Here is a 57,671-nt window from a genome sequence, read left to right as displayed (position 1 = left end):
CGACACGGCGCGCAAGTACCTCACTGAAGAGGCTTCGAAGAACTGGCAGCCCGAGCGCTCGACCACGGTGCTCGCGGACGGGCCGACCGCACTGGCCGAGCACAGCGGCAGCAGGGAGGTTACCGGCGACTACGCGTACGCGCTGACCGGTGACAAGGTCGCCGAGGTGGACGAGCAGTTCGCGTACGAGCCGGCCGAGGGCCCGTACAAGAAGAGGGTGCACCTCACGGAGCAGAAGGGGGCGGACGGCAGCAAGCAGTGGCGCATCGACCGCCTGCCGCAGGGCGTGGTGCTCGGCAACTCCGACTTCCAGCGCCGCTACGTCTCCGTCAACAAGTACTACTTCGCGTCGAACTCGCCGACCGCCGACCGGCTCGGGACCGTGGCCGATCCCGTCTATGTGCGCCAGCAGGTCGACCCCGTGACACAGATGGTCAAGGCACTTCTGAACGGACCCACCAGCTGGCTCAAGCCGGTCGTCAGGTCACGCTTCCCCACCGGTACGGCACTGAAGAAGGGCGTCAAGACGCTCACGCCCGACGACCAGAACAGGCTGACGGTGCCGCTGAACAAGAAGGCCGAGGGCGTCGGGCAGACCCAGTGCGCCGAGATGGCGGCCCAGCTCATCTTCACCCTGAAGGACCTGACACCCACGGGCATCAACGAGGTCGAACTGCAGCGCCCGGACGGCTCACAGCTGTGCGCGATCAAGGAGGGCGAGGCCGAGATCATCGCCTCGCACGGCACAGGACAGCGTGTCCAGTACGAGTACTTCATCGACGGCGAGAAGCGGCTCGTACGGATACCCGCCGGCATCAAACAGCAGGCCGAGCCGGTGCCCGGAGCGCTCGGCGCGGGCGACACGGCGCTGCGGACGGCGGCGGTCTCGCGGAACGAGGAGAGCGCGGCTGGGGTGTCGCTGGACGGGCGCTCGCTGTACGTGGGGTCGCTCGCGTCCGGTGCTTCGCTCGGGGATCCCGTGCTGCAGAGCAAGTCCAAGGCGGAGAACGACGGGCTGACAACGCCCAGTTGGGATGCGGGCGGCGACCTGTGGGTGGCCGACCGCGATCCGAAGAACTCCCGGCTGCTCCTGCTGGAGGAGGGCGGGGGCGAGCCGCTGGAGGTCAAGGCTCCCGGGGTCGAGGGGCGGATCGAGGCGGTGCGGGTGGCCGCCGACGGCGTGCGGATCGCGTTGATAGTGGAGAAGGAAGGCAAGACCTCGCTGCTCATGGGTCGGATCGAGCGGCAGAACGGCTCGGACGGGCGGCCTGTCGTCACGATCCACGAACCGCGTTCGGTCGCACCGCAGCTGGAGGAAGTCACGGCCATGTCCTGGGCCGGAGACAGCCGCCTGGTCGTGGTCGGCCAGGAGGAGGGCGGCGTGCAGCAGATCCGGTACGTCCAGGTCGACGGCTCCACTCCGGTCGGGGCGCCGCCTGCCGCGCTCACGGGTGTGGAGGAGATCGCCGCCTCCGAGGACGAGGGGCTGCCGCTGGTGGCGCACTCGGAGGACGGGATTGTGCAGCTTTCGTCCGGTGCGCAGTGGCAGAAGGTGGTCAAGACGGGGACGGCGCCGGTCTATCCGGGGTAGCCCCGGAGTTGTCCACAGGGAGATATCCACAGGGATGGCCGGACGGCTCAGGCGTTGGCACAGTGGTGGGCATGCGCGGGTGGTGGCAGGACCTCACCGACCTGGTGCTGCCGGCCGAGTGCGGAGGCTGCGGGAGGCCTCGTACGGTGCTCTGCCCGGAGTGCCGTGCCTCCTTGATGGGGGCCGCGCCGCGCCGGGTGCGACCGGTGCCCGAGCCGCCGGGTTTGCCTGTGGCGCACGCGGCGGCTCCGTACGAGGACGAGGTGCGGGCGGCGCTCCTCGCCCACAAGGAACGGGGTGCGCTGATGCTCGCAGGGCCGCTGGGAGTGGCGCTCGCGGGTGCGGTGCGGGCGGGGCTCGCGTCCGGTGGTGGGTCCGGGGCGCCTGTGCTGCTCGTTCCCGTGCCCTCCGCGCGGCGGGCGGTGCGGGCGCGGGGGCACGACCCGGCGCGGCGGATCGCGCTCGCGGCGGCGGGTGAGCTGCGGCGCGCGGGGACGTCGGCCCGGGTGCTCGCCGTGCTGCGGCAGCGGCGTGCCGTGGCCGACCAGTCGGGGCTCAACTCCCGGCAGCGGCTGGACAATCTGGCCGGCGCCCTGGAGGTGGCAGCCGGGGGCGCCCGGCTGCTGGCCGAAGGCGGCCGGGCCGTACTCGTCGACGACCTGATGACGACGGGGGCGTCCTTGGCGGAGGCGGCGCGGGCGCTGCGCGCGGCTTTTGCGGAAGTGGGGGACCGGCCACAAGCGATCGCCGGAATGGGCGATCCGAACAGCACCGGAAGCATGATCAGTGCGGCTGTGGTCGCGGCGTCTCCGGCATCTTTCGAAATAATCCGGAACTGACTGGGAAGTTGTGTCGTTGCAGGTAGTGAGAGGTTCAATTCGCTGGAATGGAGGTACACCGCCGTAGAGGGTGACGACATCCGTCCGGGCGAGATATGTTCGGTTGTGAGGGAATGGCGGGTGCTGTCCCTCGTATATCGGATTGCCATGCTGCGGGTTTCTGCAATCACCCGCGGAGGTGGGGTGGAGATCTTGCCCCTGGGGGAGGAGGAGGTGGAGTCATCAAGTCCGAGGCTCTGGGGCTTGCCGGAGCCTGGTGCAAAAAAGGGAGTTGCTCCGCACCGATGCGGAGCGATCCGGGAACGGAGTTCTGCGTGGACATCGTCGTCAAGGGCCGCAAGACCGAGGTGCCAGAGCGGTTCCGCAAGCACGTGGCCGAGAAGCTGAAGCTGGAGAAGATCCAGAAGCTCGATGCCAAGGTGATCAGCCTCGACGTCGAGGTGTCCAAGGAGCCCAACCCGCGACAGGCCGACCGGTCCGACCGAGTGGAGATCACGCTGCACTCCCGCGGCCCGGTGATCCGGGCGGAGGCAGCGGCCAGCGATGCATATGCGGCGCTCGACCTGGCGGCGGACAAGCTGGAAGCCCGGCTGCGCAAGCAGCACGACAAGCGCTACACGCGCCGTGGTGCCCGTCGGCTCACGGCAGCTGAGGTCCCCGACCACGTTCCGGGTGTGGCGACACTGAACGGGAACGGCAACGCCGTCCACGAGGAAGAGCCCGACGCAGTGCCGACCAAGAAGATCGGCTCCCTCGAGGTGAAGGGCGAAGGCCCCCTCGTTGTGCGCGAGAAGACTCACGTCGCCTCTCCGATGACCCTCGACCAGGCTCTCTACGAGATGGAGCTGGTCGGGCACGACTTCTATCTTTTCGTCGACTCCGAGACCAAGGAACCGAGTGTCGTCTACCGGCGGCACGCATACGACTACGGCGTCATCCACCTCAGTACGGACCCGATGGTCGCCCAGGCGCACAAGCCCTCGACGGGCGGATCGCTCGGCGGCTGACCTTGCCCGATGAGCTCCCCCAGCCTTCGGCCGGGGGAGCCCCAGCCGGTGCCCCTGGGGTGCGCGTGCGCCCCCCAGGGGCACCGGTGTACGACCCCTCACGCCCCGCTACGTCACCGCACTGTCGTCCGGGCATGAAATCATGGCCGCACCGGGCCCCAACCGGTGGGCCGTTGCCTTGGGTTGGCGATGGCACAGGAACAAAAGGCCACGGCCTTCAGGGGGAGGAACGATGGCGGACAGCTTCGGACCGGTGCGGAACGAAGATGCCGGCGACGGCGTCGTCGGCATGGGCCCGGACGCGGGCCCCGGCCCGAATGCGGGCCCCCCACGCAAGGAGCCGATCCGGGTCCTTGTCGTGGACGACCATGCCCTTTTCCGTCGCGGCCTGGAGATCGTGCTCGCCGCCGAGGAGGACATCCAGGTCATCGGGGAGGCGGGTGACGGAGCCGAGGCGGTCGACAAGGCCGCCGACCTGCTGCCCGACATCGTGCTGATGGACGTACGCATGCCCAAGCGCGGCGGTATCGAGGCGTGCACGTCCATCAAGGAGGTGGCCCCCAGCGCGAAGATCATCATGCTGACGATCAGCGATGAGGAGGCCGACCTCTACGACGCGATCAAGGCGGGCGCGACCGGCTATCTCCTCAAGGAGATCTCCACGGACGAGGTGGCCACGGCCATTCGTGCCGTCGCCGACGGGCAGTCGCAGATCAGCCCCTCGATGGCGTCCAAGCTGCTCACCGAGTTCAAGTCGATGATCCAGCGCACCGACGAGCGGCGTCTGGTGCCGGCACCCCGGCTCACCGACCGTGAGCTGGAGGTCCTCAAGCTGGTGGCCACGGGGATGAACAACCGGGACATCGCCAAGGAGTTGTTCATCTCCGAGAACACCGTGAAGAACCATGTACGCAACATCCTGGAGAAGCTGCAGCTGCACTCCAGGATGGAGGCCGTGGTGTACGCGATGCGGGAGAAGATCCTCGAGATCCGTTGAGCCCGCCGCGTCGGCCGCGCCGCTCCGAAGCGGCGCGGTACAGCAGTTGCCGTCAGGACAGTGCGCGGGCCAGCTCTCGCGTCAGCGGTTCGCGCAGCTCAGGGGCATCCACCCGTTCCACACGTACGTCCGTGCAGTCCACCCAGCTCGCGGCCTCGATCAGGGCCTGGGCCACCGCGGGAACCGCCTTGGGGCCGTTGAGGGTCGTCTGCTTGGCCACCAGTGTCCGGCCCTCGCGGGCGGGGTCCAGGCGCCCGACGAGATGGCCGCCGGCGAGGACCGGCATCGCGAAGTAGCCGTACACCCGCTTTGGCTTGGGGACGTAGGCCTCCAGGCGGTGGGTGAAGCCGAAGATCCGCTCTGTGCGGGCCCGCTCCCAGATCAGCGAGTCGAACGGGGACAGCAGCGTCGTACGGTGGCGGCCGCGCGGCGTGGTCTCCAGGGCCGCCGGATCGGCCCAGGCGGGCTTGCCCCAGCTCTCGACGGTCACCGGGACCAGTCCGGAGTCCGCTATCACCGCGTCGACCTGGTCGCCCCTGAGGCGGTGGTAGTCGGCGATGTCCGCGCGCGTGCCGACGCCCAGCGCCTGGCCCGCGAGCCGGACCAGACGGCGCAGGCACTCCGCGTCGTCCAACTCGTCATGGAGCAGCGACTCCGGGACGGCGCGCTCGGCGAGGTCGTACACCCGCTTCCAGCCGCGGCGCTCGACGCACACCACCTCGCCGTACATCAGTGCGCGCTCGACGGCGACCTTCGTGCCCGACCAGTCCCACCACTCGCTGGTCTTCTTCGCGCCGCCCAACTCGGTGGCCGTAAGGGGGCCTTCCGCTCTCAGCTGCTTGATGACCTGGTCGTACGTGCCGTCCGGGAGCTCGTGGTTCCAGTGCGGGCGGGCGCGGTAGGCGCGGCGGCGGAAGGCGAAGTGGGGCCACTCCTCGATGGGGAGGATGCAGGCGGCGTGCGACCAGTACTCGAAGGCATGAGGTCGTGCCGGAGACGTGCCAGGAGATGCAGTGGTCCAGTACGCCTTGTCCACCGTCTTGCGGTCGACGGCGCCGAGGCGGGCGTACGGGATGAGTTCGTGGGAGCGGGCGAGGACCGAGATCGTGTCGAGCTGGACCGCTCCCAGATGCCGCAGCACGCCGCGCACGCCGGCCTTGCGGTCGGGGGCGCCGAGGAATCCCTGGGCGCGCAGGGCGATACGGCGGGCCTCGTCTGCGGAGAGTCCGGCGGTGGGGCGAGGGAGACTCGTCATGGTCCGCACGATAGGCGGTGCCACTGACAGTCGGGCCTGACCTGTGGATATCGCCCCAGAAGTGCCAGGTGCCGGGCTTCAGTCCCGTTGTGGAGCCGGCAGGTACGGCGCTGTCGACGGCAGCCCCAGGTCGGACGGGAGCAGGGAGCCGACCCAGCAATCGCGGCGTACGCCCTTGTTGTTGATGCCGGAGCGAAGGACGCCCTCGATGCTGAAGCCGGCGCGTTCGGCCACCGCGCGCGAACCCGTGTTGCCGACCTCGGCCCGCCACTCGACGCGGTCGATCGTCGTGTCTGTGAAGACCCAGCGGGACGTGGTGACCGCGGCTTCGGTGGTGTAACCGTTGCCCCGGTGTTCCTTCGTCGCCCAGAAGCCGATCTCGCCGACGCCGAGGGAGCGCATCGTGATTCCGATCATGCCGGCGAGATCGCCGGAGGCCGGCAGGAAGACGCCGAACGTGAACGTCGAGGAGTCCGCCCAGCCGTCGGGCACCATCTGCTCCGTGAAGCCTGCCGCGTGCTCCCGCAGATAGGGGGAGGGGATCGTGGTCCAGCGCTGGATGTCGGGGTCCTGGCAGGCGTCGTACACGGCGTCGGTGTCGTGCGGGCCCACCGGGCGCAGAAGGAGCCGCTCGGAGGTCAGCGTTACGGGGTCCATTGCCCGATTCTGCTCGGCCTGCCCCGAGGAAGCCATCACTTTTGCCCTGAGTGAGGGCTCGGTTACTTTTCGCTCTGCGGGCGCGGCACCTTCGGCAACTCCCGTCCGTTGTCCTAGTGGCTGTCACGGGCAGACCTCCCGGCGCGGTGGGGTCCTCGCTTACGATGGCCGTTGCTCAAGCTGTGATTTGAAACTGTTGTTGAACCCGACCGTCCGGCCCGACCGGCAAGGAGACAAACCCCCGTGTCCGTCCTCTCGAAGATCATGCGTGCAGGCGAAGGCAAGATCCTGCGCAAACTGCACCGCATCGCGGACCAGGTCAACTCCATCGAAGAGGACTTCGTCGACCTCTCCGACGCCGAGCTGCGGGCCCTCACGGACGAATACAAGGAGCGGATCGCCGAGGCCCTCGCCGACGAGCCCGACGAGTCGAAGCACGACGCGGTCGTGACGAAGGCTCTCGACGACCTGCTCCCCGAGGCGTTCGCGACCGTCCGCGAGGCCGCCAAGCGCGTGCTGGGCCAGCGGCACTACGACGTCCAGATCATGGGCGGCGCCGCCCTGCACATGGGCTACGTCGCCGAGATGAAGACCGGTGAGGGCAAGACCCTGGTCGGCACCCTGCCCGCGTATCTGAACGCGCTGTCCGGCCGGGGCGTCCACCTCATCACGGTCAACGACTACCTGGCCGAGCGCGACTCCGAGATGATGGGCCGCGTCCACAAGTTCCTCGGCCTGGACGTCGGCTGCATCCTGGCCAACATGACGCCGGCCCAGCGCCGCGAACAGTACAACTGCGACATCACGTACGGCACGAACAACGAGTTCGGTTTTGACTACCTGCGCGACAACATGGCGTGGTCGAAGGACGAACTGGTGCAGCGGGGCCACAACTTCGCGATCGTCGACGAGGTCGACTCCATCCTCGTCGACGAGGCGCGTACGCCGCTGATCATCTCCGGCCCGGCCGACCAGGCCACCAAGTGGTACGGCGACTTCGCCAAGCTGGTCACGCGCCTGAAGAGGGGCGAGGCGGGCAACACCCTCAAGGGCATCGAGGAGACCGGGGACTACGAGGTCGACGAGAAGAAGCGCACCGTCGCCATCCACGAGTCCGGCGTCACCAAGGTCGAGGACTGGCTGGGCATCGACAACCTCTACGAGTCGGTGAACACCCCGCTGGTGGGCTACCTGAACAACGCCATCAAGGCCAAGGAGCTCTTCAAGAAGGACAAGGACTACGTCGTCATCGACGGCGAAGTCATGATCGTCGACGAGCACACCGGCCGTATCCTCGCCGGCCGCCGCTACAACGAGGGCATGCACCAGGCGATCGAGGCGAAGGAAGGGGTGGACATCAAGGACGAGAACCAGACGCTCGCCACGATCACCCTGCAGAACTTCTTCCGCCTCTACGACAAGCTCTGCGGCATGACCGGTACGGCGATGACCGAGGCCGCCGAGTTCCACCAGATCTACAAGCTCGGTGTCGTGCCGATCCCGACCAACAAGCCGATGATCCGCAACGACCAGTCGGACCTGATCTACCGCACCGAGGTCGCCAAGTTCGACGCGGTCGTCGACGACATCGCCGAGAAGCACGAGAAGGGCCAGCCGATCCTCGTCGGCACCACCTCGGTCGAGAAGTCCGAGTACCTCTCGCAGCAGCTCAGCAAGCGCGGCATCCAGCACGAAGTGCTGAACGCGAAGCAGCACGACCGTGAGGCGACGATCGTCGCCCAGGCCGGCCGCAGGGGCGCCGTCACCGTCGCCACGAACATGGCCGGACGAGGTACGGACATCAAGCTCGGCGGCAACCCCGAAGACCTCGCCGAGGCGGAGCTGCGCCAGCGCGGCCTCGACCCCGAGGAGCACATCGAGGAGTGGGCCGCGGCGCTGCCCGCCGCCCTGGAGAGGGCCGAAAAGGCGGTGCGGGCCGAGTTCGAGGAGGTCACGGACCTCGGCGGCCTCTACGTCCTTGGCACCGAGCGGCACGAGTCGCGCCGTATCGACAACCAGCTGCGCGGCCGTTCCGGCCGTCAGGGCGACCCCGGTGAGTCCCGCTTCTACCTCTCCCTGGGCGATGACCTGATGCGGCTGTTCAAGGCCCAGATGGTCGAGCGCGTGATGTCGATGGCGAACGTTCCGGACGACGTGCCGATCGAGAACAAGATGGTCACGCGCGCGATCGCCTCCGCCCAGTCGCAGGTCGAGCAGCAGAACTTCGAGACCCGGAAGAACGTCCTCAAGTACGACGAGGTTCTCAACCGGCAGCGCGAGGTCATCTACGGAGAGCGGCGCCGCGTCCTGGAGGGCGAGGATCTGCAGGAGCAGATCCAGCACTTCATGGACGACACGATCGACGCGTACATCGACGCCGAGACAGCCGAGGGCTTCTCCGAGGAGTGGGACCTGGACCGGCTGTGGGGCGCCTTCAAGCAGCTCTACCCGGTGAAGGTCACCATCGAGGAGCTCGAGGAGACGGCAGGCGACCGCGCGGGTCTCACCGCCGAGTTCATCTCCGAGTCCATCAAGGAAGACATCCACGAGCAGTACGAGGCGCGTGAGGCGCAGCTCGGCTCCGAGATCATGCGGGAGCTGGAGCGCCGGGTCGTGCTGTCGGTCCTGGACCGCAAGTGGCGTGAGCACCTCTACGAGATGGACTACCTCCAGGAGGGCATCGGCCTGCGAGCGATGGCCCAGAAGGACCCGCTGGTCGAGTACCAGCGCGAGGGCTTCGACATGTTCACCGCCATGATGGACGGCATCAAGGAGGAGTCCGTCGGCTACCTGTTCAACCTGGAGGTCCAGGTCGAGCAGCAGGTCGAGGAGGTTCCGGTCGAGGACGCGCGGCCGTCGCTCGACAAGAAGGAGGACGCCGTGCCCGCGGGTGCGCGTCCGGAGATCCGCGCCAAGGGCCTCGATGCCCCGCAGCGGCCGGACCGGCTGCACTTCTCCGCGCCGACCGTGGACGGCGAGGGCGGTGTCGTCGAGGGCGACTTCACCAGCGACGAGGAGCCGGCGCGCTCCGAGTCGGACGGCCTCACGCGCGCGGAGCGCCGCAAGCAGCAGAAGGGCGGCCGGCGCCGCAAGAAGTGACGGTTCGCTCCGCTGGGTTTCGCCGGTTTAGCGGGGGTTGGCTTTGAAGGGCCGGGCACCTTGGGGTGCCTGGCCCTTCGGGCTGTTGGGTGTCGGGGGGCTCGGTTTGAAGCTGCGGGTTGCGTTGTGGCTGGTCGCGCAGTTCCCCGCGCCCCTAAGGGGGCGCTGGTCGCGCCCGCGCGGCGGAGCCGCATATGTCACCGCCCCACGCCCCTAGAAGGCCTGCGGCCTCCTTAGGGGCGCGGGGCCACACCGGACTTCGGCAAGTCCGCTCAGGCGCGCTGGGTCTGTTGGCCGCGGCGGCTGTCCGTGTCGTACGGCTCAGTTGTCGTCCGTGCGTGGCATGCGGGTGCCGCCCAGTTCCACTGCTGTGCAGCGCCAGCGGAGGTCGTGGCCCTTCTCCAGGCGGAAGGCCATCGCGCGGAGCTGGTCGCCCGCGCCGATACGGGCGAAGGCCTCGATGGCGCCCGGGCGGGGGACCTCGTAGCCGACGTCACGGACGACCGGGCGGGTGCCGCGGGTGCGGAGGGGGCCGCGTTCGGCGAGCCAGGCCAGTTCGTCGTACGCGCGGCCTGCCGTGTGCCGGAGCATGCTGTGAACGGGACGCTGCCCGCTCAGCACCGCGAGCAGGAGGTCGGCGAAGAGGTCGGTGGGACGAGGCTGCGGCGGTGTCCTGAGCGGGCTTCGAGCAGGCGCCCTGTGGCGAGGGCCCGCCGTCCGGGGCGGGTTGCCGCCGGGCATGGTCCGGTAGGTGCTCGCGGTGCTCCCGCCGGGCCCCGTGCCGGTGGCGCTGTCCCTGTTCTCACCGTTCTCGCCCCGCGGCGAGCTGCCCGGTGTCTCCCTGCCCGGGATCGTGCGTGGGGTGGTTCCGGCGGGGCGGCGGGTGTCGTGGCGGCCGGGTGGGCGGGTGCCGGGGTTGCGCTTCGTCCTGGTCATCACCTTGTTCATGGCGCTGTCCCCGCTCACTGGGCCCGAGTCGATACCGGGCGGTAACTTTGCTGTTGGGGATCTTGTACGGGGCCGGAGCGGGCGACTGCAAGGACGTCGGCTGCGCGCCGTGGGGACCGGAATCTTCACCTATCAGGGTGACGAGGGCCTGCGAGATCCATGGCAGGGCTGGGGTGTACCGGGTGAGACCCCGGCCTTGTGGTTGACGTCGTGCGAGGGGGTTGCCCGGACTCGAAAGGGGACCTCTCGCACGTATCCTGAAGGTCCTTCCGGAGGTGCGGGACAGCCCTCCTCGGAGCGCTCCGACTACGAAAGCGGCCAGCCATGCGCGTCTACGTCCCCCTGACCCTCTCCGGTCTCGCCGAGGCGTACAAGACGGGCGAGCTCGGGGCCGGGCCCTTCGTCGCGTACGCCGTCACGCCCGCGTTGCGCGAGTGGTATCTGTCCGACGACATCGAGGAGCTGGAGTACGCGGCGCTGAGCCGGGCCGCGCTCGCCTCGCTGCGGCTGCTCGCGCTCGACCCGGGGGCCGTGCGGCGACGCGTGGTCGTCGCCGTCGACGTTCCGGAGGGGGCCGCGGTCGCCGATCCCGATCGTGGACTCGACCCCGGCTCGCTCGGAGAGGTGCGGGTCGACGGGCCCGTGCCGCTGACCAAGGCCGCGGCCGTGCACGTCGACTCGGGCGAGGCCGAGACGGATGTCACGGCGGCGGCGGACGCGCTGGGCGCGGCGGACACGGGTGACGACGACGCGCAGTTCGTCGTGGACGGGGCCGAGGACCACGAGCTGCTGTGGTTCGCCACGCAGGAGATCCCGAACCTGGTGGGGCTCGGGGACTGAAGAGGGCTGAGCCGAGGCCGCCGGTGAAGAAATGGCGGCGGCGTTGTCAGTGTGGGCGGGTACGTTCTTTGGCATGGGGAAGCACAGAGCAGCGCACATCGTGTGGGACTGGAACGGGACCCTGTTCCACGACAACGCGGCCATCATCGGGGCGACGAACGCGGCGTTCGCCGAGCTGGGGCTGAAGCCGATCACGCTGGAGCAGTACCGGGAGCTGTACTGCGTGCCGGTGCCGCGGTTCTACGAGCGGCTGATGGGCCGACTGCCCACGGACGCGGAGTGGGCGGTCATGGACGAGACCTTCCACCGGTACTACACGGAGCACCGGATCGGCTGCGGGCTCACCGACGGAGTTCCGGGGCTGCTCGCCGAGTGGGCTTCGGCCGGGGGCAGCCAGTCACTGCTGAGTATGTACGGGCATGACGAACTCGTCCCGCTGGTACGGGACTTCGGGATCGAGCCGCACTTCATACGGGTCGACGGGCGCACCGGGCCGTCCGGCGGCAGCAAGGCCGAGCACATGGTGCGACATGTGGGGGCGCTGACCGGCGTCGAGCCCGCTCGTACGGTCGTGATCGGCGACGCGGCGGACGACGCGATCGCGGCCCGGCACGTGGGGGCTCGGGCCGTGCTCTACACCGGGGGCTCGCACAGCCGGGCCAGCCTCGAAGCGGTAGGGGTCCCTGTCGTGGACAGCCTGGAGGAAGCGGTCGTGGAGGCTGAGCGGTTGGCGGCCTGAGGGGGCGTACGAGGGTGATGGACCCGTGACGTACGCCCCGTCGAAGTCAGGTCAGCCGAAGCCGAAGCCGAAGCCGAGGTCAGGTCACAGGAGCCTTCGCCCGTAGCACCGTGAGGAACTCCCGCATCCAGCTGGAGTGATCCGGCCAGACGCGCGACGAGACGAGGGTGCCGTCGACGACGACCTCGGCGTCCTGGAAGGTGGCGCCCGCGGCCTGCATGTCCAGCTCCAGCGCCGGGTACGCCGTGACGCGGCGACCCCTCAGGCCGTCGATCGCCGCGGTCAGCAGGGGACCATGGCAGATCTGGGCGACGGGTTTGTCCGTGTCGAAGAAGGACTTCAGGATCTTGCGGAGTTCGGGGTCGTTGCGGAGGTACTCGGGTGCCCGGCCGCCGGGGATCACCAGGGCCACGTACTGGCCGGGGTCGACCTCCGAGAAGGCCAGGTCGGCGGGCCAGGTGTAGCCGGGCTTCTCCGTGTACGTGTCGAAGCCGGGCTCGAAGTCGTGGACGACGAGGCGGAGTTGCTTGCGGGCAGGGGCGGCGATGTGGACTTCGTAGCCCTCTTCGCGCAGGCGCTGGTAGGGGTACAGGACCTCCAGTGACTCCGCGGCGTCTCCGGTGACGATCAGGATCTTCGCACTCATGTCGCTCCGCTCCCTTCGCCGGGATCCGTCCCGCCCAACGTGCCTCCACGTCGGGGCTTTGCCAAGGGGGCTGCGCGCTGGGGTTTGCGTTGAGCTGAGGGACTCGGGTGCTCGGCTGCGGATGTGTGGACGGGTGGGTTCTTACTCCCAACCCTCAAGCCGCACGACTTCTCGCGCCACCGGGACGCTCCGCTGGAGGTGCGGTGATTGAAGTGCGGGCCGGTGGGGGCTGGTCGCTCCCCACTCTCGGCTCCTCCCCACTCTCGGCTTCGCTCGAGCGGGGGACCCCCATGAGCGAGCGGGGCCCCATCACGGCGGAGCCGCAAATCGATACAGCCCCGCGCCCCTAAAGGAAGGCCTGCGGCCTCCCCAGGGGCGTGGTAACGGCGCGGACATTGCCAAGGCCGCTCACCGCCGCCGGAGACGCGGCTGGGGCTTCGTAGCCCCGCGCACTGTGCAGACTGTCAAAATCCCACCCCCTCTTTTGTACACATGCGGCTCATGACGGAGCCCCCGTGCGGGGCGATAGCCTTGTCACGTGATCAGCGCGATATGTCGCGGGAGCGTCTGTCTTCCCGCTTTGCGCCCGGACCGCACGGACGACATCCGTGGCCGGGCGGTCGCTGGTCTTCGCGGGCGGTACGGGTCACCGAGAGCAGTCTCACAGTCTCCGGCGGTGCCGAAAATGGCCGATAACGCCCCGCCCCTCTCTCATCGCGGCATAGCGTCGAACCAGACCGGACACCCCGCGTCGCGGCGCTACGTCACTTCACGTTTTTCGGCGTCACGCAACGGCGCGCGACAGGAGCCAGAGGACAATGCAGACCAAGCTGGACGAAGCCAAGGCCGAGCTGCTCGAACGGGCCGCCCGGGTAGCTGAGAACAGCCCGGCCGGGGTGCATCTACCGACCGGGACGAAGGACGAGGGCACCTCCGACACCCCGGACCACGCCACCGTGCTCACGTTCCTCCAGCGCTACTACCTGCACACCGCCCCGGAGGACCTCACCGACCGTGACCCGGTCGATGTCTTCGGAGCCGCCTTCTCCCACTACCGACTGGCCGAGAACCGCCCCCAGGGCACGGCCAATGTGCGGGTCCACACCCCGACCGTCGAGGAGAACGGCTGGACCTGCAGCCACTCCGTCGTCGAGGTGGTCACCGACGACATGCCCTTCCTCGTCGACTCCGTGACCAACGAGCTGTCACGGCAGGGTCGCGGCATTCACGTCGTCATCCACCCCCAGTTCGTCGTACGGCGCGATGTCACCGGCAAGCTCATCGAGGTGCAGCCCACCCGGCCCGCCGCCGAGGACCTGCCGCACGACGCCCACATCGAGTCCTGGATCCACGTCGAGATCGACCGCGAGACCGACCGCGCCGACCTGAAGCAGATCACCGCCGACCTGCTGCGCGTGCTGTCCGACACCCGCGAGGCCGTCGAGGACTGGGAGAAGATGCGGGATGCCGCGCTGCGCATCGCCGACGACCTGCCGGCCGAGCCCACCGCCGACGATCTGCGCGACCAGGACGTCGAGGAGGCCCGCGAGCTGCTGCGCTGGCTGGCCGCCGACCACTTCACCTTCCTCGGCTACCGCGAGTACGAACTGACGGAGGACGACTCCCTCGCCGCCGTACCCGGCACCGGCCTCGGCATTCTGCGTGCCGACCCGCACCACAGCGGCGACGACGCCCACGGCCACTCGCACTCCTTCAGCCGGCTCCCCGCCGACGCGCGCGCCAAGGCCCGCGAGCACAAGCTCCTCATCCTCACCAAGGCCAACAGCCGCTCCACCGTGCACCGGCCGTCCTACCTCGACTACATCGGCGTGAAGAGGTTCGACGGGAACGGGAACGTCATCGGTGAGCGGCGCTTCCTCGGGCTCTTCTCCTCCGCCGCGTACACCGAGTCCGTACGCCGCGTGCCGGTCATCCGTCGCAAGGTCCAGGAGGTCCTCAAGGGCGCGGGCTTCTCGCCCAACAGCCACGACGGGCGCGATCTGCTGCAGATCCTGGAGACGTACCCCCGCGACGAGCTGTTCCAGACCCCGGTCGACGAGCTGCGCTCCATCGTCACCTCCGTCCTCTACCTGCAGGAGCGCCGCCGGCTCCGCCTCTACCTGCGCCAGGACGAGTACGGCCGCTACTACTCGGCCCTCGTCTACCTGCCGCGCGACCGCTACACCACCGCCGTACGCCTGCGGATCATCGACCTCCTGAAGGAGGAACTCGGCGGCACCAGCGTCGACTTCACAGCCTGGAACACCGAGTCGATCCTGTCCCGGCTGCACTTCGTGGTCCGCGTCCCGCAGGGCACCGAGCTGCCGGAGCTGTCCGACGCCGACAAGGAGCGCATCGAGGCCCGGCTCGTCGAGGCCGCCCGCTCCTGGGCCGACGGTTTCGCCGAGGCGCTGAACGCCGAGTGCGGCGAGGAGCGCGCGGCCGAACTGCTGCGCCGGTACGGGAACGCCATCCCCGAGGGCTACAAGGCCGACCACAACCCGCGCGCGGCGGTCGCCGACCTGGTGAACCTGGAGCAGCTCGGCGACGGCAAGGACTTCGCGCTCAGCCTGTACGAGCCGGTGGGCGCCGCGCCCGGCGAGCGCCGCTTCAAGATCTACCGCACCGGAGCGCCGGTCTCCCTCTCCGCCGTACTGCCGGTCCTCACCCGGCTCGGCGTCGAGGTCACCGACGAGCGCCCGTACGAGCTGCGCTGCTCGGACCGTACCTCCGCCTGGATCTACGACTTCGGCCTGCGCGTGCCCCCCACCAAGGGCAGCGGCGACTATCTCGCCGACGACGCCCGCGAGCGCTTCCAGGACGCCTTCTCGGCGACCTGGACGGGGCAGGCCGAGAACGACGGCTTCAACTCGCTCGTCCTGAGCGCCGGCCTGAGCTGGCGGCAGGCCATGGTGCTGCGCGCGTACGCGAAGTACCTGCGCCAGGCCGGCTCCACCTTCAGCCAGGACTACATGGAGGACACCCTCCGCAACAACGTCCACACCACCCGGCTGCTCGTCTCCCTCTTCGAGGCGCGGATGTCCCCGGACCGCCAGCGGGCGGGTACGGAACTGACCGACGCCCTCCTCGAGGAGCTGGACGCCGCCCTCGACCAGGTTGCCTCCCTCGACGAGGACCGGATCCTGCGGTCGTTCCTGACCGTCATCAAGGCGACCCTGCGCACCAACTTCTTCCAGGAGGCGGCGGGCGCCAAGCCGCACGAGTACGTCTCCATGAAGTTCGACCCGACGGCCATCCCCGACCTTCCGGCGCCGCGTCCGGCGTACGAGATCTGGGTGTACTCACCTCGTGTCGAGGGCGTCCACCTGCGGTTCGGCAAGGTCGCGCGCGGCGGTCTGCGCTGGTCCGACCGCCGTGAGGACTTCCGGACGGAGATCCTCGGCCTGGTCAAGGCGCAGATGGTCAAGAACACCGTCATCGTGCCGGTCGGCGCGAAGGGCGGCTTCGTCGCCAAGCAGCTGCCGGACCCGTCCGTGGACCGCGACGCCTGGCTGGCCGAAGGCATCCGCAGCTACAAGACCTTCATCTCGGCGCTGCTCGACATCACCGACAACATGGTGGCCGGTGAGGTCGTACCGCCCGCCGACGTCGTACGGCACGACGAGGACGACACCTACCTCGTCGTCGCCGCCGACAAGGGCACCGCGACCTTCTCGGACATCGCCAACGAGGTCGCGCAGAGCTACAACTTCTGGCTCGGCGACGCCTTCGCCTCGGGCGGCAGCGCCGGCTACGACCACAAGAAGATGGGCATCACCGCCCGCGGCGCCTGGGAGTCCGTGAAGCGGCACTTCCGGGAGCTGGGCGTGAACACCCAGACCGACGAGTTCACCGTCGTCGGCGTCGGCGACATGTCCGGCGACGTGTTCGGCAACGGCATGCTGCTGTCCGAGCACATCCGCCTGGTCGCCGCCTTCGACCACCGGCACATCGTCATCGACCCGAACCCGGACGCGGCCACCTCGTACGCCGAGCGCCGCCGCCTCTTCGAGCTGCCGCGCAGCTCCTGGGCCGACTACAACAAGGAGCTGCTGTCGCAGGGCGGCGGCATCTTCCCGCGTACCGCCAAGGCCATCCCGCTCAACAGCCACATCCGCAGGGCTCTCGGCATCGAGGGCGGCGTCGCCAAGATGACCCCGGCCGATCTGATGCGGGCCATCCTCAAGGCACCGGTCGACCTGCTGTGGAACGGCGGCATCGGTACGTATGTGAAGGCGTCGACCGAGACGCACGCGGACGTCGGCGACAAGGCCAACGACGCGATCCGCGTGGACGGCGCCGACCTCAGGGTCAAGGTCGTCGGCGAGGGCGGCAACCTGGGCCTGACCCAGCTCGGCCGGATCGAGTTCGCGCAAGCCGGCGGCAAGGTCAACACCGATGCCATCGACAACAGCGCGGGCGTGGACACCTCCGACCACGAGGTGAACATCAAGATCCTGCTCAACACGGTCGTCGCGGACGGCGACATGACCGTCAAGCAGCGCAACAAGCTGCTCGCCGAGATGACCGACGAGGTCGGCGGGCTGGTCCTGCGCAACAACTACGCGCAGAACGTCGCGCTCTCCAACGCACAGGCCCAGTCCCCGGACATGCTCCACGCCCAGCACCGCTATCTGCGCCACCTGGTGCGCGCCGGGCACCTCGACCGGGCCCTGGAGTTCATGCCCACCGAGCGACAGATCCGTGAGCGCCTCAACACCGGGCACGGTCTGACCCAGCCGGAGACGGCCGTCCTCCTCGCGTACACGAAGATCACGGTCGCCGACGAGCTGCTGCGCACCTCGCTTCCCGACGACCCGTACCTGCAGAATCTGCTGCACGCGTACTTCCCGACCGCGCTGCGCGAGCAGTTCATCGGGCAGATCGACAACCACCCGCTGCGCCGCGAGATCACCACGACGGTGCTGGTCAACGACACGGTCAACACGGGCGGTACGAGCTTCCTGCACCGACTGCGCGAGGAGACCGGAGCCTCCCTCGAGGAGATCGTCCGGGCGCAGACCGCGGCCCGCGCGATCTTCGGGCTGAGCGAGGTGTGGGACGAGGTCGAGGCGCTCGACAACAGGGTCGAGGCGGCCGTCCAGACCCGTATCCGACTGCACTCCCGCCGTCTCGTCGAGCGCGGCACCCGCTGGCTGCTCAACAACCGGCCGCAGCCGCTCGAGCTCGCCGAGACGATCGACTTCTTCAGCGAGGGGGTCGCACGGGTCTGGGCCGAGCTGCCCAACATGCTGCGCGGCGCGGACCTGGAGTGGTACCAGCGGATCTACGACGAGCTGTCGGACGCCGGTGTCCCGGACGAGCTCGCCCAGCGCGTCGCCGGGTTCTCCGCGGCCTTCCCGGCGCTCGACGTCGTCGCGGTGGCCGACCGCACCGGCAAGGACCCGATGGCCGTCGCCGAGGTGTACTACGACCTCGCCGACCGCCTCCGCATCACCCAGCTCATGGACCGCATCATCGAGCTCCCGCGCGCGGACCGCTGGCAGTCCATGGCCCGCGCCTCCATCCGCGAGGACCTGTACGCGGCCCACGCGGCGCTCACCTCCGACGTCCTCGCCTGCGGAAACGGCGCGGCCACACCGGAGCAGCGGTTCAAGGCCTGGGAGCAGAAGAACGCGGCGATCCTGGGCCGGGCCCGTACGACCCTGGAGGAGATCCAGGGCTCCGAGGCCTTCGACCTGGCGAACCTGTCGGTGGCGATGCGGACGATGCGGACGTTGTTGCGTACGCATTCGTAGGCGGTAGGCGGTAGGCGGTAGGCGGTAGGAACGTCGGTACGCGCGCCGGTACGTACGGCGGTATGTACGCGGACGGGGGCGACCGGGACATTTAGGATTCATGGGATGAACGTGGATCCGTCCCGGCCGCCCGACTCCACCGCCGCCGTGCCCGACATCACCGTCGTCGTCATCGTCTACAACGACGAGTCCCGCCTGCCGACGGCCGTCCAGTCCGTGCTGGCGCAGACGCTGCGCGGCGTCGAGGTCGTGATCGTGGACGACCGCAGCACGGACGGCTCGTACGAGGTGGCCCGGCGGCTGGCCACCGAGCATCCCGCTCGCGTACGCGCCTACCGGCTCCCGGAGAACAGCGGCGGCTGCGGGGCGCCGCGCAACCACGGCATCGAGCAGGCGCGCGGTACGTACGTCGTCTTCCTCGACAGCGACGACGTACTGGAGCGCAACGCCTGCCGGAACCTCCTGGAAGCGGCCGGGACCACCGGCGCCGACCTCGTCTCCGGACTGTGCGTCCGAGTGCATGTGGACTCGCGCAGCCGCAAGGAGGTCAAGTGGTATCCCTGGCTGTACGAGCGCACCCGCACCCTCGAGTCGATCGCCGAGCTGCCCGACCTGCTGGTCTTCGACACCCTGTCGACGAACAAGTGCTACCGCAGACAGTTCCTGCTGGACCGGGACCTGCGCTTCCCTGTCGGCATCCACTACGAAGACCTGCTCTTCTCGGCGCAGGCGTACGCCGCCGCCCGCCGCATCACCCTGATCCCGAACCGGGTCTATGACTGGAACGTCGTCGAGAAGGCCGCCACGAAGTCGATCAGCAACCGGCGCGACGAGATCGCCAACTTCGCACAGCGGATGGAGATTCACCGCCGGGTCGACCAACTGCTCGCAGAACAGGGCCTGTTGGAGTTGAAGTTCCACAAGGACGTCAAGTTCCTCAAGCACGATCTGGTGCTGCACCTGCGTGAACTGCCGTTCCGTGACGCCGCCTACCGCCACGAGTTCGCCGCGATCACCCGCGACTACCTCGACTCGATCGACCGCGCCGCCTTCGACGAGGTGGACCCCATCCACGCCATCTGCGCCCATCTGCTGCGGGGGAGCGACTGGGACCACCTCCTCCCGGCCGTGGACACGCTCACCAACCGCGACAAGATCTCCTCGCCGCTCCTCCAACGCGACGGGCGGATCTACTGGTGCGACGCCGGTCATCTCGACGGAGACCTCGACGGAGACGGCGACGGCTTCGGGCGGCAGGTCCTGGACGTCACCGAACTCGGCTACCACACCAAGCCCGTCGAGAAGATGTTCCTGCGCAACGCCCTGACCGGTTACGCGGAAGCAGCCGGCACGGTCCGGCTGGCCGGGCGCATCACCAACCCGCTCGGCATCGTCCCGCCCGGCGCGCGGCTCAGCGGCGAGCTGGAGTTCTACGCCCGCCGCAAGAGCCTGCGCCTCCAGACCTTCCGCTTCCCGGTGGCCACCCTGCGGCACGAGGGCGAGACCATCGCCTGGGAGGCCTCGGCGGACCTCGCACGGCGGCTGCGTCCGCTGGGCATCGTGGACGCCGTATGGGACGTACGCCTGCATCTCGACGTCGACGGCACCCGCACCACGACCCGGCTCACCGCCTCCGAACCCGGCCTGGCCACCGGGCAGTTGCCCGTCCGGCCCCGGCTCACCCGGCTGGCCGCCCACCACATCGAGCCCGAGATCTCCGCGCGTGGCCATCTCTGCTTCCGGCTCGTGTCCCACGAGCAGGTGGACGCCTTCGTCGCGCGCGGGGTACAGGGGCCGCCGGGCCGGCTCGCCAAGTCCGGGTACCGGAAGGCGAAGGCGGTGCGCAGGAAGCTGACCTCCGGCGACACCAAGATCCGGCTCTACCACGAGGTGTTCAGCCGACTGCCCGTGAAGAGGGGCCTGGTCGTCTTCGAGAGCCACCTGGGCCGGCAGTACAGCGACAGCCCGCGGGCGATCTACGAGGAAATGCGGCGCCAGGGCCTGGAGTTCGAGGCGGTGTGGTCGTACAGCGGCAGCCCGGTGGGCTTTCCGTCCGATGCCACTCTCGTACGCCGCTGGTCGGGGCCCTACCTCAAGGCGCTGGCCCGGGCCGAGTTCTGGATCGACAACCAGAGCTATCCGCTGAAGCTCACCAAGCGGCCCCGGACCACGTACATCCAGACCTGGCACGGCTCGGCGCTCAAGCGGATGGGCTTCGACGAACCCGAGTGGAAGCTCAAGTCCCGTCGTCGGCAAGAGGAGCAGCAGCGCACGCTGGACCGTTTCGACCGCTTCCTGATCCGCTCCGAGCACGACGTCCGCACGCTCGCCCGCGCCTTCCGCCTCAAGGAGAAGACGCTGCTGAGGGTGGGCTATCCGCGCAACGACGCGCTCGTACGGGCCCGCCGGTCCACCGAACGACCGCCGCTGGCCGCCGAGTTGGGTATCCCGGAGGACAGGAGGGTCCTGCTGTACGCGCCCACCTTCCGCGGGCGCGGGAAGGGCCGCTTCGAGCTGCCCTTCGACGTGGAGCGCTTCGCGGACACCTTCGGTGACCGCTACGTCCTCCTCGTCCGCTCGCACTACCTCGACCACGTGGTGCTCCCGCCGTCCGTGCGGGGCCGCGTCATCGACGTATCGGCGCATCACGACGTGACACCGCTCCTGGCGCTCGCCGACGGCCTGATCACCGACTACTCGTCCGTGATGTTCGACTACGCCCTTCTCGACCGGCCGATGTTCTTCTTCGTGTACGACTACGAGGAGTACGTGTACGAGGGCCGCGGGACCTACTTCGACCTGCTGGAACGGGCACCCGGACCCGTCGTGCGCACCGAGGACGAACTGCACGCTGTCCTCGGCTCGTTGGAGAAGCAGGTGGTCAAGTACGCGGCGGCGCGGGAGCGGTTCGTCGCGGACTTCGGCGAGTACGACAAGGGGGACGCGGCGCGGAGCGTCGTCGAGCAGTTCTTCTCCCAGTGGAGGCGCGCGTGAGCGGGTATCCGGAGCGGGACGTCTTCTTCGTCTCCAACAGTGTCAACGAGCTGGGCGGAGTGACGAGTTGGTCGCACCAGATGGCCCGGCTGTTCACCGGGCGCGGGCATCGCGTGCACGTCGTCGGCATCGCTCCGGCCGAGGTCGAGCAGGAGCTGGGCGAACTCCCGTATCCGACCACGACGTTGTACTCCGGACGGCCGCCCCGCCCCGGTCGTGCCCGCCGGGCGAGCATGCGCGAGCAGGCCGCCCGGCTGACGGTGCTGTTCCGGGCGGCGCGGCCCGGTGCGGTCGTGATCGTCACGCAGGTGTGGGCCATGGAGTGGGTGGAACTGGCCGACACACGCGGCCTGACCGTCATCGGCATGAGCCACGAGTCGTACGCGTACTCCAAGGCGGCCGGACGCTTCCGGCGCGTGCTCAAGCACTACCGCGACGTCGACCGCCTGCTGACCCTGACCCGCGAGGACGCCGACCTGTGGATCGGCCAGGGCCTCAACAACGCCTCGTACATGCCGAATCCACTGCCCTTCATGCCCGACGTCCCCTCGCCGCGCACCGCGAACGTGGTCGTCAGCATGGGCCGCCTGCACGATCAGAAGGGCATCGACATGCTCCTCGACACCTGGTCCGAGGTCGCCCCGCACCACCCCGGCTGGACCTTGCGGATCTACGGTTCCGGGGAGGACGAGGAGCTCCTGAAGAAGCAGTGCACGGCACTGGGACTCGACAACTCCGTGGAGTGGATGGGGAGTACGGGTGATGTGCCGGGCGCGTTGCGCGGCGGCTCGGTCTTCGTCCAGTCGTCGCGGGGGGAGGGTTTCCCGCTCGCCCTGATGGAGGCGATGGCGACGGGCCTGCCGTGCGCCGCCTTCGACTGCGCGCCCGGGGTACGCGAGATCGTCCGGGACGGGGAGGACGGTTTGCTCGCGGCGCTCGGCAACACGGGCGAACTGGCCCGCAGGCTGGACACGTTGATGTCGGACAAGGAGCTGCGGGACCGGATGGGGGATGCGGCGAGGGCGAACATCCAGCGATACGGGACGGATGAGGTCGTACGGCGTTGGGAGGAACTGTTCGCTTTCCTGGAGCGCTGAGGAGGTCCGTCCGTCAACGCCTTCCGCCGGTGAACTCCTCGTATGCCGCGAGGACTTCGCCGGTCGGCCCGTCCATCCGGAGCTCCCCCCGTTCGAGCCACAGCACCCGGTCGCACGTATCCCGGATGGACTTGTTGTTGTGGCTGACCAGGAACACCGTGCCCGCGTGCTTGCGCAACTCACGGATCCGAGTCTCGGAGCGCTTCTGGAAGGAGCGGTCGCCGGTCGCGAGCGCCTCATCGATCATCAGCACGTCGTGGTCCTTGGCGGCGGCGATGGAAAACCGCAGGCGGGCAGCCATGCCGGAGGAGTACGTCCGCATGGGCAGCGTGATGAAGTCGCCCTTCTCATTGATGCCGGAGAACTCGACGATCTCCTGGTAGCGCTCGCGGACCTGCTCGCGGCTCATGCCCATGGCGAGCCCGCCGAGGTGGACGTTGCGCTCGCCGGTCAGATCGTTCATCAGGGCCGCGTTCACACCGAGGAGGGAGGGCTGGCCGTGCGTGAAGATACGGCCGCTCTCCACGGGCAGCAGCCCCGCGACCGCCTTGAGCAGGGTCGACTTGCCGGACCCGTTCGTGCCGATCAGGCCGATGGCCTCGCCCTTGTACGCGGTGAAGGACACGCTCTTCACGGCGTGCACCTTGCGTACGCCCGCCGCCTGCTCGGCCTTCCTGCCGCGCACGATGCGGTTGAGCGCGGCGGTCGCGGAGCCGCGGCCGGCGCCGGTGCCGTTGACCCGGTAGACGATGTCGACGCGGTCGGCGATGACGGTGGGGATCTTCTCGTTGTGCTCAGCGCGCTCAGTGCGCTTTGGGTTCTCTGCTTGCTCAGCCACGTCCGTACGTCTCCTCGGCCTTCCAGAAGTAGATGAAGCCGCCGACGCCCGCGAGCAGCGCCCAGCCGATCGCGAGCGGCCACGCGTGGTGCGGCAACTGGCTCGCGTGGAAGCTGTCGATCAGTGCGAACCGCATGAGGTCGATGTAGACCGTGGCCGGATTGCACTCCAGCGCGAGCAGTACGACGTGCGGCATGTCCTGGTGAGCGCTGAGCACCCTGTCGATGCTCCACATCACACCCGAGACGTACATCCAGGTCCGCAGCACGAACGGCATCAGCTGCGCGATGTCCGGCGTCTTCGCCCCCAGCCGCGCCATGATCATCGCCACGCCCGCGTTGAACACGAACTGAAGTGCCAGAGCCGGGACCGCCAACAGCCACGACGCCGCGACCGGCACCCCGAAGCAGAGCAGGATCACGACCAGCGCCGCCATCGAGAACAGCAACTGCTGAAGCTGTTGCAGCGCGTACGACACCGGCAGCGCGGCTCGCGGGAAGTGCAGCGCCCTGACCAGGCCGAGGCTGCCGGAGATCGCCCGCGTGCCCGCCATGATCGAACTCTGCGTGAACGTCCACACGAACACGCCCGTGACCAGGAACGGGACATAGTCCGGTACACCGTGCTTGGTGCCCATCAGGACGCCGAAGATGAAGTAGTAGACCGCCGCGTTCAGCAACGGCGTCGCCACCTGCCAGACCTGCCCGAGCTTCGCCTGGCTGTACTGCGCGGTGAGCCTGGCCGTCGCGAACGCCGTGATGAAGTGCCGCCGCGCCCACAGCTCGCGGACGTACGCGGGCAGCGAGGGGCGGGCGCCGCTGACCGTCAGGCCGTAGCGGGCGGCGAGTGCCGCGGGGTCGTCGTCGGGCGGGGCGTCGGGGTGGGTCGGCGCCGGAGGCGCTGTGTCGAGGACCTGACTCACATCGGCATCCTTTGGCGTTTACGTCGGGACGGGACCGTATCGTCGCAACGTGAGCGTAGGCCGATTCGACGTCGGAACGCAACCGTTTCGTCGTAACGCCCCTATGCTGTGCGGCATGACGACGAACCCCGACGGGAAAGCCGACGAAGCCGCCCAGAGCCCCCAGCAGCCACGCCGAAGGGCTCCCGCCGGGGCGGCCGTACTCCGCGAGGATGTGACGGAAGCCATCCGGTCGGCCGTCTTCGAGGAACTCGCGGCCGTCGGCTACGCCCGGATGTCCATAGAGGGGATCGCGCGCCGCGCGGGCGTCGGCAAGACGGCGGTCTACCGCCGGTGGCGTTCCAAGCTGCACCTGGTGCTCGACCTGGTGTCGGCGATCGCCGTACAGGGACTGCCGGCACCCGACACCGGCACCCTGGAGGGAGACCTGCGGCTGCTGTACGAGGTCACGTCCCGCGCCCTGCGCCACCCCGTCGCCTCGCAGGTCATCCCCGACCTCCAGGCGGAGGCGGCCCGCAACCCGGACATCGCCCAGGCCATGCAGAAGGCCCTGCGGGAAGGGCAGGAGGGCGTCGCGAACGGCATCGTGGTGGCGGCCGAGCGACGCGGCGAGGTCCGTATGGGCATCGACGACGAGATGGCCCTCGACCTGATCTCCGGACCGCTGTACTGGCGCTCGGTGGTGATCCGCGACCCGAAACTCCCAAAGGGATACCTGGAGAAACTGGCGCGGGCCACGGCGGCGGCGCTCAAGGCGTTGTAAGGGCGTTGTAAGGGGTGGGTGAAGCCGTCTCTTACGGGCCTCTTACGGGCCTCAGGCTCGGTGAATCCGGGCCCTCGCCCCGGCGAATCCGCGTGCCGTACGGCCGATCAGCCCCCGCAGCGACCGGATCGTTGTCATCGGCGACTCACTTTCGGGGCCTCCGGGGGCGCATACTGGTTACACGATGACGAAGCCTTCCGCGCCCCGGCGCCATCTGCCCACCAGTCCCTTCAAAGCTCCGGTTGCCCCGGTCGCCAAGCACTTCGAGCTGGGCGACCGAGTGTCGCACGACCAGTTCGGCCTGGGCACGATCGTCGGCGTCGAGGACGGCGTCGCGATGCTCGTCGACTTCGGCGCCCGCCAGGCCCGAATCGTCAGCCCCTACACCCGCATGGACAAGCTCTGACGGATCCCGTCGGAAACGCTCGCCAACGCTCGCCGCGGACTGGGACCGCCGTCCCGCCCGCGGCGAACGTGTCTCTGCGCCCGCGGCTGCAGAGCCAGTTGCTCGGCCGGCCCCACGGCACGGGCAGCTCGTCTGCACGAGGCGGAGCGGATCTCTCAGGCGGAAGTGATCCAGCCTCAGACGGCGGTCGGGTGGCGCCGGGTAGTGCAGCCGGCGCAGGCACCCGGCATCGTCGCGGAACGGGGCGACGTACTCGAGCGTGTAGGTCACGTCGTGCAGGCGTGGTGCCGGGCGACCGAAGTCCCAGTCGATGATTCCCACCGGCTGATTCCCCCAGGGAGCGGCTGTCATGTTGATGTCGTCCAGCGGGGTGCGGTCTGGGCCCATGCCTTGTCCCAGTCGGCCAGGCGTCGCCGGTCCAGTGCGCGGGCGGCCGCGGCGTAGGTGAGCGCTCCGGCAAGGAGCACTCCTACACCGGCTACTCCGGCCGAGCCGAGGGTACGGCTGCGGATCTGCTTGGCGGTCCAGGGCGGGTCGGTGATTTTTCCGCTGTCGGTGGTCCACACCTGGACAGTGCTCTTGGCGGGCAGGCCGGGCCGTACTTCGGTCGTGGCAGTTCGGGAGTGTCCGGTGGGGTCGGTGAAGCGGACCTTGACCGGGTAACGGGTGTGCCGGTCTTCCTGCGATCCGGGTTCGGGGTGGCGGGGGGCGTCATGGAGCAGGACGGCCGGGGTGCGGTGTCGTGACTGGGCCTGTTCGTCGGCGGTCTGCTGCAGGGAGCGGTGCACGGTGGTGCCCACCAGCACCATGGCCGGCGGGGCGGCAGTCAGCACGGCCAGGGTCAGGGCAAGCCCGATCCATGCCTGCACCAGGTCGGTGGGGCGGCGCAGGGGGTTGCGCCGCCATCGCCACAGTCTGGTGGGGCGCAGGGCAGGGGGCGGCTGGGCCTGCGGTATCTCGTCGGTCACGTCGCCTCTCTCCTTCGATGCCGAAGAGGCCGGTGCCTGCTGACGCAGCGGACGGAGCGGTCAGGGGTGGCTCGGCCACGTGGCTGCTACTGCGGTGGCGGGCGGCCGGTGAAGTGGGTGACGGAAGGGTGTCCGCGGGCGGACTGCAGGATTTTCGCGGCGCCGCGCAGGGCGGCGGTGTGCGGGGCGGGCAGTGGCCGCACCGGCACGTGCAGGTCTTGCGCGAGCTGGTGGGCGAAGCGGGGGCGCAGGGCGCCGCCACCGGCCAGGAGGACGCCGCATTGGACAGCGTCGAGGGTCTGCGTGGTGTGGTCCTGTCGGAGCATGTCGGTCACCGTGCCGGTCACCGCGTCGGCGATGGTGCGGTGGGTGGTCGTCCGGTCCAGGTCGTCGGTGCCCAGGGCGGTGCGGTGGGCGTCGACGACCGACCCGTCGTCGAGCAGGAAGACTTCGGTGAGGTGGGCGCCGATGTCCACGATGAGCAGAGGGCGGCTCATGTCCGCGTCGGCGCCCAGTGCCACCGCTGTGGCGGTGGGGACGGTCAAAACGGTGCGGGGTCGTAGGACTTCCAGTGCGGCGCGCGCTGCCTTGCGGTAGGCGATGCCGCCCAGCACGGGCGTGGTCAGGGCGATCAGGGGCCGGGTGTGGCGGGGAATGCGGGGGCCCAGAAGACGCTGCAGCATCCGGGCGGTGCCCTCGGGGTCGACGATGGTGCCGCGCTGGATGGGGTGGGAGCCCGTGGCGCCCTCGAAGGTGATGGTGGGGACGTCGAGGATGATCCCGCGGCCGGGCACCCAGGCGCGGGTGCGGGAGCTTCCCAGGTCGAGGGCGATCCCGGGACACCGCCGGCACACCGGCCAGGTGGTGGGGCCATCGACGGGTGCGAAGTACACGGACATACCCGTCACCGTCCTGCTTCTCGGAGCTGGTGGCAGCGGCCGCAGTAGCGGGCTTGCGGCACGATCTTCAGGCGTGCCAGGGCGATGGGCTGGGCGCACAGGTGGCACCTGCCGTAGCGGCCCTGGTCCATCCGCTGAAGTGCCGCTTCCACATCGGAAAGGACCATGCGGGCGGAGGCGGCGAGCTTGACGTGGACCTCGATCTGCGAGGCCGCCTGCCGCCCGCGTATCCGCTCGGCCCGCGTCTGGGACGGCGCTGCGATCTGCCGCAGCTGCTCCTCGCGGAACAGGCGCTGCTCATGCAGGCTCTCGTGGAGCCCGGCGAGATCCTCGGGGCGCAGGCCCGCGTTGTCGGCGCCGATGACCTGGTTGTTCACTTCCTCATGCCTCCACACAGGGGAAAAGGAACTCGCTCCACATACCGCCGGCTGCGATCAGGTGGTTCGGCGCTGGCATCCGACGCAGCAGCGCGCGTACGGCAGGATCTCCAGTCGTTCGACAGGGATGGGCTGGGCACAGTCCTGGCAGATTCCGTACGTGCTGTCCTCGATGCGCTGGAAGGCGGCGTCGATTTCTTTCAGCACGCGCTGCAAGGCGTCCTTCTGTACGGCCATGAGGTGGTCGTTCGTCTCGGGTCCGGCCTCTTCGATCGCGGTGAGCTGGACGAGCCGCGAGGCGCGCTCATGCTCAAGACGCTGTCGGGCCTCATGCGCCGTCAGACGTTCAGGGCCGGATTCGCGGCGGGCGGCGGTGTCGAGTGGCATGGAAAGCAGTCCCTTCGAACGGGGTGGTGACCATGGACCAGTCCGAGGCATCACGGAGGCCACGGTGGGCTGCGTGCCGCAGCTGTCTGCGGCCGTACTGGTGGGGCGGCCGTCTGGTTCATGTCTCCACCCTGGTCCGCCGGGTCAGGGGAAGCCATCGGCCACAGCACCCATCTGCAGAGGGCTCGGTGATGCAGGCGCCAGGGGAGATGGGTGTTGTACCCCATCGACACGCTTGTCGCGCCGCAGGCAGGCTGGCCCTGGGCGGCGAGCAAGCCTGGTGATGCGCGGAGGGGAACCCATGCCCGCCTGACGGATAGTGGTGACGGGGCGTATTCCGAGGGAGGCTCAACGGGTTGTGTCGTTGTTCTGGCGGATCTTCGGGCTCAACGCCGTGGTGCTCGGTACGGCCACGGCGCTGCTGCTGTGGGCACCGGTGACCGTCTCGGTGCCGGTGCTGCTGACCGAGGCGGTGATCCTGGTCGGCGGACTGATCGTCATGCTGGTGGCCAACGCCGCCCTGCTGCGTATCGGGCTGGCTCCGCTGGACCGCCTCACGAGGCTGATGACCAGGGTGGACCTGCTGCGCCCGGGCCAGCGCCTGCCGGTGACCGGCCACGGCGGGGTGGCCGAGCTGATCCGCACCTTCAACGCCATGCTCGACCGGCTGGAGGCCGAACGCGCCACGAGCAGCGCCCGCGCTCTGTCCGCCCAGGAATCCGAGCGGCAGCGCATCGCCCAGGAACTCCACGACGAGGTCGGGCAGAGCCTCACCGCGGTCCTGCTGGGACTCAAGCGAGCGGCCGACCAGGCCCCCGAGCCCCTGCGCGTCGAACTGCAGCAGGTGCAGGAGACCACCCGCGAAAGCCTGGACGAAGTACGCCGGCTCGCACGCAGGCTGCGCCCCGGCGTCCTGGAGGACCTGGGCCTGATCAGCGCGCTGACGGCACTGACCAACGACTTCGCCACCCACACCGGCCTGAAGATCACACGCCACTTCGCCGCTGACCTGCCGCCTCTGGACCCGCAGACCGAGCTGGTGCTCTACCGGGTGGCGCAGGAGGCGCTGACCAACGTCGCCCGCCACGCCGAAGCCGAACGCATCGAGCTGAGGCTGCGGCGAACCGCCGGTGCCGTGATGCTGGGCATCAGTGACGACGGCCGAGGCATCGGTATCGCCCGGGAAGGCGCCGGGATCCGCGGTATGCGCGAACGCGCCCTGCTCATCGGCGCCACGCTCGAGATCGACACCGGCACCACCGGTGGCACGCACGTGTCCCTGTCCGCACCCACCGCCAAGAAACCCGTGCCTACCGCAGAGGAAGAGGACGCCGATCATGGCTGACCAGGCCCCGATCCGGATCTTGCTCGCTGATGACCATGCCCTGGTCCGCCGCGGGGTGCGGCTCATCCTCGACGGTGAACCAGACCTTGAGGTCGTCGCCGAGGCCGGCGACGGCGCGGAAGCCATCGCCCTGGCCCGCACGCACGAAGTGGACCTGGCCGTGCTGGATGTCGCCATGCCACGCATGACGGGACTGCAGGCCGCACGGGAACTGTCGTCCCGCCAACCGCAGCTGCGGATCCTGATGCTGACGATGTACGACAACGAGCAGTACTTCTTCGAAGCGCTCAAAGCCGGAGCCTGCGGCTACGTCCTGAAGTCGGTGGCCGACCGTGATCTGGTCGCCGCGTGCCGGGCGGCCATGCGCGGCGAGCCGTTCCTCTACCCGGGAGCGGTCACCGCACTCATCCGCAACTACCTCGACCGTGTCCGGCGTGGCGAGGAGGTCCCGGACCGTGTGCTGACCGCCCGGGAGGAGGAGGTCCTCAAACTCGTCGCCGAGGGCCATTCCTCCAAGGAGATCGCGGAGACGCTGTTCATCAGTGTCAAGACCGTGCAGCGCCATCGGGCGAATCTGCTGCACAAGCTCGGTCTGCGCGACCGCCTGGAGTTGACCCGCTATGCCATCCGGGCCGGCCTGATCGAACCCTGAACCGCCCGCACCTCGCGAAACCCTGCCCCCGGTCACGCGCCGGATCGAGGTACGACGACCAGAGCCCGAGAAGGAGGCGGCGGTATGGCCCAGCCCCGTCGCGCCGCCACCCCATGCGGCTGTCCAGGCCGCGCAGACGTCGGCAGGCGGCTGCCCGTACTGGTCGCCCTCCTCGGCCTTCTGGCCATTCTCGGCACCGCCGCCCCCGCCTCTCCCAGCGGCGTGACGACTTCGATCCCCGCGGTGGCCCAGGGAAGCGGCGGCAGTATCACCCCGCACACCGACGACACGTGCACCACGACCTGGGGTGCCCCGGCGCGAGTATTCCGGGACACCACCGCTGAGCGGCACGCTCCGCCGACCGGGGGCACACCCGTTCCACGATGCCCCGTGCTGCCGCGCCCCGAGCCGGGGGCGCTGCCGGCGCCCGCGTCCGAGGCGGCCGGACCTCCTGAGCACACCGTGTGGCACACCGGGCGGGCGCCACCGTCTCCAGCCGGCCCCTGACATTTCCCCTTGTCTTCTTCCGCGCCGCCCGGGGCGGCCGCGGTATGCCTGCTGGAGGCACTCTTGACGCGCGCCACGCGTGTACGGGCGTTCTTCGCCCTCACTGTTCTCGCCCTGTCGCTCTACATCGCCGCAGCCGTACCGGTCCGCCTCGGCCTCGACCTGCGCGGCGGAACCCAGATCGTGCTGGAAACCCATGACTCGCCGACCGCCGAGGCGGACTCGGCGGCAACCGATCGCACCCTGGAGGTACTACGCCGCCGCGTCGACGCACTCGGCGTCGCCGAGCCGGCCATCGCCCGTTCCGGGGACAACCGGATCATCGTCGAACTGCCCGGTGTGCAGGACCCGCGCGAGGCCGCCGACGTCCTGGGCCGTACCGCCCAGCTCACCTTCCACCCCGTGCTCGGCATCGCCGAACCCGGACAGGCACCGCCCGAGCGGCCAAAGGAACACCTCCGGCCCGACGAATCCGGACAGCGGCTGCGCCTGGGGGCCTCCGCGTTGACGGGAGCCGACGTCGACGGCGCCGAAGCACGGATCGACCAGCAGGGCGTGGGCGGCTGGTTCGTCAGCGTCGACTTCAAAGACGCGGGCGCGGACGGCTGGGCGGATCTGACCGGTGCGGCAGCATGCGCCCCGGCCGGCGATCCCACGCGCCGCGTCGCCATCGTGCTGGACGACAAGGTCATCTCCTCCCCGCAGGTCGACCCCTCGGTCGCCTGCCGCACCGGCATCACCGGCGGCAGCACCCAGATCACCGGATCCTTCAGCCAGTCAGAGGCCCGGGAACTGGCCCTGCTCATCAACGGCGGTGCACTTCCGGTGCCGGTCGAGACCGTCGAACAGCGCACCGTCGGCCCCACGCTGGGAGCCCAGGCCATCCGGGCCAGCGCGCAGGCCGCCGTCATCGGCACCGTGCTGACCTCCCTGTTCCTCATCGCCGTCTACCGGCTCATGGGCACGCTGGCCGTCCTGGCACTGGCCTGCTACGGACTGATTTCCTACGCCGCCCTCGCCGCCCTGGGTGCCACGTTGACCCTGCCCGGGCTCGCCGGGTTCGTCCTCGCCATCGGCATGGCGGTCGACGCCAACGTCCTCGTCTTCGAACGCGCCCGCGAGGAATACGCCACCCGCCGCCGCAAGAGCCTGCGCTCCGCCCTGACGGCCGGTTTCCGCAACGCCTTCAGTGCCATCGCCGACTCCAACATCACCACCCTCATCGCCGCCGGGCTGCTGTTCTTCCTCGCCTCCGGCCCCGTGCGCGGTTTCGGCGTCACCCTGGGCATCGGCGTCCTCGCCTCCATGCTCAGCGCCCTGGTGGTCACCCGCGTCCTCGCCGACTTCGCCGTCACCCGCCGCGCTGTACGACGACACCCCCGCCTCACCGGCATCGCCAGCACCGGCACGGTCCGCGACTGGCTCTCCCGCCGCAACCCGGACCTGATGCGCCACCGGCGCCGCTGGCTGGCCCTGTCCGCCGCGGCCCTCGTCCTGGCCACCTCCGGGATCGCGGTGCGCGGGCTGAACTTCGGCGTTGAGTTCACCGGCGGCCGGCTCATCGAGTACTCCACCACCGCCCCCGTGTCCGCCGACCGCGCCCGGGATGCCCTGGCCGACGCGGGCTTCCCTCGCGCCGTCGTCCAGACCTCCGGGGAAGGCGCCCTGACCGTGCGCACCGACGAGCTCTCGAACACCGAGGAGGCCCGGATCACCGAGACGATCGACGACCTCGCCGGCACCGCGGAGAAAACACGGGACGAACTGATCGGGCCCAGCCTGGGCGCAGAGCTGCGCCGCGGCGCCGTCATCGCCCTCGCTGTGGCTCTCGCCGCCCAGCTGCTCTACCTCGCCGTCCGCTTCCGCTGGACGTTCGCCGCCGCGGCGGTCGCCGCCATGGCACACGACGCGCTCATCCTCATCGGCGTTTTCGCCTGGCTGGGCAAGCCCATCGACGGGGTGTTCCTGGCCGCCCTGCTCACCGTCATCGGCTACTCGGTCAACGACTCCGTCGTCGTCTTCGACCGCATCAGGGAACTGTGGCCGGGCAGGAAGACCGCGGCCGCGCCGCGCAAGACACCCTTCGCACACGTCACCAACACCGCGATCCTTCAGACGGTCCCGCGCACCATCAACACCGGCATGGGCGCGGCGTTCATCCTGTCCGCGCTCGCCCTGCTGGGCGGTGACTCCCTGACCGACTTCGCCCTCGCCCTGCTCATCGGCATCGTCGTCGGCACCTACTCCTCGATGTTCACCGCAGCACCGCTCGCCGTCGAACTCCACTCCCGCAGCACTCCGCCACCAGGGCGCCTTCCGCCGAGCGGACCTCAGAGCGCAGAGACGCCCTGATGCAGCGCATGCGCGGCGTCATGCTCCGCCCTGGGGAATGAGGCCACCGGCGGCAGTTGACGCGTTTCGTCACCGACGCAGGCTTCTCCGAGGTCAGTTGGAAGAAGCCTGCAAGCAGCGGCTTTTCCTGACCTGTTTTCATCGCGAGGTGAGGCAGCCGGACTTGAGGGTTGAGAGGAGGGCGCGCAGGGAGGTGGGGCTGGTGGTGAGGAAGGCTGTTGGGTGCTCGCTTTCGCGGAGGCGTATCGCAGTGTCGGCGGTGGCGAGTTCGACGCAGTCCTCGCCCGAACCGCCGCCCGAGAACGAGGACTTCTGCCAGGTGAGAGGAGTGGACAAGGGGGCGCCTTTCAGATAGAACCCAAGCTGGTGCGCTGGTACCAACTGGCCTCCGTACAGACAGTCCATCCGGCGCTCGGGGTGAGCCCGGCTGGTCGGCTGATCCCGCGTCCGTGAACCGGTCGGCCGTGGCTGGGCCGGCCGCGTCAGGTGGCGCCGAGTCCGGTGATCAGGGACTGGGTCACCATGTCGGCTCCCTGGGCGGGGGACAGCTCCGGCATCTCGTGTGCGGCAATGTTGGTGAGGTGGACGAGTAGGGAGCGGGCCCAGCGGTCAGGAAGGCCGGGCCGGATGACACCCTCGCGGACCGCGCGGTCCATGAAGGCGTCGAGTTGCTCGAGCAGTCGCTGGAGGCGGGCGGCCATCGCTTCGTCGTGCACCTGTTGGACGTCCACGGGCCACCGCCTGCTGACGGTGATGATGCCCTCCGCGTACCGGTGCAGTGCCACCGCCGCGGGGGCCTCGGTCAGCCGTGCCTGGGCGACGACCTTCTCGCAGGCGTCGAGCTTGGCCGCGTAGACGGCGGTCATCAGTGTCTCGCGGGTCTTGAAGCGGCGGTAGACGGTACGTCGGTCGAGGCCCGCTGCCGCTGCGATCGCCGCGATGCTCGTGCTCGGGTCGTGTGCCAGCAGACGTGCTCCGGTCTGCAGGACCGCGTCCAGGTTGCGTGCCGCGTCAGCTCTCATCGTGACCGAAGCATACGCAAGAGTGAGGCTGATCACCCAGTTGATGGCACATGTATATTGCAAATCGCCAATCAAATGTCACATAGTTGTGGCTCTTCGTTGGTTCGGCGTGCCTGTCGTCAGGTCATCTCACCCCAGGAGTCATACGTGAGCCCGGTCCACATGTCCGAGAAGTTAAAGGAAGTCCTCGACTCCAGAGTCTTCGTCACTGTGGCGACCCTGCAGCCCGACGGCAGTCCGCACCAGTCCGTGGTCTGGGTAGGCAGGCAGGGAGACAACCTGCTCTTCGTGACCGGCGTGGACAAGGTCAAAGTGCGCAATCTGCGGCGCGACCCTCGGCTCAGCGTGACAGTCAACCCGCCGGACGATCCCTACGGATACGCGGTGATCAGCGGCACCGCCCGATTCGAAAGCGTGGGCGCCCGCGAACGCATGGACGAACTGGCGGTCAAGTACACCGGCAAGACCTACGCCGAACACAACCCGCAGTCGTACGCCACGCTCCCGGAACTGGTCACCATCCACGTCACCCCGGAAAAGATCGCGGCCCGGTTCCTGTGAGTCGCCGCAACGACGAAGGAGCAGGGCGATGAAGACCCACGTCATCACCGGCGGCACGGACGGAATCGGCAAGGCCGTCGCCCACCACTACCTGGACAGAGGACACGAGGTAGTGGTCGTCGGACGCAACGCGGAGAAGGGCAAGGCATGGCTGGACGCCGCGCGGCAACGAGGTGCGGCCGAGCGAGCACACTTCGTGAATGCCGACCTCAGCCTGATAGCCGAGACCAGAGCAGCGGCTGACAGCGTCCGGTCGTCTTTTGCGAGGGTTGACACCCTGGTGCTGTGCGCCCGGCATTTCCGGACCACCCGCCTGGTCACGGCCGAAGGCTTCGAGAACACCTTCGCGCACTTCTACCTGAGCCGATTCGTGCTGAGCCATGGGCTGGTGGACCTGCTCGAAGCCGCCGACACCCCAGTCATCCTCAATGTCGCGGGCCCCGGCGGCCAGGCTCAAATCCATTGGGAAGACCTGCAACTAGCCCGGGAGTACGACGGGCAACGGGCGCTCATGCAAGGCGGTCGGCTCAATGACCTGCTCGGCGTCGACTTCGCGGACCGTCGACCGGACACCAACGTGCGGTATGTGTTGCTCAACCCAGGAACGGTCAACACCAGCTTCTCGGGGCAGTACGCCTCGGACATCATGACGCACATCGAGGTCATCCGCCGGTCCGCCCAGTCGGTCGAGGAGGCCATGACGCCGATCCTCAAAGTGCTGGACGATCCGCCCACCGCACCGCTCAGCGCCTTTGTGCAGGGCGAGCCGCTCAGTCCACACGGGCCCGGGTTCACCGTCGAGGAAGCACGGCGGCTGCACCAGCACACCCAGAAGTTGTTGGCTGCTTCAGCAGCAAGGACGGCGAGAGGCTGAGACAGCAGACCTCAGCTCCTCCACACTTGCTGATCCTCCGGTCGGCCTTCCGAGTGTCACTCTCGTCCACTGGGCGAAGCGAAGTTACCTGTCGATTCACGGGACTGCGGACAGAGCCGTTTCCAAGAATCCGCATCACTGGTTCGAACTCGGTGCGCCTGGCCCATCCGGCTGGGGCGAGAAGGGGTCGAGGGATGAGTACACACTTGAAAGAGGATGACGGAGGGCCGACGATGAACACCCACGAAGCGGGCGCCTACGAGACGCCTGATGACCTTCTCGCCGAATTCTTCGACGACCCCGCCGACCGCGAGGAGGTCAAGCGGGAAGCTGAGTGCTTGGCCGCAGCAGAACGCAGCGCTGGCAGCCCTCAGAGGGCCGTTCACCTGGTCGGGGACGGGCTTTCGTCGTAGGCGGGGATCTGGGACTGGATGTTGAAGGTGATCGACCCGGCGTTCTCGAACCGCATGGTGAACTTCATGAAGTCGCCGCCCCTGATGATCTCGCGCACGTCCCGCAGCACCAGATGGGTCTTGCCCGGCTCCAGCTCCACGAGCTGGTTCGCGGGGAGGTCCACCCCGTCGGGCAGCGACTTGCTGTCGGAGTCGACGATGTCCACCGAGGCCGCGTTCGGGGTGCTGACGCCCACGAGCTTGTCGGCCTCGCCGGCCTTGTTGTGCGGGGTGGGTTGAGTCCTACGGGGTGAGTATTTCTTCCGGGTTCGTTCAAGCGCCGCTCGTTTGAGCGCCTAAAGGGCATTCTGGCCCTGTGTGTTCACGCTTTTCCCGATAGGGGGCATGGGGCTGCGATGCGCGTACGTCATGGGGTGCGCGTCCGCGTGGGATTGTCCCGACGATCGCAGCGGCGGGCGGACCCGCTCCGACAAAGGTCACTTTTGCTGGTGCCAGCGGCAGTCCGCCCTCCGCGACGTCCCTCTACCGCGGTCGCATCAGGTCGAGGTCCGCGCCCCATGCATCCAGCACCGCCCCGTGTCCGGCCCGCCGGGCCGCTGCCTCGACGTGAGCGAAGAGGTGCCGTTGCAGGGGGACGTCGCCTGTCCCTGAGATGCGGCTCGCAGCACCGAGCAGCATGTCGGTGTCCCAGTCGGGCAGCGGGTATCGGGCGAGTTCCCACTCCAGGTACTTGTTGTAGGGGCGGGGACGACGGTCGAGAGCGAAGAGCAGTTCCAGCAGAAATCGAATGCTGTCGGCGGCGTCCAGGCGGGCGGCGAGTGAATGGCCGTCGCGGTCGTTCTTGACGGAGCGGTAGAGGGAGTTGGCATAGGCGTCGAGCCAGTCACGGGAGTCCCGGAAGGCTTCATCTGCGTCGAGATGTGCCTTGTCGGCCAGGAGTTGGGCGATGGCTCCGTCGAGCCGGTCGAGTACCACCTGGGCGCGGGCAAGGGCGTAGCGCTCGAAGCCGGGCATTCCGGCCGTGCGGAACTCGCTGAGAGGGACGATGACGAGGTCGAGTTCGGGGGTGCGGTGGCCTGTGAATCGGGTGAGATCCGTTGCCGCGTCATCGGCGAGGATGACGTACAGGTCGTGGTCGGAGTGCTTGGTGGTCAGGCCTTCGTGGGCCTGGGAACCTTTGAGGACGAGGCCCACGACGGCGGAATCAGCGAGGGCGAGTTCGACGAACGCGTCGTAGGCGAGGGGCTGCTGAGCAGTCACTGTGTGATCTCCGGTGGGATGGTGACGGGTATGCCTGCCGGGGCGGCCCCGCTGTCGGAGGCGCCCCGCACCGTCCGCGGCGACACTTGGCCGCCGCCCGGAAGATCAACGCACATGTGGACCCTATCGCCAGGCCGACCAAGAGGCATCGAATTCAGGCGGATTCAGGGATGCCGGTGGCTTCGCCGGGGTCCCAGCCGCAGCATCCGCACATCTCGCCGCCGACACCGGGCGACGGGAAGCGTGCCGAGAAGCCCCCTCGGGCCCGAACTCGAAGGGCGCCCCCAGAGCTTCCCCTACGGCGGATCCGAGTACGGCGCCGAGGGCGCGTGACGTGCGGTCGATCGGCATCAGCCGTGCTCTGATTTCCCGAGCACGTCAGGCTTCCCCAGAGGGCCCAGCATGGGCATCCCAGACACCAGTTGTGGCTGTCTCCTGGACGTACTCCGCGAAGTCGCGGGGCGGGCGGCCGAGAATGCGCTCGACGGTGTCGGTCACCTGGGCCCTGCGGCCGTCGAAGACCTCGGCCATCAGGTCGGCCAGTTGCGTCGCGTACTCGGGCGGCACGCCTCGTCCGGTCAGGGATGAGATGAACTGGTCGGGCGTGACCGGCAGATAGCGAATCTCTCTGCGGGTCGCCCTCGCTATCTCGCCGACGGCATCGGCGAAGGTGAGCAGTCGTGGTCCGGTCACGTCGTGGATCTGGCCGGCGTGGCCGTTCTCGGTCAGGGCCGCGACGGCGACATCCGCGATGTCCTCCGCGTCGGTGAACGGTTCCGCGACGTCGCCCGCCGGAAGGGCGACCACACCGGCCCGGACCAGTTCTACGAGGAACGCCTCGCTGAAGTTCTGCGTGATGAACCCCGCCCGCACGATGGTCCACTCCGCACCCGAGTCCCGCACCGCCTGTTCGCACCGCTCGGCTTCGTCGGCACCGCGGTCGGCAAGCAGGACGAGGCGCCGGACGCCGCGGGCCACTGCCAGGTTTGCGAAGGAACCCACGGTTCTGGCCGCGCCGGGGAACGCCGCGTCAGGGTAGAAGGCCACATACGCCGCGTCCATGCCTCGTAGCGCGGGTTCCCACGTGGTGTCGTCCTGCCAGTCGAAAGGCGGATCGGCGCGCCGTGAGCCAATCCGTACCGGCACGTCACGCGCTTCGAGCCCGGACACGACGCGGCGTCCGGTCTTGCCTGTCCCCGCGAGGACCAACGTTGTTGGCGCAGTCGCTGTCATGATCCACAGTCCACCGGATCGTCGGGCTAGGGGCCACGGTCGAGGCTAACAAGCACCGGCGCGCGGCCCGTAAGGGCCCATAACCCTGACAGCGCGTGCCGATCTAGCCGCGCCGTGCCCCCGGATGCAGCCGTACCCACCCCTCCCAAGCCGACGTGATCATGTCGGTGACGTCGTACCTCGCCTTCCAGCCCAGCTCGTCGGCGATGCGCGCAGCCGACGCCACGACGCGGGGCGGGTCCCCTGGGCGGCGGGGCGTGACGACCGGGGGCAGGTCGTAGCCCGTGAGGTCGTTGATCAGGTCGATCATCTCGCGGACCGAAACGCCTTCTCCGCGGCCGATGTTGAGGGTCAGGTCCGTGCCGGGGGACGCGGCCAGGCGGCGGGCCGCCGTCACGTGGGCCTCGGCCAGGTCGACGACGTGGATGTAGTCGCGTACGCAGGTGCCGTCCGGTGTCGGGTAGTCGTCGCCGAAGATCCGCGGCGGCGCGCCCTCCGTCAGCTTTTCGAAGACCATCGGGACGATGTTGAAGACGCCGACGTCGGCCAGCTCCGGTGTCGCCGCGCCCGCCACGTTGAAGTAGCGCAGGGAGGCCGTCGACAGGCCGTGTGCGCGGCCCGTGGCGCGGGTCAGCCACTCGCCCGCCAGCTTGGTCTCGCCGTACGGGTTCATGGGGACGCAGGACGTCTCCTCGGTCACCAGGTCGACGTCCGGCATGCCGTACACCGCCGCGGAGGACGAGAACACGAAGGAGGGCACTCCCACCTCGGTCACGGCGGACAGGAGTACGCGCAGCCCCTCGACGTTCTCGCGGTAGTAGTGCAGCGGCAGCTCCATCGACTCGCCGACCTGCTTCTTCGCCGCCAGGTGGACGACACCGGTGACGGCGTGGTCGGTGAGGGTGCGGGTCACGCGATCCGCGTCCAGGGTCGAGCCGACGACCAGCGGCACGCCTTCGGGGACGCGCTCGGCGATCCCGGTGGACAAGTCGTCGTACACCACGGTCTGTTCACCCGCCTCGGTCATCGCGCGGACCACATGTGCCCCGATGTAGCCGGCGCCGCCGGTGATCAGCCAGGTCATGTACGGCCGTCCCCTCGTCTGTCGGTAGTGGTTCGGATACGTACGTCCATGGTCGCGTGTCAGTGAAGCAGGCGCAGCAGCCGGCGGCGCAGCACGGCGGCCATTCCCCGCCAACCGGGCGCCAGCCGCAACGCCAGCGAGCCCGAGTGAGTCGCGTACGGCTGGACGAGCACCACGCCGTGCCGCCCGCTCAACACCGCCGTACGGCGCAGCAGTCCGGGCCCCGCGACCGCGTGCCCGGTGGTGTCGCGGCCCGAGCCGTCGTGGAACCGCACCCGCAGCCGCAGATCCCAGGTGCCGGAGCCGAGCGCGGAGAGGTCGACCGGCACCTCGGCCCACCAGGAGTCGACCGAGGAGCCGACCCCCGAGACCGAGGAGTGGACCCCTGATTCGAGCCCGGAGCCGTCCTCGCAGTCGTCGGGCAGCAACGGCGCCGTGAGACGAAGCCCCACCCGCCCGTCCTGCCGGTGCGTGAACTCGACGTCCACGCCCGCCGGCCCCGCCTCCGCCATCCGCCCGTACAGCTCATGCAGACGCAGCCGAAGCCGGGTGGCACGCGCGCGTGGCCGCAGTTCCGCGTCGACGGCAACAGGGAGGTGACGTACAGGCCGGAACAACAGGTGTTCCAGGGACACTTGGGGCAGGTCGGCGGACCACACCGGCGTACCGTCCGCGGCCCGCGCATACAGCGGCGCCAGCCGGGCCGGACGCGACGCGAGCTCCCTGACGCGGTTCAGGTCGCGCGGCTCCTCGGAGGCCATGACGACCTGCGCGACGACCCGCCCGGGCGCGGGGGCCACCGCGAAGTCACCCTCGTCGAACGTCGCGAGATACGCGCGCGTGAGCGCCCACCACTCGCGCCGGTACCCGGTACCGCGCAGACCGAGCTCGCGCGCGTACATCCGCAGGCTGTGGTCCAGGAACGCGGCGCGCGCCGCCCGTGCGAGCCGCTTCTCACCGGCGGCGAGGAGGATGTCGTACGCCATGCCGTGGGCCGTGAGCCTGGACCGCCAGTTGTCCGCGTCCGCCCGGTCGAGCGAGATCGACAGCCGCTCGGCGGACCGGCGCACCTGCCAGACATACACCGTGTCGGGGACCAGCGCGAGGCGCGGCCCGGCGGCGAGCACGCGCGCGGTGAACACGAAATCCTCGTACGGGAAGCGCCCCTCGGGGAAGCGGATGCCGTGCTCGCGCAGGAAGTCGGTGCGGTACAGCTTGTTGACGCAGAGCGTGTCGTGGACCAGGCGGGTGCGGAGCGAGGGGTGGGGGACGAGGACGGGTTTCGCGTACAGCTCGGGCCGCCAGGGGACCTCTCGCCCGGACGGCAGTTCGCGGCGTACGCACAGGCCGGCTGCGACCTCCGTGCCGCGCCCGACGGCGGCGGCGAGCAGTGCGTCCACCGCGCCGGGCGGCAGTACGTCGTCGCTGTCCAGGAACATCACGTACGGGGCCGTCGCGGCGTCGATCCCGTCGTTGCGGGGGCTGCCGCAGCCGCCGCTGTTGACCTTGCGGCGTACGACCTTCAGGCGCGGTTCGCCGCGCGCGAGCCGGTCGAGGAGGTCCGGGCTGCCGTCCGTCGAACCGTCGTCGACGGCTATCACCTCGCGGACGGCCGGGCCCTGCGCGAGGGCGGAGCGCACCGCGTCCGCCACATGGGCGGCGTCGTCGTACCCGATGACGACGACGCAGACCTGCGGCGGGTGAGGGTGTGTGGCTCGCATGGCGTGCCTGGCTTCCACAGGACGAAACGGAGGCTTTGTGAATAATTCTCCGCTATGAGGTGCTTGATGTCCCGTGGGGAGAGATAGCAGTAGTGAGCGCAAGCTCCCTCAGAAGCAGCGTCTCAAGTGGTCAGCCGCTCTCCAGATCCGCCTCGTCCAGCGCCGCCGTGAGCTTGTCGAGCCGAGCCCGCAGGTCGCGGATCTCGTCCAGGTCGAAGCCCGTCGCGGCGGCGATCCGTCGCGGTACGGCCAGCGCCCGCTCGCGCAGCGCGCGGCCCTCGTCCGTGGGCCGGACGACCACCGACCGCTCGTCGAGGACACTGCGCTCACGCCGTACGAGACCGGTCGCCTCCAGTCGCTTGAGCAGCGGCGACAGCGTCCCTGAGTCGAGCCGCAGGTGCTCGCCCAGCTTCTTCACGGGCAGTTCGCCGTGCTCCCACAGCACGAGCATGACCAGGTACTGGGGGTAGGTGAGCCCCAGGTCCTTCAGGACGACCCGGTACACGCCGCCGAAGGCGCGCGAGGCGGCGTTCAGGGAGAAGCAGATCTGCTGGTCGAGGCGGAGGAAGTCCTCGGCGGCGCGCAGGGGCTCGGTGTCGGCGTCCGTGCCGGCGGGATCCGGGGTTCGGGTCGGAGTGGTCATGCCTCCAGGATAACGCGAGTGCGTCACTGGATTGTGCACAACTGAATTGTGTGCTCTACTTGTGGTCGTGAGGCGGTCACCTCCCAAGGCCCGCCGATACGACCTTGAACTTGATGTTGATCCACATGATGAGAGGGACGGTTCCCATGGACGCGCTCTACACCGCTGTCGCCACCGCCACCCACGGTCGTGAGGGCCGCGCCTTCACCAACGACGGCCGCCTCGACCTCGAGCTGGGCATTCCGACGGAGATGGGCGGCAACGGTCAGGGCACGAACCCGGAGCAGCTGTTCGCCGCGGGCTACTCCGCCTGCTTCGCCAGCGCCCTCGGTCTCGTCGGCCGCCAGGCGAAGGTCGACGTCAGCGACGCGGCGGTGACCGCCGAGGTCGGCATCGGCAAGGAGGGTGAGGGCTTCGGCCTCGCGGTCACGCTGCGCGTGGAGCTTCCCGAGTCCGTCGACGCCGAGACCGGCCGCAAGCTGGTCGAGCAGGCCCACCAGGTCTGCCCGTACTCCAACGCCACCCGCGGCAACATCCCGGTCGAGCTCGTCGTCGAGTAACCCTGGTCGAACACGCGACCCTGGCCAAACACGGCTCGGCGCCCGGCCCGCACTCAACGCGGGCCGGGCGCCCGGGGTTTCAAACGCCGACGGTTTGCCCCACCGGGAAGCCTCAGCCCTTACGGGCCTTGACCAGCGCCCTCGTGACGATCGGCGGCAGCAGATCCTTGGCGATCCGCCTGGCCCGGCTCGGCCGCCGCTTGGCGGGGCCGACGTTGGCGGGCCGCGTGGCGGCGGCGCGCGGGGCGGGCGCGGGCTTCGGCGCCTCGACGACCGGCTCCGGCTCCTCGGCCGCGTACTTGGACGCCGGCTGCTTCGGCTCGGTCGCCTTCTGGCCGGTTATCCGGATCAGCCCGTACCCGGCGACCTGCTGCACCTCGTGCCACATGTCGTCACGGCCCGCCAGCCACTCCAGCAGCGCGTCGCGCAGCGGCTCGGGGTCACCCCAGGTGCCGTAGAACTTGGTGCCCGTGATGCAGATGGGGCGCAGGTCGAACGTGGGGATCGCGCCCCAGGTGGCCGCGGCGACGCCCGGGCAGTGCTCGGCGCGGAAGTCGTCGAGCACGACCACGCCGTCGGGCAGCAGTATGTCGCGCACCGCGGCGATGTCCGCGTTCACGTGCTCGTACAGGTGCGAGGCGTCGATGTGCGCGAAGCGGCAGCTCTTGTCCTCGACGCGGTCGGCGACCACCTGGCTCGGCGCCTGGATGATCTCGGGCAACTCCTCGTGGAACGCGAGGTAGTTGGCCTCGAAGGCCCGCCGGGTCAGCGTCGAGTAGGACTTGTTCATCTCCTTGCTGTTGGCCGCGTCCTCGGCGGGGGAGTCGAAGAGGTCGCACACCGTGAACTTGTCCTCGTCACGCAGGTAGGAGGCCATGAAGATGGCGCTCTTTCCCATGTAGGCGCCGAGCTCCAGCAGATTGCCGGTCTGCTGGCTGTCGAGCTGCCGGGACAGGAACCAGTCGAACAGCTGCTGATCGACGGCACGGAACCAGCCCTTGACGTCCGACAGGGTCTTGGGACGGGGCAGCTCGGTGGTGCTGGAGGTCATGTGTACTCCGTACAGCGGGGTCTATGGAATTTCTGTGTGTTGGAGGATGGGATCCGAGGGCTTCAGGGGCTGTCAACGACGGGAATGGAAACTCCGGGTGTCGAAACAGTTGCCCGTGGTGAGGCGGTCGGATAATCCCCGGTTCGGGCGGAATCGAGCACCCAAGGAATGCCATCCTCCGCAGACGGCACCGGATGGCGCTCGTCGAGCGGCAGCACGGCCGGCAGCCCGGCGGTCTCACCGAGCACGACCCGGCGTACGACACGTTCGGCGGCCCGCCCGTCGTCGTACGGGCAGAAGCGCTTCCGGAACGCGTCCCGCAGCTGCGCGGAGCGCGAGCCGTGCCAGTGGCCGGTCGCGAAGATGTCGATCAGTTCGTCCTCGCTGCGCGCGACGACTCCCGGCGGGAAGGTGCGCAGATCGAAGTAGGTGCCGCGTGCCGCCTCGTACGCCGCCCAGTCGTCCGCGTGGATCACGATCGGCCGGTCGAGATTCGCGTAGTCGAACATCAGGGAGGAGAAGTCGGTGATCAGCGCGTCCGAGGCCAGGCACAGGGACTCGATGCTCGGATGCTCCGACACATCGATCAGCCGGCCGCCGCTGCGGGTCAGCGGCTGCCCGTACGAGGGATGCGCGCGGGTCAACAGTACGTAGCGCGGGCCGAGTTGGCGTAGGACGCGTTCCAGGTCGAGCATGGTGCGCTGGGAGTGGCGGTAGTCGCGGTGCGTCGGCGCGTACAGGATCGCGACCGCGTTCTCGGGGATGCCGAGCGTCTCGCGCAGCCGGGCCACGTCCGCCGAAGTCGCCCGCTGGAACACGTCGTTGCGGGGCTGGCCGTACTCGAGCGTCGTATAGCCGGAGGGGAAGACGCGCTCCCAGACGAGCGTGGTGTGGCGGTTGCCGGACAGGCAGTAGTCCCACTGGTCGACGCCGCGCAGCAGTTCGGCGAAGTCCGTGCCGCGGGCCGCCGCCGGGCGGTCCTGGAGATCCAGGCCCATGCGCTTGAGCGGGGTGCCGGCCTGCGTCTGGACCAGGATCTGCCCCGGTCGCTTGACCAGCTTGCGGTCGAAGTCGGTGTTGTTGACGAGGTACTTGGAGCGGGCGAGCGCTGTCCAGTACGCGGCCGTGTCCGGGGTCAGTTTGCGGGTCGAGGTCGGGACGGTGTGGTGGTGCTCGGGCGCCGCGATCCACGCGGTGCGGATGTCCGGCGCGTACGTCCGGAACGCGTCCTCCAGCGCCGCCGGGTTGCAGCCGTAACCGCGTCCGTTCCCGTTGGAGAACACGGCGCGGTCGGCCCGTACGGGAAGCCGGAGCTGGACGCGGTAGTGCAGCCGCAGCGCCACGGCCCGTACACCACGGAATGCCGCCGTGGCGCCTTCCGTCACCTGCCTCTTCAGCCGCGCCGCCGCGCACAGCGTGCGATACGTGCGGTGGCTGCCCAGGCGGATGAGCACGTGCCGCAGCCAGTTGCGGGCCGGGAGGCGGGCGCCCGGCACGCGATAGCGGGCGTAGTGGGCGCGGGCCCGGCGCAGGAACTCGGGACGGGAGTCGCGCGGCAGCCGGTCGCGTCCGAGGAACACGGCCGAGAGGTGGTCGACCATGCGGCGGAACAGGACGGGGCGCCAGTGCGCCAGTTCCGGGTGCGCGTCGAGGTGGGCGAAGGCACGGTCGTACTGGTCGAAGATGTCGAAGTGGCCCCGGCCGGTGGTCGTGCCGGGTGCGCTGGGCATGCTCCCCTGGCGTCGCTGGCGGTAGTGGACACAGACGCGGTCGAGCGTCGCGATGGTCTCGGAGGCCATCAGAACCGAGTACGTCCAGGGGGTGTCCTCGTAGTGGCCGGGAGGGAACGTGAAGCCCTCCCGCTCGATGAACTCCCGGCGGTACGCCTTGTTCCCCACCACCATGAGGACCTTGAGCAGCCCCGGCCGGTCGTCGAGCCGGAACGGCGCCGGGCCCCGCTCGGTGAGCTGCGCGGACTGGACGCTGCGCAGTGTTTCGCCCGTCCAGAAGGTGCGCGCGTGGTCGTACACCAGGACGTCCGGGTCCTCGGTCTCCTTCAGCCGGTCGGCGATGGCGATCAGCGCGTGCGGGGTGAGGCTGTCCTTGCCGTCCAGGAAGACCAGGTAGTCGCCCTTCGCCCGCTCCAGACCGGCGTTGCGGGCCGGGCCGGGGCCCACGTGCTCGTCGAGGTGCACGGGCCGTACGCGAGGGTCGCGGGCGGCGAACTCGTCGATGATCGAGCCGCAGGCGTCCGGCGAGCAGTCGTCGACGGCGATCAACTCGAGGTCCGGGAAGGACTGTTCGAGGACGGACGTCAGGCAGGCGTGCAGGTAGGCCTGCACTTTGTACGCGGGGACGATGACACTGAACCGGGGCACGTCACATCCAGGGGTCGGCGCGGCAGACTGCCCGGAAACGGCCGAAGGGGTGACGTGGTTACGCCAGACGTGGCATATGGGGGATGTCAGAAGTGCGGTGAGGGGCGGAGAGCCCCTCACCGCACTCCCCGAAGCGCTACTTCACCGCGCCCGCCATCACACCGGACACGAACTGCCGCTGGAACGCGAAGAACACCGCCAGCGGGATCACCATCGAGATGAACGCGCCCGGCGCGAGCGTCTCGATGTTGCCGGAGAACTGCCGGGTCTGCTCGGTCAGCGCGACCGTCAACGGCTTTGAGCCGGAGCCCGAGAAGACCAGCGCCACCAGCATGTCGTTCCACACCCACAGGAACTGGAAGATGCCGAGCGACGCGATCGCGGGCGCGCCGAGCGGCAGGACCACGGTGGTGAACAGCCGGATCTCGCCCGCCCCGTCGAGCCGTGCGGCCTCCAGGAGTTCACGGGGGATCTCCGCGAAGAAGTTCCGCAGCAGGAAGATCGCGAACGGCAGGCCGAAGCCCACATGGAACAGGACGACACCGAAGATGGTGCCGAAGAGCCCGAGGTCGCCGAAGAGGTCGGCCAGCGGGATCAGGGCCACCTGCACCGGCACCACGAGCAGCGCCACCACGACCAGGAACCACCAGTCGCGGCCCTTGAAGTCCATCCAGGCGAAGGCGTATCCGGCCATGGCCCCGATGACGATCACCATGGCGGTGGCCGGAACGGTGATCCAGATCGTGTTGAGCAGGGAGTCGGTGATGTCCTCGTTGCCGAGCAGCGTCGAGTAGCTCTCGATGGTGAGCTCGGACGGTTTGCTGAAGACGGTCCACCAGCCGGACTCGGCGATGTCCGTCGGATCGCGGAACGACGAGGCGAGCAGACCCACCGTCGGCGTCACCCAGAGCAGCGCGATCAGGATGAGGAAGACCCGCATCACGCCGCCGGCCGCGCCGCTCGCCAGCCGGGAGACCAGTGAGCGCGGGGGCGGGCCGGACGGCTCCACGGCCACCAGGGGTTCTTTCACGGGTACGGAGGGTGCGGTCACCGTCGGCGCTCCCTTCGCAGTCGGCGGATGTTGACGATCATCACCGGCATGACGAGCAGCAACAGGACGATGCCGATCGCGCTGCCGAGGCCGAGGTCGCCGCTGCCGGTGAACGCCGCGTTGTAGAGCTGGAGGGCCAGCACATTGGCCTCGTCCTGGGTGGGCTGCGGCGCGATGATGAAGATGAGGTCGAAGATCTTCATCACGTTGATCATCAACGTGATCAGTACGACCACGAGGACCGGCATGAGCAGGGGCACCGTGACCCTGCGGAACACCTGCCACTCGTTGGCCCCGTCGACCCGGGCCGCCTCCAGGAGGTTGCGGTCCACCCCGGCGAGACCCGCCGCGATGAGCACCATCGCGAAACCCGCCCACATCCAGGCGTACGCACCGATGATGGCCGGAGTGACCAGGCTCGGGCCGAGCCAGTCGACACCGTTGTAGGGCGCCGCGAAGTTCGAGGCGGGCAGCCGGAGTTGGGCACCGTCCGCCTCCGTGGGCAGCCTGAACGTACCGTCGTCGGCCGCCTCTGCGGACGCCACGACCTTGCCGTCCTTGACCGCTTCGACCTTGATGCCCGAGAGGCCCTTCTCGCGCGCGTCGATGGCGCCCTTCTCACCGCCGCCGCCCAGCCTGAAGTCCAGCCAGACCGTGCCGGACACCTCGTCGCCCGCGGACTCGGCGGGCATGGCGTCCACGGGATCGCCGGGCAGCTTGTTCGGGGCGATGCCGACCAGCGGGAGCAGGGCCGGAACCCCCGCCCTCACCGTGTCCGTCGTCGTGAAGGCGCCGCCTCCGGACGCCTTGAGATCACTCTGCGGCGAGGGGCGCGCGTTGGGATAGACGGACGACTCGGCGAAGGTGTCGTGCACCCCCACCACCACGGCGTTGGCCACGCCCTGGTCGGGATCCGCCTCGTAGACGAGCCGGAAGATGATGCCCGCCGCGAGCATGGAGATCGCCATCGGCATGAAGATGACCATCTTGAACGCCGTCGACCAGCGCACCCGCTCCATCAGCACGGCGAAGATCAGGCCGAGCCCGGTGACCAGGGCGGGGGCGACCGCGACCCAGATCGCGGTGTTCTTGACGGCGGTGAAGGTGGCGTCGTCCGTGAAGATGTCGCCGTAGTTCTGCATGCCGACGAAGGATGAGCCGTCGGCGTCGTACAGACTGCGCCAGACCGAGTACCCGATCGGGTAGACCACGAGCGCGCCGAGCAGCACCAGCGCGGGCAGCAGGAACAGTCCCGCCACCCACGGCCGGGTGCCCATCACGCTCTTACGCTTCCGGGCAGGGGGCACCGGACCCGAGGAGCCCCCCGCCATCGCCACCTGGGACGACATCGGCTGCCGTCAGCCCTCGTACGCCTTGGCGGCGGCCGCTTCCAGCTGTTGCTGAATCCCGTCGACGTTCGAGGGACTCTTCAGGAAGTCCTGCAACGCCTTCCACTCGCCCTGCCCCTGGGTGCCACCGAAGGCGGCGGGAGCCTGGTCGGACATGTCGAAGCGGAAGTCGTCGCCCGCGGCGAGCAGCGCCTCGGCGATGTCCCGGGTCACATCGTCCTTGTACGACTTGAGGTCCATCTCCTTGTTGGGGGAGACGAAGCCGCCCTGCGCGGCCCAGATCTCGGCCGCGTCGGTCGACGCGAGGAAGGTCAGCAGGGCCTGCGAGCCCTTGTCGTCCTTCAGGGCCACGGCCATGTCACCGCCGCTGACCACCGGCGACTCGGCGCCGACGGCCGGGAAGGGGAAGACCTTCGCGTCCGTGCCGATCTTGGCGTCCGTGTCGGCGTTGATGTTCGCCGCGACGAAGTCGCCCTCGAAGACCATCGCTGCCGGGGTGTCACCGGAGAAGGTGTTCGTCACCGACTTGGGGAACTCGGTGCGCAGCGCGCCGGCCTTGCCGCCCGCGATCAGGTCGTCCTTGCCCCACAGTTGGGCCAGGGTGGTCAGGGCCTCCTTCACGGAGGGATCCGTCCACTTGATCTCGTGCTTCGCCAGCTGGTCGTACTTCTCCGGGCCCGCCTGCGAGAGGTAGATGTTCTCGAACCAGTCGGTGAGGGTCCAGCCGTCCTGCCCGCCGATGGAGACCGCGGGCGAACCGGCGTCCGACAGCGTCTGCGCGGTCTGGACGAACTCGTCCCAGGTCTTCGGCTCCTCGGTGATCCCGGCGGCCTCGTACGCGGCGGTGTTGTACCAGATCAGGGACTTGTTGGCGGCCTTCGCGTAGACGCCGTACTGCTTGTCCTTGTACGCGCCCAGATCCTTCCAGCCCGCCGAGAAGTTCTTGTCGAGCTGTGCCTGTGCCTCGGCGCTCAGCGGCTTGACCCAGCCCTTGTCGGCGAACTGGTGGAGCACGCCGACCTGCGGCAGGAACGCCACGTTCGGCGGCTGGCCGCCCTGGATCTTCGTGCCCAGGAAGGTGGAGGTGTTGTTGCCGGTCGGTACGTAGCTGACCTCGGCGCCCGTCCGCTTCTCGAACTCGTCCAGGACCTTGGTGAAGTTGTCCTGCTCCGGGCCCGTCCAGACGGCCGCGACCTCCAGCTTCTGGCCGTCGAGCTTGGGGAGCTTCACGGTGGCGGCCTTTTCCGTCTTGCCGCCGTCGCTTCCTGTGTCGTCGTTGCCGTCGCCGCCGCATGCGGTGAGCGCTAACGCCATCGCCCCCGCGACGACGGCGGCTGCGGCCTTCGCGGCCCTGCCTTTCCTGTTCGGCCTGCGTGTACGAAGAGTGCTGCGCATGACTAGCCCCGTTCTCCGTCGAACGTCCGAGCGCTGCTGTTCCCGTGCGCTCCCGGTGTACGCCTGCCCGCTTGGCGGCGGCAAGAGCGCCTGCGGTGTCAAGTGCGTGATCGTAATCGCGTCGTGACGTGCGCTCATGCCGATGGAGTCGAATGGAGTGGTGTGTGGAGTTGTGCGCGGTCGTAAGGAGTCGTCAGGTGGTTGAGGGCTGTACAGAACTGCGGCTTCAAGGACGGCTTCAGACGGCTGCAGACGACTCCAGACGACTCCAGACGACTTCAGAGCAACGAGGGCACTTCCGTGGCCGACACGGAGCGCGCGGCTCGCTCCAGGGCGCTGGCGAGGAGGGCCAGGTCCGTCGGACCGTTGCCCAATTCGCGTATGGGGCGACGGGCGGGCGGGTCGCCCATTCGGTCCCATTCAAGGGGGACGACCGTGGGGCGCAGCGTTGACGTGCGGGGGATACGGCCCGTGACTCGGCCTCCCTGGAAGGGAGTTGACCGGCCGCGGGGACCGGTGAGGCGTCCGCGGCCGGGGGCGGGGTCCTCCGGGCCGGACGAGGGGGCTTCGAGGGCGATGCGCAGGGCGGCCTGCCGGGCCAGCTCCGTCTCGGCGGTACGGGGCCCGCCCGCGGTGGCCGCCACCAGGTGCACCCCGAGCCGGTGACCGCTGCGCGCCACGGCTTCCAGGGCTCGTACGACGGATCCGGCCGCGGGGCGTCCTGGCGAGCCCAGTGCGGGGGACAGCAACGCGTCCAGATCGTCGACGATCACGACCAGCCGGGGGAGCGGGGGACCCGTCTCCGCCGCCGCCCGCTGCCGCTCCGAAGCGGGGCGCAGGCGGAGGGTGGAGCTCGGGGGTGTGTCCAGGTCGGCGGCGCCGGGGGTGGGGTGGGCGGTGGTGGTTCCTGGGCGAGTGGTGGCTCCGCGGGGTGCGGTGGTGGAACCGTTCGCCGAGCGCTGGCCCACGATGCGGCCCTGGAGCTGCTGCCGTGCGTGCCACTCGGTGAAGTCGAGGCGGCCGAGCAGCTCGGCCCGCCGCTTCAGCTCGGCGGTGAGGGACTGGGCGAACTCCCGCATACGGACCGGGTCATGGGCCGCGAGATGCGTGGTGACATGGGGCAGGTCGGTACAGACCCGCAGGCCCTCACCGCGCGCGGCAGCGCCGCCTCCGGTGCTGTCCCACCCGTCGATGAGCACGATCCCCAGCCGGTCGGGCCGCTCCGCGGCGGCGAGCGAGGCGGCGACGGAACGCAGCAACTCCGAACGCCCGCTGCCCGAAGGCCCCTCGATCAGCAGATGCGGGCCCTCCTGGACGAGGTCCACACTCGCCGGCCCGCGTGGCCCGGCCCCGAGCACGGCGACCGCGCGACCGCCGAGCGCCTCCGTGTCGTCGGCCGCGTCCGCCCAGCGAGCCATCAGGGACGCCGGGGTGGCCCGGGCCAGCCCCAACTCGTCGAGCAGCCGCGCCGCTTGGGGCAACGGCGCGGACACGCGCGCGTGCCGCTCACCGGGGACGGCGTCCGTACGCAACGGGGCCAGCGCCCGTGCGAACCGCTCGGCCCAGGCCATGGACACCGCGTCGACGGCGGCCACGGTGCCATGGCCGACGGGTCCACGGGGGAGCTCCGCGGCCTGGGTGCGTGCGGCGCCTTCGGGGGCGCCCGGTGCGACCCGCAGCAGCCGCAGCGCCGTGGCCACGTCCCCGCTGAGCAGGGCGACGGCTCCGCAGTCCCGGAACACCGACGAAGCCGCACAGGCCGCCTCGTACGTCTCCGTCACCGGCGAGGCGGGAGACGCGGCCACCGTCTCGGCCAGGCACACGACATGGATCCCGATCCGCGGCCCCTCCACCGCCAGCCGCGACACGGCTTCCCGCACGGCGGCCGGCCCGGGATCCCCGTCCACCACGACCACGGTGTACGGGCCGCGCCACTCGCCGTCGCCCGCTTCGTCGCTCCGCGCCCAGGAGGGCCGGTGGCCGCGGCCTCGGGGGGTGTCGTCGACTTGCCCGCCGCCCAGCGAAAACCCTAGGTGGGTGGCGTTGCTGTCACGTCCGGTGACGGGTGCCCCGCCAGGGGTGGGATCGCCGTGGTGGGTCGGCGGGTGCTGGGGGTGGGCACCTTCGGTGGAGGGTTCGAGGGGGTGGCTTACGCCGTTGCCGTTGCGGCGCTCACTGTCGGCGTGCTGGGCCGCGCCGGAGGCACTGCCGGTGACTGCCCCGGAGTCGCGCCCGGGGGCGCCGTGGGCGTCCGGCCGGCGTCCTGAGTGGGCGTCTTCGGCGGACGGTCCGGGGCGGTCGCTCTTGCCGTCGCCGCGGGTGGCGAGGCCTGGGTCGCTCGACCGCTGACCTGGGCGGGCGCTTCCGGCTGCTGGCCCGGGGCGGCTGGTTGCGGCGTCGCCGCAGTCGCGCTCGCCACCGGCGCGGTTGTCCGGCGGGTGACCCGGGCGGGCGCTGTCCGCGGTCGACCCGGGGCGGTCGGTCGCCGCGTCGTCGTAGGCCTGCCCGCCACCGCCCTGGCCGCCCGACGGGCTACCCACATGGGTGCCGTCGGCGGACGGTACGGCGACGCCGCCGTAGCCGCCCCCTGCCTCGGCGTCGCCCGCTCGGCGCGCAGCCGGGACCGGGATGGTGCCGGTCGTGTCCGGGGCGGCGGCGGTGACGTGGGTCTGGGCCCCGCGGGAAACCCCCGCGGCAGTCGCGTACGAGGGCCGGGCCCCCGTCCTGCGGGCCGTATCCGTCGCGTGATCCTCCAGGCGGCGGAGCAGTTCCTCTGTGCGGGACGTGGTCTGTTCGCGGTCGTAGGCCAGGAGGAGGCGGCAGTCCTGGCCGTGGGTGGGGCGGAGGTGGGGGAGCCAGCCGAGCCAGGACCACTCGGCGATGCGGTCCTCCAGGGGGCGCGAGCGGTCCGCGCTGAGCAGGACGATCTCCAGCGTGTCGGGGGAGTGCAGCGCGGCGAGCTGCGCCACCACCGCGCGCGCGAGCCCGGAGAGACGAGGCCGCGGTCCCGCGATGCCCAGCGCCCCGACCTCCCGCAATCCGGTGGTCACCGGCACCGCGGGCAGCAGCCCCGAACCGTCGGGTGCGCTCCGGTCCGCCGTACCGAGCCGCACCGCGAGCGTCTCCGGGTGCTCGGAGCCGCGCTCCCACAGCCGGGGCCCCGGCCCGAGCGCGGCCAGGAGCAGCGCCGCGGGGTCGGGCCACCGCTCCGGCTCCCGGGCGGCCGCCTCCGCGACGAGCCCGGGGGACGGCGCTGCGTCCGCTGCGTCCTCTTCGGAGCCCTCGTACGCCGACGTCCCGGACCCTTCGCCCCGGCCGCCCGCCAGGCGCCGGGCCCACGCCGAGAGCCCGCCGCGTTTGCGCGCGCCGCGCGGAACCGTCCCGGGCGGCACGGTCGTACCCCGCGTCGGCGTGTCCTTCCGGGTGCTCCCGGCCCTCCCTGCCCTCCCCGTGTCCTCGACCTCGGGTGCTCCGCCCTGCTCGGGCCCGACGGGCGGCTCCACGGAGCCGTGCCCCTGCGCCCCGGAGGAACTGCCCTCCGCGGCTCCCCACCCGGCCGTACCGAAGCCATGGTGCGTATCGCTCGCCACCAGGGCGGAGTCGTCACCTTCCGCCACGCGCGTGTGCGGCGCGATTTCGGCTTCGGCGGGCCCGGGCAGCGGCTCCTCGGGTGCCCCCAGCACCCGTACATGCCCCTCCCCGTCCGGCACCGTCTCCCGTGCCGCCGCGCCATCCCCCGCCCGAGCCAGCCGCAACGCCGACTCGCCCACCCGCAGCAGCGCCCTCGGCGCCAACCGCACCGGACGCTCGCCCACGCGCGTGCCGTCCAGCGTCGTGCCGTTGGTGGAGCCGAGGTCCGCGACCGACACCCGCCCGTCCGCGGCGACCGTGACGGCGCAGTGCAGTCGGGAGACGTCCGGGTCGTCCAGGGGCACGTCCGCGTCGGCGGAGCGGCCGATGTCGATACGGCCGCCGTGCAGCAGATGGACGCCGCCCGCGTCCGGACCGGCGACGACATGGAGCTGGGCCGCGGCCGCGTCGACCTCGGGGCCGGGTTCCGCCGGGGCGCCCAGGCACAGCACCGCGCCGTCGATCAGCGGCGGCTCACCGAGCGTGCAGCGCTGTGCGTCGAGCCGCTCCGCTCCCGCGTACAGCACACCGGGACCCTCGCCCCCCACCGCCGAGGCGAGTCCGGAGGACACCGCGGCGAGCGCGGTCCCGGCGGGCGCCGTCACCAGCACGTCGCAGGACGCGGCTCGCCCCTCGGGGCGCGTCCCCAACGGGTCTACGACGGTCAGCCGGATCTGCATCGCCGTCAGCGGTCCCTTCTGCGCGGGCGCCCGCGACGAGGCTGCGCTGCGATCCCCACGCAGCTCCCCCCACCGCACTCGGGCACGTCGGCCAGTACTGGAGGCATCCTCGCACCTGCCACTGACAACGCGCCCGCTTCCCACAAATAAGTGATCTTGATTGGTCGGCTCTGCCCGCAAAAATGCCTGACCAGTGCCCCATTGGGATCGATCACGCCAAGATCCCGCAACCAACCGCCCAGGAGTGAGCGTCTTTGCCTGAAACGGAGGGGATCGCCCCACGTAATCCACAAGACGGCATCCACAGGATGACGACAACCCGGTGCCTCGTGCAGCGGCACTACAGTGGGTCGGAACACCCGTAGCAAGGGTGACGAACCAACCAGGCAAGCAGCAGGGAGCGCATGACGTGCGGCCGGTAGGGAGCAAGTACCTCCTTGAGGAGCCGCTTGGGCGCGGCGCCACAGGCACCGTCTGGCGAGCCCGCCAGAGGGAGACCGCGGGAGCCGAGGCGGCCGTTCCGGGCCAGCCCGGCGAGACCGTGGCGATCAAGGTCCTCAAGGAAGAGCTCGCCAACGACGCGGATGTCGTGATGCGGTTCCTGCGGGAGCGCTCCGTCCTGCTCCGCCTCACCCACCCGAACATCGTCCGGGTACGCGACCTCGTCGTCGAAGGCGACCTCCTCGCCCTCGTCATGGACCTGGTCGAAGGCCCCGACCTGCACCGCTACCTGCGCGAGAACGGCCCCTTCAGCCCCGTCGCCGCCGCCCTCCTCACCGCCCAGGTCGCCGACGCGCTCGCCGCCAGCCACGCCGACGGCGTCGTCCACCGCGACCTGAAGCCCGCGAACGTCCTGCTCAAGCAGGACGGCGGCCAGATGCATCCGATGCTGACCGACTTCGGCATCGCCCGGCTCGCCGACTCACCCGGCCTGACCCGCACCCACGAGTTCGTCGGTACGCCCGCGTACATCGCCCCCGAGTCCGCCGAGGGCCGCCCGCAGACCTCCGCCGTCGACGTCTACGGCGCCGGAATCATGATGTACGAGCTGGTCACCGGCCGTCCGCCGTTCTCCGGTGGTTCTTCCCTCGAGGTGCTCCACCAGCACCTCAGCGCCGAACCGCGCCGCCCCTCCACGGTCCCCGACCCCCTGTGGACGGTCATCGAGCGCTGCCTGCGCAAGAACCCGGACGACAGGCCCAGCGCCGAGAACCTCGCGCGCGGTCTCCGTGCGGTCGCCGAAGGCGTCGGCGTGCACGCGACCTCCGCGCAGATCGCCGCCGCCGAGGGCGTCGGCGCGCTGCTCGCCCCGGACCCGGCACCCGCCACCGTGCCGGGCGAATCCTGGGCCGCCGACCCCACGCAGGTGCTGCAGCACGGCTCCGGTTCGTACGACCCGAACGGCGCGACCAGCGTCCTGCCGCACACCAGTGCCGGCGCAGGCTCCGGTGACGCCGACCCCACCTCCGTACTGCCGCGCCGCGGCGCCTCCGACCCCACCTCGGTGATGCCGCCGGTGCCGCCGAACCAGCCGCCGTCCGGCGGCCCGGAAGACCCGCACCCCTGGCAGAACCAGCTGCGCGCGGCCCGCGACCGCAACGAGCAGACCCAGGTCCAGTCGTATCTCGACCCCGGCGAGGACCCGCTGCGGCGGCGTCCGCAGCGACAGGTCGCCCGTCCGCAGCAGCCGCAGCAGCAGCCGCGACAGCGGCCCCAGCAGCGGCCTCAGCAGGGCTATCCGCCCCAGGGCCAGCCGCAGCAGTACGCACCTCAGCGGCAGCCCCAGCAGCAGCCGCAGCGGTACGCTCCCGCGCCGCCGCCCCAGCAGCCCGCGTCGAGGCCGCCTCGCGAGCCCCGTCCGCCGCGTGAGCCGCGCCAGCGCAGCGCCAACCCGATGAAGATCCCCGGGCTCGGGTGCCTCAAGGGGTGCCTGTTCACGGTCATCATCCTGGTCGTGGCGGGGTGGCTGATCTGGGAACTGAGTCCGCTCCAGGAGTGGATCGGTACGACCAAGGGGTACTGGGAGCAGCTGACGGACTGGTTCACGACGGCGACGGACTGGGTGGGGGACCTGATCTCCAGCTTCGACTCGGGTTCGGGTACTTCCGGCCAGTAGGCCCCTCTCGTCCCTCATCTCCCTTTAGTTCACCTGAGGCCCCTTTGGGGCCCTTCAGGCATGCTCGGCTCCATCCCGAATCCCCAGAATCGCGGTGCGGTTCTGGGGATTTGTCGACACCTGGCGGGTGATTTCTGTCTCCGGAGTGAAGCTTGGGTCTGCGGGCGCGTAGCTTTAGCGACAACACGCGTCCGTAGGAGCAGTCTTGGCACGGAAGATCGGCAGCCGGTACACCGCGCACCAGATTCTGGGGCGGGGCAGCGCCGGCACGGTGTGGCTGGGCGAGGGGCCGGAAGGGCCCGTCGCCATCAAGCTGTTGCGTGAGGACCTCGCCTCCGACCAGGAGCTCGTGGGGCGCTTCGTCCAGGAGCGGACGGCGCTGCTCGGACTCGATCACCCGCATGTCGTCTCCGTGCGTGACCTGGTGGTCGACGGCAACGACCTCGCGCTGGTCATGGATCTCGTACGGGGCACGGATCTGCGGACCCGGCTCGACCGCGAGCGGCGGCTGGCTCCCGAGGCCGCGGTCGCGATCGTCGCCGATGTCGCGGACGGGCTCGCTGCCGCGCACGCGGCGGGTGTGGTGCACCGCGACGTCAAGCCCGAGAACGTACTGCTGGACATGCAGGGTCCGCTCGGGCCCGGCGGCTCGCATCCGGCGCTGCTGACGGACTTCGGTGTGGCCAAGCTCATCGACTCGCCGCGGCGGACCCGGGCGACGAAGATCATCGGTACGCCGGACTATCTGGCGCCCGAGATCATCGAGGGGCTGCCTCCTCGGGCGGCCGTCGACATCTACGCGCTGGCGACCGTGCTGTACGAGCTGCTGGCCGGGTTCACGCCGTTCGGCGGCGGTCACCCCGGAGCGGTGCTGCGGCGGCATGTCACGGAGACGGTGGTTCCGCTTCCCGGGATTCCCGACGAGCTGTGGCAGCTGCTCGTGCAGTGCCTGGCGAAGGCGCCGGCGTCGCGGTTGCGGGCGTCCGAGCTGGGGGCGCGGCTGCGGGAGCAGCTGCCCGAACTGGCGGGGATGCCGCCGCTGGATGTGGACGAGCCGGAGCCGGAGTTCGACGCGGCGCCCGCGGAGCCGGAGGCTCCGCGTGACGTCGAGCGGGTGCGGCGGGGTGCGGTGCCCCTGGTGCCGGGGCGGGCTGCCCCCGACTCGAACCGTGACACGCATACGAGCATGCGGGTGCCGGGGCCGGACGAGCTGGCGGGCGGCGCCAGGGGCACCGCCCGCGCACCGCGCGCCGCCGGCGCCCCGCGGCCCGGCTCCGCCCGGAACCGTGCCGTGGCCCGGCGCCGACGCCTCACGCTCAGCGCGGTGGCCGTCGCGCTGGCGGCAGCGGTCGGTGTCGGCACGTGGCTCGCCACGACGGGCGACAACGCGGACGCGACGCCGCGGGGGCCGGGGGCGTCGGCTCCGGCTTCGCCGTAACCGTCGCCCCTGTTCGGGGTGCCTATGGGGCATGTGGTTGGGGTGCATTGGCGGGTGCGGGTTCGTTGTGGCTGGTCGCGCCGTTCCCCGCGCCCCTTGGGTGGGTGGTGGGTGCGGGGCCGTGGGCCGGTGCGTCAGCCCGTCGCAGGGTGGGCATACGGCCCTGGCCTGGTACAAGGCCCTGGTTCTCCGAGACCGGATCTAAGCGACGGGCATACGACGCACCGGCCCACGACCCCTCCCGCCGGTGAGAAGCCGCGGGTTCGTTGTGGCTGGCGGTGGGTGGAGCCGCAGGCTTTTGCTTTTAGGGGCGCGGGGAACTGCGCGA

Annotated in this window: 44 protein-coding genes and 2 pseudogenes (1 of these 46 running past the window's edge); 21 read left to right on the top strand and 25 right to left on the bottom strand. The window is 69.8% G+C overall.

The features are described 5' to 3' along the window. From OP79_RS36660 to OP79_RS36645, 4 genes are all read left to right on the top strand, one after another. Positions 1-1,591, top strand: partial view of an LpqB family beta-propeller domain-containing protein gene (locus OP79_RS36660; RefSeq protein ID WP_033326563.1) — the 3' portion only. It extends 248 nt beyond the left edge of the window; only the last 1,591 of its 1,839 coding nucleotides appear in the window; its start codon lies off the left edge, out of view; it ends in the stop codon at positions 1,589-1,591. 71 nt (positions 1,592-1,662) lie between these two features. Further along, positions 1,663-2,430: a ComF family protein gene (locus OP79_RS36655; RefSeq protein WP_033326605.1), complete on the top strand. Its 768-nt coding sequence runs from the start codon at positions 1,663-1,665 to the stop codon at positions 2,428-2,430. A 314-nt stretch (positions 2,431-2,744) separates the two neighbouring features. Beyond that, the gene (gene hpf / locus OP79_RS36650) at positions 2,745-3,437 is read left to right on the top strand and encodes a ribosome hibernation-promoting factor, HPF/YfiA family (protein WP_425428658.1); all 693 of its coding nucleotides are present in this window, start codon (positions 2,745-2,747) and stop codon (positions 3,435-3,437) included. A gap of 232 nt (positions 3,438-3,669) precedes the next feature. Then, positions 3,670-4,434 carry a response regulator gene (locus OP79_RS36645; RefSeq protein WP_033326560.1) on the top strand — a complete coding sequence of 255 codons (765 nt, stop codon included), beginning with the start codon at positions 3,670-3,672 and terminating at the stop codon, positions 4,432-4,434. Between the two features lie 52 nt (positions 4,435-4,486). On the opposite strand, the gene OP79_RS36640 is transcribed toward OP79_RS36645, so the two are convergent. Both OP79_RS36640 and OP79_RS36635 read right to left on the bottom strand, forming a co-directional pair. After that, positions 4,487-5,689, bottom strand: a complete 1,203-nt coding sequence (locus OP79_RS36640; RefSeq protein WP_033326558.1) for a winged helix-turn-helix domain-containing protein — start codon at positions 5,687-5,689, stop codon at positions 4,487-4,489. A 78-nt stretch (positions 5,690-5,767) separates the two neighbouring features. Continuing rightward, complete coding sequence (locus OP79_RS36635; RefSeq protein WP_033326556.1) at positions 5,768-6,346, bottom strand: GNAT family N-acetyltransferase; 579 nt, start codon at positions 6,344-6,346, stop codon at positions 5,768-5,770. A gap of 243 nt (positions 6,347-6,589) precedes the next feature. On the opposite strand from OP79_RS36635, the gene secA reads away from it, so the two are divergent. Beyond that, complete coding sequence (secA, locus tag OP79_RS36630) at positions 6,590-9,445, top strand: preprotein translocase subunit SecA (protein WP_033326554.1); 2,856 nt, start codon at positions 6,590-6,592, stop codon at positions 9,443-9,445. 321 nt (positions 9,446-9,766) lie between these two features. Here secA and OP79_RS36625 read toward each other — a convergent pair whose 3' ends face one another. Next, on the bottom strand, positions 9,767-10,393 hold the full coding sequence (locus tag OP79_RS36625; RefSeq protein ID WP_033326552.1) for an Rv3235 family protein: 627 nt from the start codon (positions 10,391-10,393) through the stop codon (positions 9,767-9,769). A gap of 324 nt (positions 10,394-10,717) precedes the next feature. On the opposite strand from OP79_RS36625, the gene OP79_RS36620 reads away from it, so the two are divergent. Beyond that, positions 10,718-11,233 carry a DUF6912 family protein gene (locus OP79_RS36620; protein WP_033326550.1) on the top strand — a complete coding sequence of 172 codons (516 nt, stop codon included), beginning with the start codon at positions 10,718-10,720 and terminating at the stop codon, positions 11,231-11,233. A 73-nt stretch (positions 11,234-11,306) separates the two neighbouring features. After that, entirely contained in the window at positions 11,307-11,972 is a 666-nt protein-coding gene (locus tag OP79_RS36615) for an HAD family hydrolase (RefSeq protein WP_033326548.1), read from the top strand. Between the two features lie 79 nt (positions 11,973-12,051). On the opposite strand, the gene OP79_RS36610 is transcribed toward OP79_RS36615, so the two are convergent. Next, positions 12,052-12,618 (bottom strand): DJ-1/PfpI family protein, encoded by a 567-nt coding sequence (locus OP79_RS36610; protein WP_033326546.1) that lies wholly within the window; start codon positions 12,616-12,618, stop codon positions 12,052-12,054. Between the two features lie 818 nt (positions 12,619-13,436). Here OP79_RS36610 and OP79_RS36605 point away from each other — a divergent pair. From OP79_RS36605 to OP79_RS36595, 3 genes are all read left to right on the top strand, one after another. After that, positions 13,437-18,377, top strand: a complete 4,941-nt coding sequence (locus OP79_RS36605) for an NAD-glutamate dehydrogenase (RefSeq protein WP_033326544.1) — start codon at positions 13,437-13,439, stop codon at positions 18,375-18,377. Positions 18,378-18,482: 105 nt separating this feature from the next. Then, on the top strand, positions 18,483-21,371 hold the full coding sequence (locus OP79_RS36600; protein ID WP_051745188.1) for a bifunctional glycosyltransferase/CDP-glycerol:glycerophosphate glycerophosphotransferase: 2,889 nt from the start codon (positions 18,483-18,485) through the stop codon (positions 21,369-21,371). Beyond that, positions 21,368-22,468, top strand: a complete 1,101-nt coding sequence (locus tag OP79_RS36595; RefSeq protein WP_033326601.1) for a glycosyltransferase — start codon at positions 21,368-21,370, stop codon at positions 22,466-22,468. Before OP79_RS36600 ends, OP79_RS36595 begins: the two co-directional genes overlap by 4 nt. A 13-nt stretch (positions 22,469-22,481) precedes the next feature. On the opposite strand, the gene OP79_RS36590 is transcribed toward OP79_RS36595, so the two are convergent. Further along, a complete protein-coding gene (locus tag OP79_RS36590; protein ID WP_051745187.1) occupies positions 22,482-23,306 on the bottom strand; it encodes an ABC transporter ATP-binding protein in 825 nt (274 codons plus the stop codon). Further along, on the bottom strand, positions 23,299-24,228 hold the full coding sequence (locus OP79_RS36585) for an ABC transporter permease (RefSeq protein ID WP_033326542.1): 930 nt from the start codon (positions 24,226-24,228) through the stop codon (positions 23,299-23,301). The genes OP79_RS36590 and OP79_RS36585 overlap by 8 nt, the downstream gene beginning before the upstream one ends. A 115-nt stretch (positions 24,229-24,343) precedes the next feature. On the opposite strand from OP79_RS36585, the gene OP79_RS36580 reads away from it, so the two are divergent. Together OP79_RS36580 and OP79_RS36575 are read left to right on the top strand one after the other, a co-directional pair. After that, the gene (locus tag OP79_RS36580) at positions 24,344-24,991 is read left to right on the top strand and encodes a TetR/AcrR family transcriptional regulator (RefSeq protein WP_245685575.1); all 648 of its coding nucleotides are present in this window, start codon (positions 24,344-24,346) and stop codon (positions 24,989-24,991) included. A 184-nt stretch (positions 24,992-25,175) separates the two neighbouring features. Continuing rightward, entirely contained in the window at positions 25,176-25,397 is a 222-nt protein-coding gene (locus OP79_RS36575) for a hypothetical protein (protein ID WP_033326538.1), read from the top strand. A 347-nt stretch (positions 25,398-25,744) separates the two neighbouring features. On the opposite strand, the gene OP79_RS36570 is transcribed toward OP79_RS36575, so the two are convergent. The 4 genes from OP79_RS36570 to OP79_RS36555 form a co-directional block, all read right to left on the bottom strand. Further along, positions 25,745-26,365 (bottom strand): Rv1733c family protein, encoded by a 621-nt coding sequence (locus OP79_RS36570; RefSeq protein ID WP_051745186.1) that lies wholly within the window; start codon positions 26,363-26,365, stop codon positions 25,745-25,747. A gap of 86 nt (positions 26,366-26,451) precedes the next feature. Continuing rightward, positions 26,452-27,264, bottom strand: a complete 813-nt coding sequence (locus OP79_RS36565) for a rod shape-determining protein (protein ID WP_051745185.1) — start codon at positions 27,262-27,264, stop codon at positions 26,452-26,454. 5 nt (positions 27,265-27,269) lie between these two features. Then, positions 27,270-27,641 (bottom strand): TraR/DksA family transcriptional regulator, encoded by a 372-nt coding sequence (locus tag OP79_RS36560; protein WP_033326536.1) that lies wholly within the window; start codon positions 27,639-27,641, stop codon positions 27,270-27,272. Between the two features lie 57 nt (positions 27,642-27,698). After that, on the bottom strand, positions 27,699-28,028 hold the full coding sequence (locus OP79_RS36555; RefSeq protein ID WP_033326533.1) for a TraR/DksA family transcriptional regulator: 330 nt from the start codon (positions 28,026-28,028) through the stop codon (positions 27,699-27,701). A gap of 358 nt (positions 28,029-28,386) precedes the next feature. Between OP79_RS36555 and OP79_RS36550 the strand changes: the two genes are divergently transcribed. The 4 genes from OP79_RS36550 (at position 28,387) to secD (ending at position 32,884) form a co-directional block, all read left to right on the top strand. After that, positions 28,387-29,373 carry a HAMP domain-containing sensor histidine kinase gene (locus OP79_RS36550; RefSeq protein ID WP_033326531.1) on the top strand — a complete coding sequence of 329 codons (987 nt, stop codon included), beginning with the start codon at positions 28,387-28,389 and terminating at the stop codon, positions 29,371-29,373. Then, positions 29,366-30,025, top strand: coding sequence for a response regulator (locus OP79_RS36545; protein WP_033326529.1), 660 nt, complete (start codon positions 29,366-29,368; stop codon positions 30,023-30,025). Before OP79_RS36550 ends, OP79_RS36545 begins: the two co-directional genes overlap by 8 nt. 84 nt (positions 30,026-30,109) lie before the next feature. Beyond that, positions 30,110-30,532 carry a hypothetical protein gene (locus OP79_RS55515; protein WP_157857417.1) on the top strand — a complete coding sequence of 141 codons (423 nt, stop codon included), beginning with the start codon at positions 30,110-30,112 and terminating at the stop codon, positions 30,530-30,532. Between the two features lie 63 nt (positions 30,533-30,595). Beyond that, the gene (secD, locus tag OP79_RS36540; RefSeq protein WP_033326528.1) at positions 30,596-32,884 is read left to right on the top strand and encodes a protein translocase subunit SecD; all 2,289 of its coding nucleotides are present in this window, start codon (positions 30,596-30,598) and stop codon (positions 32,882-32,884) included. A 138-nt stretch (positions 32,885-33,022) separates the two neighbouring features. Here secD and OP79_RS36535 read toward each other — a convergent pair whose 3' ends face one another. Together OP79_RS36535 and OP79_RS36530 are read right to left on the bottom strand one after the other, a co-directional pair. Further along, on the bottom strand, positions 33,023-33,220 hold the full coding sequence (locus OP79_RS36535) for a DUF397 domain-containing protein (protein WP_245685574.1): 198 nt from the start codon (positions 33,218-33,220) through the stop codon (positions 33,023-33,025). A gap of 146 nt (positions 33,221-33,366) precedes the next feature. Then, positions 33,367-33,906 (bottom strand): TetR/AcrR family transcriptional regulator, encoded by a 540-nt coding sequence (locus OP79_RS36530; protein ID WP_033326590.1) that lies wholly within the window; start codon positions 33,904-33,906, stop codon positions 33,367-33,369. 162 nt (positions 33,907-34,068) lie between these two features. Here OP79_RS36530 and OP79_RS36525 point away from each other — a divergent pair, with 162 nt between their 5' ends. Both OP79_RS36525 and OP79_RS36520 read left to right on the top strand, forming a co-directional pair. After that, complete coding sequence (locus tag OP79_RS36525; RefSeq protein WP_033326588.1) at positions 34,069-34,467, top strand: PPOX class F420-dependent oxidoreductase; 399 nt, start codon at positions 34,069-34,071, stop codon at positions 34,465-34,467. A gap of 28 nt (positions 34,468-34,495) precedes the next feature. Further along, entirely contained in the window at positions 34,496-35,341 is an 846-nt protein-coding gene (locus OP79_RS36520) for an SDR family NAD(P)-dependent oxidoreductase (RefSeq protein ID WP_033326526.1), read from the top strand. Positions 35,342-35,723: 382 nt separating this feature from the next. On the opposite strand, the pseudogene OP79_RS36510 reads toward OP79_RS36520, so the two are convergent. The 7 genes and pseudogenes from OP79_RS36510 to OP79_RS36485 all read right to left on the bottom strand — a co-directional run. After that, positions 35,724-36,008, bottom strand: a pseudogene (locus tag OP79_RS36510) (copper chaperone PCu(A)C domain-containing protein); the annotation flags it as partial. A 268-nt stretch (positions 36,009-36,276) separates the two neighbouring features. Then, the gene (locus OP79_RS36505) at positions 36,277-37,014 is read right to left on the bottom strand and encodes a hypothetical protein (RefSeq protein ID WP_033326522.1); all 738 of its coding nucleotides are present in this window, start codon (positions 37,012-37,014) and stop codon (positions 36,277-36,279) included. A gap of 175 nt (positions 37,015-37,189) precedes the next feature. Continuing rightward, positions 37,190-37,365, bottom strand: a pseudogene (locus OP79_RS57380) (ADP-ribosylglycohydrolase family protein); the annotation flags it as partial. 27 nt (positions 37,366-37,392) lie between these two features. After that, positions 37,393-38,247, bottom strand: a complete 855-nt coding sequence (locus OP79_RS36500; RefSeq protein WP_033326520.1) for an NAD(P)H-binding protein — start codon at positions 38,245-38,247, stop codon at positions 37,393-37,395. A 103-nt stretch (positions 38,248-38,350) separates the two neighbouring features. Continuing rightward, on the bottom strand, positions 38,351-39,331 hold the full coding sequence (gene galE / locus OP79_RS36495) for a UDP-glucose 4-epimerase GalE (RefSeq protein WP_033326518.1): 981 nt from the start codon (positions 39,329-39,331) through the stop codon (positions 38,351-38,353). A gap of 59 nt (positions 39,332-39,390) precedes the next feature. After that, a complete protein-coding gene (locus OP79_RS36490; RefSeq protein ID WP_033326516.1) occupies positions 39,391-41,052 on the bottom strand; it encodes a glycosyltransferase family 2 protein in 1,662 nt (553 codons plus the stop codon). 130 nt (positions 41,053-41,182) lie between these two features. After that, positions 41,183-41,695 (bottom strand): MarR family winged helix-turn-helix transcriptional regulator, encoded by a 513-nt coding sequence (locus tag OP79_RS36485; RefSeq protein WP_033326514.1) that lies wholly within the window; start codon positions 41,693-41,695, stop codon positions 41,183-41,185. A 146-nt stretch (positions 41,696-41,841) separates the two neighbouring features. Here OP79_RS36485 and OP79_RS36480 point away from each other — a divergent pair, with 146 nt between their 5' ends. Beyond that, positions 41,842-42,255, top strand: coding sequence for an organic hydroperoxide resistance protein (locus OP79_RS36480; protein ID WP_033326512.1), 414 nt, complete (start codon positions 41,842-41,844; stop codon positions 42,253-42,255). Positions 42,256-42,367: 112 nt separating this feature from the next. On the opposite strand, the gene OP79_RS36475 is transcribed toward OP79_RS36480, so the two are convergent. From OP79_RS36475 to OP79_RS52535, 6 genes are all read right to left on the bottom strand, one after another. Then, the gene (locus OP79_RS36475; RefSeq protein WP_033326510.1) at positions 42,368-43,306 is read right to left on the bottom strand and encodes a class I SAM-dependent methyltransferase; all 939 of its coding nucleotides are present in this window, start codon (positions 43,304-43,306) and stop codon (positions 42,368-42,370) included. 62 nt (positions 43,307-43,368) lie between these two features. After that, positions 43,369-45,684 carry a bifunctional glycosyltransferase/CDP-glycerol:glycerophosphate glycerophosphotransferase gene (locus OP79_RS36470; RefSeq protein ID WP_078492229.1) on the bottom strand — a complete coding sequence of 772 codons (2,316 nt, stop codon included), beginning with the start codon at positions 45,682-45,684 and terminating at the stop codon, positions 43,369-43,371. A 136-nt stretch (positions 45,685-45,820) separates the two neighbouring features. Then, a complete protein-coding gene (locus OP79_RS36465; protein ID WP_106972566.1) occupies positions 45,821-46,624 on the bottom strand; it encodes a carbohydrate ABC transporter permease in 804 nt (267 codons plus the stop codon). 107 nt (positions 46,625-46,731) lie between these two features. Beyond that, positions 46,732-48,084: a carbohydrate ABC transporter permease gene (locus OP79_RS36460; protein WP_078492228.1), complete on the bottom strand. Its 1,353-nt coding sequence runs from the start codon at positions 48,082-48,084 to the stop codon at positions 46,732-46,734. Between the two features lie 9 nt (positions 48,085-48,093). After that, positions 48,094-49,479, bottom strand: coding sequence for an ABC transporter substrate-binding protein (locus OP79_RS36455; RefSeq protein WP_033326508.1), 1,386 nt, complete (start codon positions 49,477-49,479; stop codon positions 48,094-48,096). A 278-nt stretch (positions 49,480-49,757) separates the two neighbouring features. Beyond that, complete coding sequence (locus tag OP79_RS52535) at positions 49,758-53,789, bottom strand: FHA domain-containing protein (protein ID WP_033326506.1); 4,032 nt, start codon at positions 53,787-53,789, stop codon at positions 49,758-49,760. A gap of 409 nt (positions 53,790-54,198) precedes the next feature. Between OP79_RS52535 and OP79_RS36445 the strand changes: the two genes are divergently transcribed. After that, positions 54,199-55,905: a serine/threonine-protein kinase gene (locus tag OP79_RS36445; RefSeq protein WP_033326503.1), complete on the top strand. Its 1,707-nt coding sequence runs from the start codon at positions 54,199-54,201 to the stop codon at positions 55,903-55,905. Positions 55,906-56,110: 205 nt separating this feature from the next. After that, entirely contained in the window at positions 56,111-57,343 is a 1,233-nt protein-coding gene (locus tag OP79_RS36440) for a serine/threonine-protein kinase (RefSeq protein ID WP_033326501.1), read from the top strand. Positions 57,344-57,671 lie beyond the last annotated feature (328 nt).

The organism is Streptomyces yerevanensis (assembly GCF_000716805.1).
In the GTDB taxonomy this organism is placed as follows: Bacteria; Actinomycetota; Actinomycetes; order Streptomycetales; family Streptomycetaceae; genus Streptomyces; species Streptomyces flaveus.
Note: the sequence above shows the minus strand (reverse complement) of the source record. Positions and strands in the feature narration are given on the sequence as shown.

Bases quoted from the DNA above. Each gene is read 5' to 3' on its own strand.
- OP79_RS36655 (WP_033326605.1), top strand. From the start codon at position 1,663: ATGCGCGGGTGGTGGCAGGACCTCACCGACCTGGTGCTGCCGGCCGAG.
- OP79_RS36645 (WP_033326560.1), top strand. From the start codon at position 3,670: ATGGCGGACAGCTTCGGACCGGTGCGGAACGAAGATGCCGGCGACGGC.
- OP79_RS36640 (WP_033326558.1), bottom strand. From the start codon at position 5,689: ATGACGAGTCTCCCTCGCCCCACCGCCGGACTCTCCGCAGACGAGGCC.
- OP79_RS36635 (WP_033326556.1), bottom strand. From the start codon at position 6,346: ATGGACCCCGTAACGCTGACCTCCGAGCGGCTCCTTCTGCGCCCGGTG.
- OP79_RS36625 (WP_033326552.1), bottom strand. From the start codon at position 10,393: ATGAACAAGGTGATGACCAGGACGAAGCGCAACCCCGGCACCCGCCCA.
- OP79_RS36620 (WP_033326550.1), top strand. From the start codon at position 10,718: ATGCGCGTCTACGTCCCCCTGACCCTCTCCGGTCTCGCCGAGGCGTAC.
- OP79_RS36615 (WP_033326548.1), top strand. From the start codon at position 11,307: ATGGGGAAGCACAGAGCAGCGCACATCGTGTGGGACTGGAACGGGACC.
- OP79_RS36610 (WP_033326546.1), bottom strand. From the start codon at position 12,618: ATGAGTGCGAAGATCCTGATCGTCACCGGAGACGCCGCGGAGTCACTG.
- OP79_RS36605 (WP_033326544.1), top strand. From the start codon at position 13,437: ATGCAGACCAAGCTGGACGAAGCCAAGGCCGAGCTGCTCGAACGGGCC.
- OP79_RS36600 (WP_051745188.1), top strand. From the start codon at position 18,483: ATGAACGTGGATCCGTCCCGGCCGCCCGACTCCACCGCCGCCGTGCCC.
- OP79_RS36580 (WP_245685575.1), top strand. From the start codon at position 24,344: ATGACGACGAACCCCGACGGGAAAGCCGACGAAGCCGCCCAGAGCCCC.
- OP79_RS36575 (WP_033326538.1), top strand. From the start codon at position 25,176: ATGACGAAGCCTTCCGCGCCCCGGCGCCATCTGCCCACCAGTCCCTTC.
- OP79_RS36565 (WP_051745185.1), bottom strand. From the start codon at position 27,264: ATGTCCGTGTACTTCGCACCCGTCGATGGCCCCACCACCTGGCCGGTG.
- OP79_RS36555 (WP_033326533.1), bottom strand. From the start codon at position 28,028: ATGCCACTCGACACCGCCGCCCGCCGCGAATCCGGCCCTGAACGTCTG.
- OP79_RS36545 (WP_033326529.1), top strand. From the start codon at position 29,366: ATGGCTGACCAGGCCCCGATCCGGATCTTGCTCGCTGATGACCATGCC.
- OP79_RS55515 (WP_157857417.1), top strand. From the start codon at position 30,110: ATGGCCCAGCCCCGTCGCGCCGCCACCCCATGCGGCTGTCCAGGCCGC.
- OP79_RS36530 (WP_033326590.1), bottom strand. From the start codon at position 33,906: ATGAGAGCTGACGCGGCACGCAACCTGGACGCGGTCCTGCAGACCGGA.
- OP79_RS36525 (WP_033326588.1), top strand. From the start codon at position 34,069: ATGTCCGAGAAGTTAAAGGAAGTCCTCGACTCCAGAGTCTTCGTCACT.
- OP79_RS36520 (WP_033326526.1), top strand. From the start codon at position 34,496: ATGAAGACCCACGTCATCACCGGCGGCACGGACGGAATCGGCAAGGCC.
- OP79_RS36500 (WP_033326520.1), bottom strand. From the start codon at position 38,247: ATGACAGCGACTGCGCCAACAACGTTGGTCCTCGCGGGGACAGGCAAG.
- galE (WP_033326518.1), bottom strand. From the start codon at position 39,331: ATGACCTGGCTGATCACCGGCGGCGCCGGCTACATCGGGGCACATGTG.
- OP79_RS36490 (WP_033326516.1), bottom strand. From the start codon at position 41,052: ATGCGAGCCACACACCCTCACCCGCCGCAGGTCTGCGTCGTCGTCATC.
- OP79_RS36485 (WP_033326514.1), bottom strand. From the start codon at position 41,695: ATGACCACTCCGACCCGAACCCCGGATCCCGCCGGCACGGACGCCGAC.
- OP79_RS36480 (WP_033326512.1), top strand. From the start codon at position 41,842: ATGGACGCGCTCTACACCGCTGTCGCCACCGCCACCCACGGTCGTGAG.
- OP79_RS36475 (WP_033326510.1), bottom strand. From the start codon at position 43,306: ATGACCTCCAGCACCACCGAGCTGCCCCGTCCCAAGACCCTGTCGGAC.
- OP79_RS36465 (WP_106972566.1), bottom strand. From the start codon at position 46,624: ATGCGGGTCTTCCTCATCCTGATCGCGCTGCTCTGGGTGACGCCGACG.
- OP79_RS36460 (WP_078492228.1), bottom strand. From the start codon at position 48,084: ATGTCGTCCCAGGTGGCGATGGCGGGGGGCTCCTCGGGTCCGGTGCCC.
- OP79_RS36455 (WP_033326508.1), bottom strand. From the start codon at position 49,479: ATGCGCAGCACTCTTCGTACACGCAGGCCGAACAGGAAAGGCAGGGCC.
- OP79_RS52535 (WP_033326506.1), bottom strand. From the start codon at position 53,789: ATGCAGATCCGGCTGACCGTCGTAGACCCGTTGGGGACGCGCCCCGAG.